General features: G+C 73.7%; 32 protein-coding genes. 14 read left to right on the top strand and 18 right to left on the bottom strand.

The features are described 5' to 3' along the window. Positions 1-349: 349 nt before the first annotated feature. The gene (locus ACFRAV_RS25235) at positions 350-1,357 is read right to left on the bottom strand and encodes a stage II sporulation protein M (RefSeq protein WP_382558534.1); all 1,008 of its coding nucleotides are present in this window, start codon (positions 1,355-1,357) and stop codon (positions 350-352) included. Positions 1,358-1,516: 159 nt separating this feature from the next. Here ACFRAV_RS25235 and ACFRAV_RS25230 point away from each other — a divergent pair, with 159 nt between their 5' ends. Beyond that, on the top strand, positions 1,517-2,656 hold the full coding sequence (locus ACFRAV_RS25230) for an RDD family protein (RefSeq protein WP_382558533.1): 1,140 nt from the start codon (positions 1,517-1,519) through the stop codon (positions 2,654-2,656). An 11-nt stretch (positions 2,657-2,667) separates the two neighbouring features. Here ACFRAV_RS25230 and ACFRAV_RS25225 read toward each other — a convergent pair whose 3' ends face one another. Both ACFRAV_RS25225 and ahcY read right to left on the bottom strand, forming a co-directional pair. Beyond that, on the bottom strand, positions 2,668-3,306 hold the full coding sequence (locus ACFRAV_RS25225) for a hypothetical protein (RefSeq protein ID WP_382558532.1): 639 nt from the start codon (positions 3,304-3,306) through the stop codon (positions 2,668-2,670). A gap of 93 nt (positions 3,307-3,399) precedes the next feature. Beyond that, a complete protein-coding gene (ahcY, locus tag ACFRAV_RS25220; protein ID WP_351113518.1) occupies positions 3,400-4,854 on the bottom strand; it encodes an adenosylhomocysteinase in 1,455 nt (484 codons plus the stop codon). Between the two features lie 302 nt (positions 4,855-5,156). On the opposite strand from ahcY, the gene lepB reads away from it, so the two are divergent. Continuing rightward, positions 5,157-5,822: a signal peptidase I gene (gene lepB / locus ACFRAV_RS25215; protein WP_382558531.1), complete on the top strand. Its 666-nt coding sequence runs from the start codon at positions 5,157-5,159 to the stop codon at positions 5,820-5,822. Between the two features lie 95 nt (positions 5,823-5,917). Here the strand turns inward: lepB and ACFRAV_RS25210 are convergent, their stop codons facing one another. The 7 genes from ACFRAV_RS25210 to ACFRAV_RS25180 form a co-directional block, all read right to left on the bottom strand. Further along, positions 5,918-6,889: a cation diffusion facilitator family transporter gene (locus ACFRAV_RS25210; RefSeq protein ID WP_382558530.1), complete on the bottom strand. Its 972-nt coding sequence runs from the start codon at positions 6,887-6,889 to the stop codon at positions 5,918-5,920. Positions 6,890-6,992: 103 nt separating this feature from the next. After that, positions 6,993-8,144, bottom strand: a complete 1,152-nt coding sequence (manA, locus tag ACFRAV_RS25205) for a mannose-6-phosphate isomerase, class I (protein WP_382558529.1) — start codon at positions 8,142-8,144, stop codon at positions 6,993-6,995. Positions 8,145-8,220: 76 nt separating this feature from the next. After that, entirely contained in the window at positions 8,221-9,369 is a 1,149-nt protein-coding gene (locus tag ACFRAV_RS25200; protein ID WP_382558528.1) for an SIS domain-containing protein, read from the bottom strand. A 77-nt stretch (positions 9,370-9,446) separates the two neighbouring features. Next, positions 9,447-9,617 (bottom strand): Trm112 family protein, encoded by a 171-nt coding sequence (locus ACFRAV_RS25195; RefSeq protein WP_351113513.1) that lies wholly within the window; start codon positions 9,615-9,617, stop codon positions 9,447-9,449. 318 nt (positions 9,618-9,935) lie between these two features. Next, the gene (locus ACFRAV_RS25190) at positions 9,936-11,303 is read right to left on the bottom strand and encodes a phosphomannomutase/phosphoglucomutase (RefSeq protein WP_382558527.1); all 1,368 of its coding nucleotides are present in this window, start codon (positions 11,301-11,303) and stop codon (positions 9,936-9,938) included. 146 nt (positions 11,304-11,449) lie between these two features. Continuing rightward, positions 11,450-13,066, bottom strand: a complete 1,617-nt coding sequence (locus ACFRAV_RS25185) for an L-lactate permease (RefSeq protein WP_382558526.1) — start codon at positions 13,064-13,066, stop codon at positions 11,450-11,452. Positions 13,067-13,264: 198 nt separating this feature from the next. Continuing rightward, the gene (locus tag ACFRAV_RS25180) at positions 13,265-13,648 is read right to left on the bottom strand and encodes a DUF3499 domain-containing protein (RefSeq protein ID WP_382558535.1); all 384 of its coding nucleotides are present in this window, start codon (positions 13,646-13,648) and stop codon (positions 13,265-13,267) included. Positions 13,649-13,808: 160 nt separating this feature from the next. On the opposite strand from ACFRAV_RS25180, the gene ACFRAV_RS25175 reads away from it, so the two are divergent. Then, on the top strand, positions 13,809-14,261 hold the full coding sequence (locus ACFRAV_RS25175) for a metallopeptidase family protein (protein ID WP_108951578.1): 453 nt from the start codon (positions 13,809-13,811) through the stop codon (positions 14,259-14,261). Positions 14,262-14,415: 154 nt separating this feature from the next. On the opposite strand, the gene ACFRAV_RS25170 is transcribed toward ACFRAV_RS25175, so the two are convergent. From ACFRAV_RS25170 to ACFRAV_RS25160, 3 genes are all read right to left on the bottom strand, one after another. After that, positions 14,416-15,993: a DUF5719 family protein gene (locus tag ACFRAV_RS25170; RefSeq protein ID WP_382558525.1), complete on the bottom strand. Its 1,578-nt coding sequence runs from the start codon at positions 15,991-15,993 to the stop codon at positions 14,416-14,418. Next, positions 15,990-19,745: a glycosyltransferase gene (locus ACFRAV_RS25165; RefSeq protein WP_382558524.1), complete on the bottom strand. Its 3,756-nt coding sequence runs from the start codon at positions 19,743-19,745 to the stop codon at positions 15,990-15,992. The genes ACFRAV_RS25170 and ACFRAV_RS25165 overlap by 4 nt, the downstream gene beginning before the upstream one ends. Positions 19,746-19,976: 231 nt before the next feature. Continuing rightward, a complete protein-coding gene (locus ACFRAV_RS25160) occupies positions 19,977-20,240 on the bottom strand; it encodes a WhiB family transcriptional regulator (protein WP_108951581.1) in 264 nt (87 codons plus the stop codon). Positions 20,241-20,960: 720 nt separating this feature from the next. Between ACFRAV_RS25160 and ACFRAV_RS25155 the strand changes: the two genes are divergently transcribed. The 4 genes from ACFRAV_RS25155 to ACFRAV_RS25140 all read left to right on the top strand — a co-directional run bounded on the left by ACFRAV_RS25155 (position 20,961) and on the right by ACFRAV_RS25140 (position 24,848). Next, complete coding sequence (locus ACFRAV_RS25155) at positions 20,961-21,470, top strand: cysteine dioxygenase (RefSeq protein ID WP_382558523.1); 510 nt, start codon at positions 20,961-20,963, stop codon at positions 21,468-21,470. Between the two features lie 63 nt (positions 21,471-21,533). Next, positions 21,534-22,496 (top strand): 2-phospho-L-lactate transferase, encoded by a 963-nt coding sequence (gene cofD, locus ACFRAV_RS25150; protein ID WP_382558522.1) that lies wholly within the window; start codon positions 21,534-21,536, stop codon positions 22,494-22,496. Then, positions 22,493-23,815 carry a coenzyme F420-0:L-glutamate ligase gene (locus ACFRAV_RS25145; RefSeq protein WP_382558521.1) on the top strand — a complete coding sequence of 441 codons (1,323 nt, stop codon included), beginning with the start codon at positions 22,493-22,495 and terminating at the stop codon, positions 23,813-23,815. Before cofD ends, ACFRAV_RS25145 begins: the two co-directional genes overlap by 4 nt. Before the next feature lie 49 nt (positions 23,816-23,864). Further along, positions 23,865-24,848, top strand: coding sequence for a DNA-3-methyladenine glycosylase family protein (locus ACFRAV_RS25140; RefSeq protein ID WP_382558520.1), 984 nt, complete (start codon positions 23,865-23,867; stop codon positions 24,846-24,848). A 366-nt stretch (positions 24,849-25,214) separates the two neighbouring features. Here the strand turns inward: ACFRAV_RS25140 and ACFRAV_RS25135 are convergent, their stop codons facing one another. Then, positions 25,215-26,300: a sugar phosphate nucleotidyltransferase gene (locus ACFRAV_RS25135; protein WP_382558519.1), complete on the bottom strand. Its 1,086-nt coding sequence runs from the start codon at positions 26,298-26,300 to the stop codon at positions 25,215-25,217. A 117-nt stretch (positions 26,301-26,417) separates the two neighbouring features. Next, the gene (locus ACFRAV_RS25130) at positions 26,418-27,812 is read right to left on the bottom strand and encodes a peptidoglycan recognition protein (RefSeq protein WP_382558518.1); all 1,395 of its coding nucleotides are present in this window, start codon (positions 27,810-27,812) and stop codon (positions 26,418-26,420) included. A gap of 139 nt (positions 27,813-27,951) precedes the next feature. On the opposite strand from ACFRAV_RS25130, the gene ACFRAV_RS25125 reads away from it, so the two are divergent. From ACFRAV_RS25125 to ACFRAV_RS25110, 4 genes are all read left to right on the top strand, one after another. Continuing rightward, the gene (locus tag ACFRAV_RS25125) at positions 27,952-28,707 is read left to right on the top strand and encodes a TIGR03089 family protein (protein WP_382558517.1); all 756 of its coding nucleotides are present in this window, start codon (positions 27,952-27,954) and stop codon (positions 28,705-28,707) included. A gap of 439 nt (positions 28,708-29,146) precedes the next feature. Further along, positions 29,147-30,286 (top strand): LCP family protein, encoded by a 1,140-nt coding sequence (locus ACFRAV_RS25120; protein ID WP_382558516.1) that lies wholly within the window; start codon positions 29,147-29,149, stop codon positions 30,284-30,286. Positions 30,287-30,556: 270 nt separating this feature from the next. Beyond that, positions 30,557-32,317: an LCP family protein gene (locus tag ACFRAV_RS25115; RefSeq protein ID WP_382558515.1), complete on the top strand. Its 1,761-nt coding sequence runs from the start codon at positions 30,557-30,559 to the stop codon at positions 32,315-32,317. A gap of 129 nt (positions 32,318-32,446) precedes the next feature. Then, positions 32,447-34,141 carry an LCP family protein gene (locus ACFRAV_RS25110; protein WP_382558514.1) on the top strand — a complete coding sequence of 565 codons (1,695 nt, stop codon included), beginning with the start codon at positions 32,447-32,449 and terminating at the stop codon, positions 34,139-34,141. An 82-nt stretch (positions 34,142-34,223) separates the two neighbouring features. Here ACFRAV_RS25110 and ACFRAV_RS25105 read toward each other — a convergent pair whose 3' ends face one another. Further along, complete coding sequence (locus tag ACFRAV_RS25105) at positions 34,224-35,258, bottom strand: glycosyltransferase family 2 protein (protein ID WP_382558513.1); 1,035 nt, start codon at positions 35,256-35,258, stop codon at positions 34,224-34,226. A gap of 906 nt (positions 35,259-36,164) precedes the next feature. Between ACFRAV_RS25105 and ACFRAV_RS25100 the strand changes: the two genes are divergently transcribed. Beyond that, the gene (locus tag ACFRAV_RS25100) at positions 36,165-37,526 is read left to right on the top strand and encodes an LCP family protein (RefSeq protein WP_382558512.1); all 1,362 of its coding nucleotides are present in this window, start codon (positions 36,165-36,167) and stop codon (positions 37,524-37,526) included. A gap of 123 nt (positions 37,527-37,649) precedes the next feature. Here the strand turns inward: ACFRAV_RS25100 and ACFRAV_RS25095 are convergent, their stop codons facing one another. Then, positions 37,650-38,201: an acyl-CoA thioesterase gene (locus tag ACFRAV_RS25095; RefSeq protein ID WP_382558511.1), complete on the bottom strand. Its 552-nt coding sequence runs from the start codon at positions 38,199-38,201 to the stop codon at positions 37,650-37,652. 132 nt (positions 38,202-38,333) lie between these two features. Here ACFRAV_RS25095 and ACFRAV_RS25090 point away from each other — a divergent pair, with 132 nt between their 5' ends. Then, positions 38,334-39,605, top strand: a complete 1,272-nt coding sequence (locus ACFRAV_RS25090) for an LCP family protein (RefSeq protein ID WP_382558510.1) — start codon at positions 38,334-38,336, stop codon at positions 39,603-39,605. Between the two features lie 85 nt (positions 39,606-39,690). Here the strand turns inward: ACFRAV_RS25090 and ACFRAV_RS25085 are convergent, their stop codons facing one another. Further along, positions 39,691-40,848, bottom strand: a complete 1,158-nt coding sequence (locus ACFRAV_RS25085) for an acyl-CoA dehydrogenase (protein WP_382558509.1) — start codon at positions 40,846-40,848, stop codon at positions 39,691-39,693. Between the two features lie 223 nt (positions 40,849-41,071). On the opposite strand from ACFRAV_RS25085, the gene ACFRAV_RS25080 reads away from it, so the two are divergent. Next, positions 41,072-42,415 (top strand): UDP-glucose/GDP-mannose dehydrogenase family protein, encoded by a 1,344-nt coding sequence (locus ACFRAV_RS25080; RefSeq protein WP_351113492.1) that lies wholly within the window; start codon positions 41,072-41,074, stop codon positions 42,413-42,415. The last annotated feature ends 32 nt before the right edge of the window (positions 42,416-42,447 follow it).

The raw sequence follows: 42,447 nt of genomic DNA, 5'->3' as shown, positions 1-42,447 counted from the left end.
TTTCCTCCGGGCGCTTCCTTCGTTTCCGACTCTATCAGACCGTTTCCGTTCCGATTTCCTCGGTGCTTTCCAGGTCCTTCGCCTTTCGGCGTTTTTCCCTTTCCGGCGGTTCCGACTTTATCAGATGTTTTCGGCCGGTCCTGCCGGCTTCGAATTTCCGATTTATCGGGGGATTGCCGCTCCGGTCCGATGAACGTCCGGGAAGCGACTCGGTAGATCCTACCGGCTGCCGGTGGGTGCTCCGCACCACTTCGGGCAACTGTTCAAATCTACCTCCCCCATCGTGCCGCGTCAACGGCACTTCCGGGGGCGAAGAGGAGAGTAGCAGCTTGTAGGCACCCGATGCACATCAGGCGACGACCGGCGCCTCGGCGCTCCGGCCGCTCTCCTCCACGTCGCCCGTCTCGCCCGCACGGACGGCGCGGCCGCCGAGTACCCAGACGTAGGTGAGGAACGCCAGCTCGACCACGACCCCGATGCCCACGCGCGCCCAGGTCGGGAGGCCCGACGGGGTCACGAAGCCCTCGATCGCGCCGGCCACGAAGAGCACCAGTGCCAGGCCGATCGCCATGGCCAGCGCCGCCCGCCCTTCCTCGGCGAGAGCCGTCCTGCGGGTCCGCGGTCCGGGATCGATGACCGTCCAGCCGAGCTTGAGACCGGTCCCCGCGGCGACGAAGACGGCGGTCAGCTCGATCAGGCCGTGCGGCAGGAGCAGGCCGATGAAGAGTTCGAGCCGCCCGGCGTCGGCCATCAGACCGACGCCGATGCCCAGGTTCAGCATGTTGAGGTAGAGGACGTACAGCACCGGCAGCCCGAGGAAGACGCCCGTGATCAGGCAGAGCGCCGCGGCCTGGGCGTTGTTGGTCCACACCTGGGCGGCGAACGAGGCGGCCGGGTGGCTCGAGTAGTAGTTCTCGTACTGACCGCCGGGACGGGTCATCTCGCGCAGGTCCTCGTCCGAGCCGAGGACCGCCTGCACCTCGGGATGGGTGGCGACCCACCAGGCGAGGAGGGCCCCGACCGCGATGGACAGGACGGCCGTCGGCACCCACCAGCGGCGTGACCGGTAGACGGCGGCCGGGAATCCCTGCCCGAGGAAACGGGCCACGTCCTTCCAGGACCCCTTGCGCGTACCGGTGACGCGGCTGCGGGCGCGGGCGACGAGCTGGCTCAGCCGGCCGGTGATCCGCGGGTCCGGGGCGCTGGAGCGGACGACGGACAGATGGGTCGCCGCACGCTGGTAGAGGGCGACGAGTTCGTCCACCTCCGTGCCGGTCAGGCGGCGCCGACGGTTCAGCAGCGCTTCCAGACGGTCCCACTCGGCACGATGGGTGGCGACGAAGACGTCCAGGTCCATGGGTGTCGGCTGCTCCTCAACCTGCGTCGACAGGGCGGTCCTGCGGCGGCGTGCTGCACAGCTTGGCAGACTGGCGGCCCGCACGTCAGTGCGGGAGGAATCCCGGCCCGGGCATGATCGCGGTGTCGGAAGTCGGGGCGGTCGGAAGGGGCGGGGCGGATGGATCAATTGGTGACCGGCGAGGCGGTGGCCCTTGAGGTCAGACCGGCGCGGCTCCCGAGCAGGGGGCTGGCGCTGTTGCTCGACCTGACGGTGGCGCTGCTCGCCTGGGTCCTCGTGATGGTGCTGCTCTTCGCCACGATGAACACGGTGGACGACGCGGCCGCCGCCGCGATCTCGCTCGGCACCTTCCTGCTGATCCCCGTCGGGGCGCCCATCGCGGTGGAGGCGCTCACCCGCGGTCGGTCGCTGGGCAAGCTGGCCCTGGGACTGCGGGTGGTACGGGACGACGGTGGGCCCATCGGTTTCCGTCACGCGCTGGTCCGGGGCCTGATCGGGATGTTCGAGCTCATTCTGACGTCGGGCGTGGTCGCCTGCATCGCCTCGCTGGCCTCCGCGCGGGGGCGGCGGCTCGGCGACGTGTTCGCCGGGACGCTGGTGGTGCGCGAGCGGGTGCCGGGCGGGCAGGTGAGGGGGACTCCTCCCCCGCCGCCGTGGCTGGTCGGCCGGTTCGCGCAGCTGGACCTGTCCGCCGTGCCGGACGACCTGTGGCTGGCGGTGCGGCAGTACCTGACGCGGATGTCCCAGCTGGATCCCGCGGTGGGCCACGAGGTGGCGCACCGGCTGGCCGCGGACGTGGCGACACGGACGGGGGCGCAGACGCAGGGGGTTCCGGCGCCGGAGTTCCTGGGGGCGGTGTTCTACGAGCGGCAGATGCGGGAGGTTGCCCGGGCGCAGTCCGCCGCGCAGGCGAGGGCGCGGGTGCAGGCGCCGGTCGGCGGGGCGTACCCGTCGTGGGGGCAGGCCCCGGGGTACGGTCCCGCTCCCTCGTACGGTCCCGCGCCGGCCGCGCAGCCGTGGCCCGCGGCGGCCCCTGTTCCGGGGTCCTGGCCGGCTCCGGCTCCCGGGTCCGTTCCGGTCCCGCCGACGGCGACGACGCCTGCGCACCCCCAGACGACGACGCCGACCCCGTCGCCGCCGGTTCACCCGGCCCACCCCGCCCCCGCCCCCGCTGCCGCTCCGGCAGCGACGCCGGCTCCCCCGGCTCCCCCCTCGGCGCCTCCGGCCCCCGTGGACCTGGCGAAGCCCGCCGCACCGGAGGAGGGCCGTGCCGGCGGAGGCTTCGCGCCGCCCGCCTGAGGCCTACGCGCCTACGCGGCGCCGTCGTCGGTGAAGTCGGTGAAGGCCGACGGCGGTGACCGCAGGTCGTCGAGCTCCACGCCGGGTGCGGACAGGACGACGTCCCCCGCGAGGTGCACGGTGTGCTGCTCGCCCGTGTCGAGGTCGGTGACCCGGTACTCGTCCACGACCAGCGGTCCGATGTCGGTGGTGTGCGTGTCCCGGCCGACGAGGGCCCAGGTCCGGTCGACCGTCAGCGGCGCGAGGACCGGGTCGGTGAACGCGACGAGACGGACCCTGACCGGCGCGGCGGACGGCTCCGGGCGCAGCAGGCGGGCGGTGGCGACCAGGAAGGCCGGGGAGTCGCCGGTGAGGGCGTGCGCCTGGACGTTGCCCTCCGTGGCGTGGGTTCCGGTCGGGTCGGTGCGCACCCAGGTGACGCCGTCCAGGGCGGCGCCGCGCACCTGCCAGCCGCCGGCGTGGAGCTCCACGCGCAGCGGGCGGCCGAGGGCGTCGAGGGTGACGTCGACCGATCCCCGATGGTCCCCCTCGGGGGTGAGCAGCTGGGAGACGTAACGCCAGCCGGAGGGGCCGGGGGCGCACTGGAAGTGCTCCTGGCCGCGCGGGGCGCCGTCGTACGGGTCGTGGAGCAGGTAGCGGCCGGTGGGCATCGGGTGTCCTGGGTCCTCGGGGTGCCGGACGGAGGCAGGCCCCCGCCGCGAGGGCGAGGGCCTGCCGGGAGGTTCCGTGCTGCGGACCGCCGCTCAGTAGCGGTAGTGGTCCGACTTGAACGGGCCGTCGACCTCGACGCCGATGTAGGCGGCCTGCTCGGGGCGGAGCTTGGTGAGCTTGACGCCGAGCGCGGCGAGGTGGAGGGCGGCGACCTTCTCGTCGAGGTGCTTGGGCAGCACGTAGACGCCGATCGGGTACGCGTCGGGCTTGGTGAAGAGCTCGATCTGGGCCAGGGTCTGGTCCGCGAACGAGTTGGACATGACGAACGACGGGTGGCCGGTCGCGTTGCCCAGGTTCAGCAGGCGGCCCTCGGACAGCACGATGATCTTCTTGCCGTCGGGGAAGGCCCAGGTGTGGACCTGCGGCTTGACCTCGTCCTTGACGATGCCGGGGATCTTGGCCAGGCCGGCCATGTCGATCTCGTTGTCGAAGTGGCCGATGTTGCCGACGATGGCCTGGTGCTTCATCTTGGCCATGTCGGCGGCCATGATGATGTCCTTGTTGCCAGTCGTGGTGATGAAGATGTCCGCCGTCTCGACGACCTCGTCGAGCGTGGTGACCTGGTAGCCGTCCATCGCCGCCTGCAGCGCGCAGATCGGGTCGATCTCGGTGACGATCACGCGGGCGCCCTGGCCGCGGAGCGATTCGGCACAGCCCTTGCCGACGTCGCCGTAGCCGCAGACCACGGCGGTCTTGCCGCCGATCAGGGTGTCGGTGGCGCGGTTGATGCCGTCGATCAGGGAGTGGCGGCAGCCGTACTTGTTGTCGAACTTCGACTTGGTCACCGCGTCGTTGACGTTGATCGCCGGGAAGAGCAGGACGCCGTCGCGCTGCATCTCGTAGAGGCGGTGCACGCCGGTGGTGGTCTCCTCGGTGACGCCGCGGATCTCCGACGCCAGGTGGGTCCACTTCTGGGAACCCTCGCCGATCGTGCGGTGCAGCAGGCGGAGGATCTCGAGGTGCTCCTCGGACTCGGCGGTCTCCAGGGCGGGGACCTCACCGGCCTTCTCGTACTCGACGCCCTTGTGGACCAGGAGGGTGGCGTCGCCGCCGTCGTCGAGGATCATGTTCGGACCGCCGGTGGGGCTGTCCGGCCAGGTCAGCGCCTGCTCGGTGCACCACCAGTACTCCTCCAGCGTCTCGCCCTTCCAGGCGAAGACGGGGACGCCCTGCGGGTCGTCCGGAGTGCCGTTCGGGCCGACGGCGATGGCGGCGGCCGCGTGGTCCTGGGTGGAGAAGATGTTGCAGGAGGCCCAGCGGACCTGCGCGCCGAGGGAGACCAGGGTCTCGATCAGGACGGCGGTCTGGACCGTCATGTGCAGGGAGCCGGTGACGCGGGCGCCGGCCAGCGGCTGCGCCGCGGCGTACTCCTCGCGGATCGCCATCAGGCCGGGCATCTCGTGCTCGGCGAGAGTGATCTCCTTGCGGCCGAACTCGGCCAGGGAGAGGTCGGCGACCTTGAAGTCCTGTCGGTTGTCGACAGTCATGAAGTGCTGCTCCTCGCGGATAGCGGGTGTGTGGGTAGAGGTCGGGTACGGCTGGTCTGCGCGACGGCGTCCGGGGCACCACGGTGCCCCGTCGGCACAGGAGTGCCCACGCGCGCGCAGCGCAGTCCGTCGGAGGCCCTCTCTCCCTCGGCCGGTCCGCCGCTCACCGCGTGGTACCGCCCGACCGCCATCAGCAGCGACGTCTGGCTCCGTCCCAAGCTACACCGGCAGCCCCGCCGTGCCCCAGTCCGGGACGGTCCGGCTAGCCTCGTCGGGCCCAAATGGGCCTGGGGAAGGGGCAGATGATGAACAGAGCGGCACGGCTGGTGACGGCGGGCGTGGTGACGAGCGTGGTGGGGATCGCGGTGGCGGGATTCTGCTTGCTGCGGGTGCTGACCGGCTACGCCACGGCGACCATTCCCTCGGCGAGCATGCGGCCGACGTTCGAGCCGGGAGACCGGATGTTCTACGAGCGGGTCGACGGGGCGGAGGCCGGCCTCCGCCGCGGCGACGTGGTGCTGTACCGCTTCCCGGAGCGGTACCAGGGCGCCCTGGTGGTGCAGCGTGTGGTGGCGACCGGCGGCGAGCGGGTCGCCGCACGGGGCGACGGGCGGGCCCAGGAGGTGACGGTCGACGGGCAGGCCCTGGACGAGCCGTACCTGGGATCGCACGAGGGCTTCGCGCCGTCCTACGAGGTGACGGTGCCGGAGGGGCGGCTGTTCCTGCTGGGCGACAACCGCGACAACTCCCGTGACTCGCGCTCCTTCCTCGACGACCGGGGCGGGACCGTCGCGGCGGACGCGGTGGTGGGGCGGGTGGTGCCGGCGTCGGCGCTGCGGTGGCTGCTGGTCGGCGCGGTCGCGGGCTTCGTGGTGCTGGTCGTGGGGGTGGTGCTGGGGATCGTGGGCGCGCTGGGACGGCGGCGGGAGGTGCCGGTGGAGGCGCCGCAGTGGGCCGCGTGGGGCTAGGGCCAGATCGGGGCTCTCCTCCGGGCGGAGGGCGGGAGACGGGCGAGGCCCGCCGCCGGGGGGTGCCGGCGCGGGCCTTCGCGGTGGAGTACGGGTCAGTGGGCGGGGTGGGCGCCGCCCGGGGTGGCCTCGGGGTCGGGGCCGGCGGCCGCCGCGGTCTCGCTGTAGATGTCCGGCTCCAGGTAGATGACGCGGGCGATGGGCACCGCGGCGCGGACGCGCTTCTCGGCGGCGTCGATCGCGCCGGCGATCTCCGCGGCGTTCGAGTCGGCCTTGACCGCGATCTTCGCGGCCACCAGCAGTTCCTCGGGGCCGAGGTGCAGAGTGCGCATGTGGATCAGGCGGGGCACGGTGTCCCCGTCGACCACGGCGGCCTCGATCTTCTTCACTTCCTCGACGCCCGCGGCCTCGCCGAGCAGCAGCGACTTGGTCTCCGCGGCCAGCACCAGGGCGATCACGATCAGCAGGACGCCGATGCACAGGGTGCCGATGCCGTCCCAGACGCCGTCGCCGGTGAGGATGGCGAGGCCGACGCCGCCGAGGGCGAGGACCAGACCGACCAGTGCGCCGAGGTCCTCCAGCAGGACGACGGGCAGCTCGGGCGCCTTGGCGCGGCGGACGAACTGTGTCCAGGAGAGACCGCCGCGGAGGCCGTTGGACTCCTTGATGGCGGTCCGGAAGGAGAAGCCCTCGGCGATGATCGCGAAGACCAGCACGCCGACCGGCCAGTACCAGTGCTCCAGCGAGTGCGGTTCCTTGATCTTCTCGTAGCCCTCGTACAGGGCGAACATGCCGCCGAGCGAGAACAGCACGATGGAGACCAGGAAGGCGTAGATGTACCGCTCGCGCCCGTAGCCGAAGGGGTGCTGCGGGGTGGCCTCGCGCTTGGCCTTCTTGCCGCCGACCAGCAGGAGGCCCTGGTTGCCGGAGTCGGCCAGCGAGTGGACGCTCTCGGCGAGCATCGACGACGAGCCGCTGAAGAGGAACGCCACGAACTTCGCTACCGCGATCGCGAGGTTCGCGGCCAGTGCCGCGACGATCGCCTTGGTTCCGCCTGACGCGCTCATGAGTTCGCGTGGTCCTTCCTGCTCAGCCGTCATGTCCGTTGACCGTCGGCATTGTTGCAGGCCGCCACCGAGAGGGCGTGGCGGCCGTGCTGTCGAGCGGTCCTCAGCAGGAGACGGTTGCCCGGAAAAGCGTCCCGCTCCCGGACACTTCGGTTCTTTCTCCGGCGGGGACGAACACCGAGGCGCCGGGCGCGAGCTTCACTTCGCCGACGCGGACGCCGCCCTCGGTGCACAGCAGCACCTGCGGCGCGGGCCGGGTCAGGTCGGCGGCGGCGGTTCCGTCGGTGAGACGGAGGCGGGAGAGGCGGAACTCGTCCACCGGGGTCTCGTACAGCTCCTCGCCGTCCGGCAGGGGGCGCGGGGTGAGCACCTCGGTCCCGCGGGACGCGAAGCGGACCACCTTCAGCAGTTCGGGGACGTCGACGTGCTTGGGGGTGAGGCCGCAGCGCAGCACGTTGTCCGAGGTGGACATCAGCTCGACGCCCAGGCCGCGCAGGTAGGCGTGCGGGACGCCGGCCGACAGGTAGAGGGCCTCGCCGGGCGCCAGGCGGACGTGGTGCAGCAGCATCGAGGCGAGGACCCCGGGGTCGCCGGGGAAGTGTCGCGCTATCCGGGCGTAGACCTCGTACCGTCCGCCGAGGCGCTCGCAGGCCGCCGCGGTGTCGGCGACGGTGCGGGCGGTCTCCTCGGGGTCGCCGGTGAGGACGTCGGTGAGGACCTGGCGCAGCGCGTCCGCCTCGGGGAGAGTGCGCAGCGCCTCGGTGTACGGGGCGAGGGCGGGCACCTGGAGGCCGTCGAGGAGGTCCGCGGTCCCGGCCGCCGGGCGGAAGCCGCACAGGCCCTCGAAGTCGGTGAGGGCGCAGATCAGCTCGGGCTTGTGGTTGGCGTCCTTGTAGTTGCGGTGCGGGGCGTCGACGGCGATGCCGCGGCGCTGCTCGGCCTCGTACCCCTCGCGGGCCTGGACGAGGTCGGGGTGGACCTGCAGCGAGAGAGGGCTGGCGGCGGCCAGCAGCTTGAGCAGGAACGGCAGCCGCGGGCCGAAGCGGGCCACGGTGCCGGCGCCGAGTTCGCGCTCGGGGTCGGCGGCGATCACGTCGGGCAGGCTGCCGCGCGGGGTCCGGGAGGGCGCGCCGGGGTGGGCCCCCATCCACATCTCGGCCTGCGGCTCACCGGTGGGCCGCTCGCCGATCAGCTCGGCGATGGCGGTGGTGGAGCCCCACGCGTAGGGGCGGATGGTGTTGGTGAGGAGGTCCATACCCTTCGTCTCCGGGTGTCTCGGCGTGTCCTCCGCGCCGGGGGTTCCGGGGCGGGTGCGGTGTGTCGGCTCCAGCTCAGACACCCGAGGCGAGCGCCAGGTAAACGGCGGCGAAATCGGTGATGGCGATCAGTTCCGCCAGGGTCTCGAGTTCCTCGCCGTTCTCCGGCTCGATCTCGCTGACCGGGGTGTCGTGGCTGATGGCCAGGTCCCGGGCGGCGGGGGCCGCGCTGAGGCCGCCGGTGGGGCGGTCCCGCAGGAGGACGACACGCGCGCGGAGGGCCGGCGGTTCCTCGACGCGGTCGCGGAAGAAGTCGTCGGGGTCGCCGGCGGCGGCGAGCGGGCCGGAGAGCAGGGCGCTGTGGGCGTCCAGCGCCTCGGGGAGCTCTGCGGCGACGGCGGGACGGCCGGCCAGTTCGGCGAGGGCCGCGGTGAAGCGGCGTCCGGCCGGTCCGGCGGAGTGGCCCTCGGTCCAGACGACCGGCAGGGACTCGGCGAGCTCGGCGGCGAGGGTCTTGGCCGGGTTGCCGTAGGCGGGGACGGCGGGCCCGCAGCGCTCGGCGACGGCGTCGAGGCGGTCGGCCACCTTCTCCAGGGTGGCGGGCGGCGCGTGCAGCACGCCGGTGCGGTCCAGGAGGGCGAGCAGCGGGGTGAGCAGCGCCCACAGGACGCCGGGGGCCGAGGCGGTGAGGGCGGGGTGGGTGTCGTCCTGCTCGCCCGGGACGCGCCGGGGCTCCGCCGCCATCGGCAGGAACAGGCCGCGTGAGACGCCGACGGAGTCCGCCAGCGGGCTGCGGCCGGGGGCCACGGCGACGACCGTGCAGCCGCGGCGGTAGGCCTGCTCGGCGAGGAGCGACAGGCCCGGTTCGGTGCCGTCGGGGCTGGCGATCAGGAGCATGTCGAGGTTGCCCGCCCAGCCGGGCAGTTCCCAGCGCAGGGCGCCCGCCGCCGGGGCGACGCCGGTGGGGGCCAGGCGGATCACGGGGCTGCCGGGGCCGGCCAGGGTGCCGAGGAGGTCGGCGGTGTGGACGGCGGCCGCGCCGGGTCCGGCGATCAGCACGGCGCGGGGGCGGCCGTCCGGTCGCAGCCCGGGGACGCCGGCCTCGTCCGTGTTGCGCAGGGCGACGCGGACGCGGGCGCCGGCCTCGGCCGCGCCGCGGAGCAGGGCACGCCGGTCCGCCGTGGACAGTCCCTCGGGGTCGTCGAGCAGCGATTCGTCGAACATGGCGGGAAGCCTCCGGCGGCGGGTCGTGTCGTCGGTTCGCCCGGGCGGGCGGCGGGCCTGGCCCGGGCGCGCCTCGCCTAGTCGGGGCGGCGGGCCTCGTCGACGAGCAGCACCGGGATGCCGTCGCGGACGGGGTAGGCGAGGGCGCAGTCGTCGGCGGTGCAGACGAGTTCCTCTTCGCGCTCCTGGAGGGGAGCGTGGCATGCCGGGCAGGCGAGGATCTCGAGGAGGCCGGGTTCGAGCGGCATGGGGTCCCTCCGGGGGGTGGGGCTGTAGGGCGACGTCAGCGTACCCGGTCGGGCGTGAGGGGCGGGGTCGCGGCGGGTGGACGGGGTGCGGCTCGTTCGCGGGCCGCTGCGCGGGGCCGTTCCCCCACCCCGCCCCTTCCTCCCCCAGCCTCCGGCCGGGGGGACCCCCAGAACCGGGGCTCCGCCCCGGGCCCGGCCACCCCGAAGTGGGTCGCGTTCTTCCGCACCGCCTGCGCCCGCCCGTGCCGCCCCTGGTGGCCCAGCCGCCCGCAGCGGAGCGGGCGGGCGCAGGAAGGACGGGCGGGCGCAGGTGCGGGGTCAGCCGCGGATGATGCCGAGGACCTCGTCGCGGACGCGGGCCACGGTCGGTTCGTCGCGGGCCTCGGCGTTGAGGCGCAGGAGCGGCTCCGTGTTGGAGGGGCGGACGTTGAACCACCAGTCGGCGGCGGTGACGGTCAGGCCGTCGAGCTCGTCGAGGGTGACGCCCTCGCGGCCCTGGTAGGTCTCCTTGAGCGCGGCGAGGCGGCCGGCCTGGTCGTCGACCGTGGAGTTGATCTCGCCGGAGGCCGCGTACCGGTCGTACTGGGCGACCAGCTCGGAGAGGGTGCCCTGCTGCCCGCCGAGGGCGGCGAGGACGTGCAGCGCGGCCAGCATGCCGGTGTCGGCGTTCCAGAAGTCGCGGAAGTAGTAGTGGGCGGAGTGCTCGCCGCCGAAGATCGCGCCGGACTTCGCCATCTCCGCCTTGATGAAGGAGTGGCCGACCCGGGTGCGCACCGGGGTGCCGCCGCACTCCTTGACGACCTCGGGGACGGACCAGGAGGTGATGAGGTTGTGGATGACCACGCCCTCGCCGCCGTGCTTGGCGAGCTCCCGGGAGGCGACCAGCGCCGTGATCGCGGACGGGGAGACCGGCTCGCCGCGCTCGTCGACCACGAAGCAGCGGTCGGCGTCGCCGTCGAAGGCGAGGCCGATGTCGGCGCCCTCCTCGCGGACCCGCTTCTGCAGGTCGACGATGTTGGCCGGGTCGAGCGGGTTGGCCTCGTGGTTGGGGAAGGTGCCGTCCAGCTCGAAGTACATGGGGACGACGTCGAGGGGCAGGCCGCCGAGCACGGTGGGGACGGTGTGGCCGCCCATGCCGTTGCCGGCGTCGACGACGACCTTCAGCGGGCGGATCGAGGTGAGGTCGACCAGGGACCGCAGGTAGGCGGCGTAGTCCTCCAGGGTCTCCCGCTGGGTGATGGAGCCCTGCTTCTCGGCGATCTCGGGGATGCCGCCGGTCTCGGCCCAGCCCTCGACCAGGGCGCGGATCTCGGCGAGACCGGTGTCCTGGCCGACCGGCGCGGCGCCGGCGCGGCACATCTTGATGCCGTTGTACTGCGCCGGGTTGTGCGAGGCGGTGAACATCGCGCCGGGCAGGTCGAGGGCGCCGGAGGCGTAGTACAGCTGGTCGGTGGAGCAGAGGCCGATCTCGACCACGTCCGCGCCCCGGGCCGCCGCGCCGCGCGCGAAGGCGCGGGAGAGACCGGGGGACGACGGGCGCATGTCGTGCCCGGTGACGATCGCCCTGGCGCCCACGACGTCGACGAAGGCGGCGCCGAAGAGCTCGGCCAGCGGCTCGTCCCACTGGTCCGGCACCACACCGCGCACGTCGTACGCCTTCACGAGCTGCGACAGATCTACGGCCACGGCCTGTCCTCCTGGAAGTCGGCTGATGACCACAAACTACCCTCCGCCCTTTTCGGCACACCGTGCGACCGGCCCGCCGTCCGGGCGACGGCGGGCCGGCGGGGAGCGCTTCGACCTGGGGCGGCCGGGCGGAACCGGAGGGTCCGTCAGGGCAGCATCCAGCCAAGGACGGCCGAGCTCTGTCCGAGAACGATCAGGCACATCACCAGCAGCAGGCCCAGGCTCCACGGCAGGACCTTTCGCAGCAGGTCGCCCTCCTTGCCCGCGAGACCGACGGCGGCGCAGGCGATGGTGAGGTTCTGCGGGGAGATCATCTTGCCGAGGACGCCGCCGGAGCTGTTGGCGGCGGCGAGCAGTTCGGGCGACAGGCCGGCCTGCTGCGCGGCGGTGACCTGAAGGGCGCCGAAGAGGGCGTTGGCCGAGGTGTCGGAACCGGAGACGGCGACGCCGAACCAGCCCAGGACCGGCGAGAGGAAGGCGAGTCCGGCGCCGGCCGCGGCGACGAAGTGGCCGATGGTGGCGGCCTGGCCGGACAGGTTCATCACGTAGGCGAGGGCCAGCACGCTGGTCACCGTGAGGATGGCGAAGCGGAGTTCGTGGACGGTTGCCGCCCACTCCTTGACGGCGTCGGCGGCCCGCACGCCGATCACGGCGGCGGTGACCAGGCCGGCGAGGAGGACGAGGGTGCCGCCGGTGGCCAGGACCGGCCAGCTGAACAGGTTGGCGCCGACCGGTTCGCCGGCCGGGTCGGCGACGTCCAGGAACGGCCAGTCGTAGACCTGGGTGGTCCGGGCCAGCAGTTCCTTGACGGGCGGGATCTGGGCGACCGAGAAGATCAGCACGATCAGGGCGTAGGGGGCGTAGGCGCGGACCACCTCGCCGCGCTCGTCCCGCACGTCCAGGTCCTCGCTGCGGGTGCCGGTGAGCACCTTCGCTCGGACCTCGGGCGCGGCCGCCCTCCGGGCGCGGGGCACCAGGAGCAGGGCGCCCGCGCCGGCCAGCGCGGCGGCGATGTCGGCCAGCTGCGCGGAGACGTAGTTGGAGGCGGCGAACTGGGCGACGGCGAAGGCGACTCCGCAGACCAGGGCGGGCAGCCAGGTCTCGCGCAGGCCGCGCCTGCCGTCGACCAGGCCGACCAGCACCAGCGGCACGACCAGGGCGAGCAGCGGCGTCTGGCGGCCCACCACGGAGGCCACCGTGTCCAGGTCGAGTCCGGTGACCTGGGCGAGGGTGACCACCGGGGTGCCCATGGCGCCGAAGGCCACCGGGGCGGTGTTGGCGACCAGGGCGACCACCGCGGCGCGGACCGGGTCGAAGCCGAGGGCGACCAGCATCACGGAGCAGATGGCGACCGGGGCGCCGAAGCCGGCCAGCGCCTCCAGCAGGGCGCCGAAGCAGAAGGCCACCACCAGGGCCTGGATGCGCGGGTCGTCGGAGAGCCGTCCGAAGGAGCGGCGCAGGATGTCGAAGTGCCGGGTCCGGACGGTCATCCGGTACACCCACAGGGCGTTGACGACGATCCACATGATGGGGAAGAGACCGAAGGCCGCGCCCTGGGCGGCGGCGGAGAGGGTCTGCCCGAGGGGCATGCCGTAGGCGAGCAGGGCCACCAGTGCCGCGCCCGCCAGACCGGTGAGGCCGGCCAGGTGGGCCTTCATCCTCACTCCGCCGAGCAGGACCAGCACGAGGACGAGCGGGAGGGCGGCCACCAGGGCCGACAGGCCCAGCGATCCGCCGACGGGTTCCAGTTCCTGGACGTACACAACGCCTCCCGGATTCCGTGATGCGGAAAGTGTTTTCTCACGGGTGGGGGAATGGTGGTGCGGGAGGTGCGGGGGCGTCAACGGGCGTGCGGAGAAGGACCGATGGAGGTTGCGCGCGCACAACCGTCACCCGTGGGAGCGCGGTTGTCCGGGGGTGCCGACGGGTTTCCGCGGCGGGTGTGTCAGTTGCCGGGCGCGTCAGTTGTCGGGCGAACGCAGCACGCGGAGGTGTCCGCGGCGGGGGCCCTCGAGGGGGTCGCCGGACCGGCCGGCGGAACCGCCGCCCTCCGCGGCGCGCTCCGGCGGACGGGCCGCCTCGCGCACGGCGTTGGCGAGGGCCTCGAGGTCGTCGCCACTGGGACGGGCGGGCGCCGAGCCGTCGAGGAGCCGGACGACCTCCCAGCCGCGCGGGGCGGTGAGGCGCTCGGAGTGCTCGGCGCACAGGTCGTAGCAGTGGGGCTCGGCGTAGGTGGCGAGCGGGCCGAGGACCGCGGTCGAGTCGGCGTAGACGTACGTCAGCGTCGCGACGGCGGGTCGGCCGCAGGCGGTGCGCGAACAGCGACGTACAGGGCTCACGACGATGGACGGTACCGCACTCTTGAGCGGGCCGCGACGACTCTCCCCTACGTCACCCGCCCGTGTCGCGGCGGCAGCCGCGGCGAACTCGCGGCAAAAAGGGATCAACCGGTACGCGTCGCGCGGGCGGGCGCGGGGCGGCGCGGACGATTACGCTGCACCGGTGATGGAGAACCCCGTACCGCCTCGTCCCACGGGTCCCGGGCCCCGCCGGCGGGACCGCCACGGCCGCGGCATGCGCGGCCCGATCGCGCCTCCGCAGGTGCCGCTCGCCGCGAGCCGTGCGGAGCTCTTCGCCGACCTGGTGCAGGACTCGGTGGAACGGCTGGAGCGGCGCTGGCCGCAGCTGGCCGAGGTCGACTTCCTGGTCCTCGAGGTGCCGCCCGCGCCGGGTTCCGACGACGCCTGGAACGACGAGGCGGTGCCGCTGGGCGGCACGGTCCCCGGCCGGGAGGGCCGCCCGGCGCGCGTCGTGGTCTACCGGCGGCCGGTGGAGATCCGCAGCAAGGGGCGGGAGGAGCGGGCCGCGCTGGTGCACGAGGTGGTGGTCGAGCAGGTCGCCGATCTGCTGGGCCTCACCCCGGAGGCGGTGGACCCCCGCTACGACGACGAGGACTGAGCCGGCGTCGTCCGGCGGGCGGAGGCCGTGACGACCGCGCCCCGGGTCCCCCTCTCGGGGAATCCGGGGCGCGTTCCGCGGCACCGTCACTTCCGCGGCGCCGTCACTTCCGCGGCGCCGTCACTTCCGCGGCGCCGTCACTTCCGCGGCGCCGTCAGTTCTGCAGCACCGTCAGGTCCTGCTCGGCCGTGGGGACGGCGACCCGGCCGCGGTCGTCGGGCAGGGTCTGCACGGTGAACGCGGCGATGCCGCCCAGGCTGCTCACCATCGTGCGTGACGCGTACACCGGCCCGCCCGACACCGGTTCGACCACCAGGGCGTAGGTGCCCTTGAGGCCGCTCGGCACGGGCAGCTCCACGTCGGTGGTCGTGCCCTTCTTCAGCTTGTAGGTCCGGGAGTCGCCGGTGCCGCCCTCGCTGCCCGCGGACGAGGTGACCTTCACCGTCGCGTCCTCGGTCGGCGCGACCAGGGAGAGCGTGGTGCCCTTGGCGGTGTTGCCGAGCGCGGTGGCGCGGGTGGCGACGGCCTCGGTGGCGGGGATGAACGCCGTCTCCTGCTTGCCGCCCTTGCCGCGTACCACCTGGAGCCCGGCCACCACGGGGACGTCGCGCCCGGTCGGGGTGAGCAGCAGCGAGCCGGCCTCGCCGCGGGTGACGTCCTTGAGGTCCGTGGAGGCGGTCATGCCCGCCTTGACGTGCAGGGACTCGTGGCCGGCCGGGGTGATGGCCCCGTTCGGCGAGGCGAGGCGGACGGTGAGGTCGGCGTCCGAGTCGCCGGGCGCGTAGGCGATCAGGCGGACCGAGGTGGCGTCCTTCGGGATGCCGGGCAGCACCAGCGAGCCCGCCGGTTCGGCGGCGGGGGCGATCCAGTCGCCGCCGTTGCCCGTGTCGAGGGCCTCCACCTGGGCGGCGACCCGTCCGCTGCGGACGCCGACGTGCGCGGTGACGTCGGGCAGCGGCTGGTCGGTCAGGGTGGAGAGCAGGACGCGCTCGCTGCCCAGCGGCGGCACGGTGATGCCGTCGGGGATGGAGGTCTCCAGCTGGCCCTCGGGACCGTAGAGCTCGATGTCGACGACGGCTGCCGAGTCGTCCGGGTTGGTCAGGTGGACGTAGTCGGTGCGGAACTCGGCGGTGCTGGCGCCCGGGAACCAGAAGTCGGTGTCCGGCACGGTGCAGGCGGCGCCGTGCAGGCCGCGGCCGGAGCCGACGGCGACCGTGGTGGTCTGCTGTACGGCCCAGCCGGGGGCGAAGCGGCCGTCGGCGGTGCCGAGCAGCGCGTCCTCCTCGCCGCCGGAGGCCTCCCGGGTGACCGGCTTGCCGGGCTCCTTGAGCTTCATCACCGGCTTGTCGGAGGCGGCGGCGTCCTTCGGCTTTCCGTCGTCCCCGGACTTCTCCGACTCCCCGGACCGGTCCGACTCCTCGGAGTTCCCGCCGTCCTCGCCGTCCTGCCCCTCGTCGCCGTCGTAGGCGCCGCCGGGCGGGGCGGCGGGCACCAGCTCCGCCTTGCCTCCGTCGGCGGCGCCCTCGGTGACGGGGCTGAAGGCCGTGTAGAGCGTCTCCGCGATGTCCGAGCGGCTGGGCGACGGGCAGAGCAGCTTGGTGCGCTCCACGGGCCGTTCGGCGGCCGCCCGGGCCACCTCGGCCGACGGCGCCTCGGGGGCGGTCAGCGCGGCGACGCCGGTGACGGCGGCCAGGGCGACCGTTCCGGCGATCAGGGACATGGTGCGGTTCACTGCTGGCTCCCGTCGGGACGCTCACTGCCGTAGTCGTGGCCGTAGGGGTCCTGGCCGTACCCGGCGCCGTACTCCTGGCCGTACTCCTGGCCGTAGGGGCCGCCGTACTCCTGGCCGTCCTGCCGGTGGCCCTGGGTGTCGGGGTCCGGCGCGTACGCCTCCCCGGCGACGAAGTCGCCGTAGGGGCCGCTGTACCCGCCTGCGTACTCGCCGCCGCCCGCGGGGGCCGCGGGGTCGCCGGCGGTGTGGCCGTACGGGTCGTAGGCGTCGGCGGGCCAGCCGCCGTTCCCGTGGCCGCCGCCGGGCTGCGCCGCGGCGGCGTAGGCCTCCTCGGCGGGCAGGTCGGGCCGGTCGTCGCCGGGACGGCCGTCGTCCGCACGGGCGCCGGCGGGGCCCGGGTACGGCTCGCCGGACTGCTGGTGCGGCACGGCGGCCCCCTGTGCGGGGGGCTCCTGTGCGGCGGGGTCCTGCGCGGCGGCCTCCGCCTCGGCCTGGGCGCGCAGCCTGCGGGCCCGGCGGCCGTCGCCCTCCAGGTCCTCCGCGGTGATCGCGGGGGCCTCGTCGGGCAGGTCGTCGTCGATGTCGCGGCGGCGGCCCGGGAGGGCGAGCACGATCAGCGTGAGGGCGAGCAGGCCCTGCGCGCCCAGCCACACGGTGTGCGTCAGCGCGTTCTCGTGGGTGACCTCCAGCGCGCCGCCGCCGGGCGGGAGCCGGAAGCCCTGGGCCCAGCCGTCGAGCTTCACCGGGGTGAGCCCGGCGCCGTCCACGGTGGCGGTCCAGCCGTCGTCGAAGGTGTCGGCCAGGCGCAGGACACGGCCCTCCGGACCGGCCGGGATCCGGCCGGCCACGTCCACCGGGCCCGCGGCGACCGGCTCGGCCTTGCCCGCGGGGGCGTCCTCGGAGGGCAGGACCACGGCGCGGGAGACCTCGCGGTCCAGGCGCCACAGGCCGCTGCCGTCCTGCTGGCTCAGCCGGCTCAGGCCGGGGGTGGCGTCCAGCACGCGGGTGATCTCGCGCGGGGCGCCCGGGCGGACCAGGACGTAGCGGATGGCGAAGTCGCCGAGCTCGTCGGTCTGGTCGGCGCCGGAACCGGCGACCAGGTGGGCGACCACCTTGTCGAGGACCGTGTTGTCGCCCATGGTGAGCGCCGCGTCGGCGTCGCCGAGGCGGGCGCCGGAGCCGCGGACCAGGGTGTAGCCGACGTGGGCCGGGGAGGTGCTGTCCAGGACCAGGGTGCGGGCCTGGTCGGCGTCGCCGCTCTCCTCGGCGACGAACGCGGGCACCTGCACCGGGTCGCGGCGCTCCAGCGGCCCCTCGGCGCCGGCGGCCATCCAGCCGAAGGCCGCGATCAGCGGGCCGACCGCGGCGGCGAGACCGATCAGCGCGGCGACCGGCTGACGCCAGCCGAAGCTCTGCTCGGCGACCCGCGAGCGCGCGCCGTCCGCGCCGATGGCGGCGGCGCACAGCAGGGCCAGGCCGTAGACCAGGGTGGCCGGGCCGGCCCAGGCGGAGCGGTTGGACAGGGCGGCGAAGAGCAGGGCGATCAGGGCGACGACCCAGGCGCCCGCGACCGGAGTGCGGCGCTCGTCGCGCAGCAGGGCGGCCAGCGCCGCCAGGACGATGCCGACCAGCAGCAGCCCGCCGACCGTGCCGGGCCCGCCGGGGCTGGCGCCGAGCAGGTCCAGCGGCGAGGCGGCGCCGACGCCGAAGTCCATGCCGGCCTCGGTGAAGAAGCCGGTGGGCAGCAGCGAGAGCGACCAGGGCGCGAGCACCAGCAGGGGTGTGCCCAGCTGGGCCAGCAGCCGCAGCGCGTAGGGCACCAGGTCCCGGCGGCGCAGCACGAGCACGATGACCCCGACGACCAGGGCGAGCGGCCACACGATGGGCGTGAACGCCGTGGTGAGGGTGAGCAGCAGGGTGTAGGCCCAGGTGGCGCGCCAGGTGCCGCGGGCGTCGCCGCGCGCGGTGAGCCCGCTCGCCGCGACCGCGGCGCGGGCCATCAGCGGCAGCACCATGGCCAGCACGGCCGTGCCGAGACGGCCGCCGGCCAGGGCGCCCGTCGCGGCGGGCAGGAACGCGTAGACCACGGAGGCCCAGGCGCGCAGCAGCCGGGAGGGGACCAGCGGGCGGGAGGCGAAATAGGCGCTCAGGCCGGCCAGCGGCACCGAGCAGACCAGCAGGAAGGTGACCGCGAGACCCGCGGAGCCGCCGAACAGCGTGCCGAGGGCGGCGATCACCGCGAGGTACGGGGGCGCGGCGCCGGTGCCGCCGGCGCCCACCGCGTGCCAGGCGGAGGTGTAGGCCGCCCACAGGTCGAAGGCGCTGTCGGGGGCGGGCAGCAGGGCGCCGCCGGCCAGCGCTCCGCCGGAGAACAGCGAGCGGCAGGCGACCAGCGAGACCAGCAGGAGCAGCGCGAAGAGGACCGGGGCGGGGTTGCGGGCGACCCGCTTGAGGCGGGCGTGCTGCTCGGGCGCGACGAACGCCTCGTCCGAGTCGCCGCCGCCGCCGTGCCGGCCCGCGCCGGTGGTGGCGTCCGGGTCGGAGCGGTCGGTCAGGCTGCCCGCGGCCTGTTCGAGGGTGGCCCTCAGAGTGGCGCCGCGGGGCGGGAAGAGCTCCTTCAGCTCGCTCCTGGGGACCTCGGGGCGGCCTCGGCGGCGGCGCCCGGCGAGGATCCGCTCGGGGCGCAGCAGGACGCCGAGCAGGCCGCGGATCTCGTCGACGGCCTGTCCGGGGAGCTTGCCGACGAGGTAGCCCAGGGTGCGCAGCACGGTGCCGACGACCAGGCGCAGGAGCACCCAGGGCAGCGCGGAGCCGGGGCTGTTGACCAGCAGGGTGTAGACGGCGCCGGCCTTGTCCACGCGGTGCGGGGAGGCGACGGTGCGTCCCACGCAGTCGACGTCGCGGCGCTCGCGGGAGGCGGCCTCGGCGTGCCGGACGACGGCCTCGGGGGCGACCAGGACGAGGTGGCCGCGGGACTGGGCGCGCCAGCACAGGTCGATGTCGTCGCGCATCAGCGGCAGCCTGCGGTCGAAGCCGCCGAGCTCCTCGTAGACGTCGCGGCGGATCAGCATGCCGGCGGTGGAGACGGCGAGGGCGGGCTTGACGAAGTCGTGCTGCCCCTGGTCCTGTTCGCGGCGGTCCAGGCCCGTCCAGCGGCGGCCGCTGTTGGCGATGGTGACGCCGGTCTCGAGGAGCTGGCGGCGGTCGTACCAGCCGCGCAGCTTGGGTCCGACGACGGCGACGGCGCGGCCGGCCTCGGCCTCGCGCTCGACGACGGACAGCATCTGGGCGAGGGCGTCCGGGGCGGGCGCGCAGTCGTCGTGGAGCAGCCAGAGCCAGTGCACCGGCTCGCCGTGCGGCAGGTCGGGGAGGTCGTAGGCGTCGTCCCGCCAGCTGCGGGTGGCCGGGTCCCAGCCGCTGGGCCTCTTGAGGTACGGCAGGTCCTCGGGGGTGAGGACGGGCGCCGTGCGGTGCGCCTCGTCGACGGCCTGGCCGAAGCCGGTGCGCCGGGCGAGGTGCAGGACGCGGTCGGGGCCGAGCGCCTCGGTGACCAGGCGCGCGGAGTCGTCGGCGCTGCCGGTGTCGGCGGCGAAGGCGTCCTGGACCGGACGCTCCTGGCCGAGCAGCCCCGCGAGCGCTTCGGGGAGCCAGCGGGCGCCGTCGTGTGCGACGAGCACCGCCGTGACCACATGGCGCGGGAACTCGGGAGTGGCGGCGTCCTGAGGGACTGCCGTTTGGCTGTGCACGGTCATCGAGGTACAGGCCCCGGTTCGATGGACTGCGGTGGACGCCCCCACCCCCGGCGCAGGCGGCAGCCCGGAGGCTGCGGCCTCGGCCGGTGACGGCGTGGCGTCTCGGACGGAGAGCCACACTAACGGCTGCACGACAAACGGCCCGCCGCCTGTGGAGAACCACGGGCGACGGGCCGTACGTTGTGGAACGAACTGTGCCGTCTGTCCGGTCGCCGGGAGGCGTCCGGACCGTCAGACGGCGGCCTTCTTGAGCCTGCGGCGCTCCCGCTCGGAGAGCCCTCCCCAGATCCCGAAGCGCTCGTCGTTGGCGAGCGCGTACTCCAGGCATTCGGAGCGCACCTCGCAGGCGAGACAGACCTTCTTGGCCTCCCGCGTGGAGCCGCCCTTCTCCGGGAAGAAGGACTCGGGGTCGGTCTGGGCGCACAGCGCGCGCTCCTGCCAGCCGAGCTCCTCGTTCGCGTCGTCGACCAGCAGTTGCTGCACCAGCTCGGTCATGCTGCGCCCCTCGTCTGTCTTTCCGCGTCCCCGTGATGTCCCCGTGTGATTCGGCCGTTACTGACTGTGGCCGAACGACACGAGTGAAATTACAAGTGTGCCGCTCCGGGCGAGTCAAGCCAGGATCTGCTATTGAGCCCCTTATTCACCCTGCGGAACCAAGGTCCCGTCGAAAGTGTTCAAATCATCCTGAACTTCCACGGGCTGACATTGGCTCAGCAGACGCCGCCCGGTGAGCTCGATCACAGGAGGATCAGGGCTCGCCAGGAGGCGATCGGCACCGACAGGTTTGACGCGACCGGTTGTGCGCCATGTGTCCCGGCCGCACGCGGCACAAACCTTCCTTCTCTCAAGACGACCCCAGAAGGTGAAGTTCGTCCCATTCGCGCGTGGCCAGGTTGACACCCGAGGTGTGAGCCGCTGTGCTGTGGGGCATGTTCGCGAACTCGGCATCCGCCCCGGCCCGTTCTCTCGGGTTCCTCGGTGCTGCTCTCGTTCGCCGCTGTTGTCGCCGCACCGGCTGTTGAGCCTCTGACGCTCCGGCCGTAGCCCGCCCGACGACCCCCGGGCCGGCCACGCGCACCCTTCCGGGACGCCTCGTCCCCACCGCCTTCCGCGGCCCGCACCCGGGCCCAGCCGTCACGGTCCGTGACCCGGACCCGGCACGGGCGGCGCCGCACACCCCCCACCGCCCTCCTCGCCCCAGGAAACAGCGCACCCATGAACAGCGACAGCGACCTGCAGATCGCCGGCGACATCCTCGAGGTCCTCCACCTGCTCCGGCCGCAGCCCGAACACCCCTCCACCGTGGCCGACTTCGTCGGGCTCTCCCGGACGGTCGCCGCGGACCGCGCCCGGTGGGAGCACCTGGTCCGGTACGACGCCACCACCCGCTGGTACCACCGCGTGCAGGCCGGGCCGGGGTACGAGGTGTGGCTGCTGTCCTGGCTGCCCGGCCAGGGCACCGGACTGCACGACCACGGCGCCTCCTCCGGCGTGCTCACCGTCCTGGACGGCGCCCTCACCGAGCACCGCGCCGCCGGCGGCCGCTCCGGTCCCGCGCGCCGCACGCTGGGGACGGGCGCCCAGCGGGTCTTCGCCCCGGGCTACGTGCACGAGATCGTCAACGACTCCCTGGAACCGGCGGTCAGCCTGCACGTCTACTTCCCGGGCCTGACCGAGATGCCCATGCACACGCCCGCGCGCCCCGGCGCCCGGGCGGCCGTCTGACGCGCCGCCGCACGCCCGTGGCCGCCTGCCGGTCACCGGGGCGCGCCTGCGAGACTGGGGCGCATGCGCATTGTGGTTCTGGCAGGCGGCATCGGCGGTGCCCGGTTCCTGCGTGGTCTGAAGGCGGCGGCGCCCGAGGCGGACGTCACCGTGATCGGCAACACCGGGGACGACATCCACCTCTTCGGGCTGAAGGTCTGCCCGGACCTCGACACGGTGATGTACACCCTGGGCGGCGGCATCAACGAGGAGCAGGGCTGGGGAAGGGCCGACGAGACCTTCCACGTCAAGGAGGAACTCAACGCCTACGGAGTGGGCCCCGACTGGTTCGGGCTCGGCGACCGTGACTTCGCCACCCACATCGTCCGCACCCAGATGCTGGAGGCCGGCTACCCGCTGAGCGCGGTCACCGAGGCGCTGTGCGACCGGTGGAAGCCGGGCGTGCGGCTGATCCCGATGTCCGACGACCGGGTGGAGACCCATGTCGCGGTGACCCTGGAGGACGGCGAGCGGCGCGCGGTGCACTTCCAGGAGTACTGGGTGCGGCTGCGGGCCTCGGTCCCGGCGGAGGCGATCGTGCCGGTCGGCGCCGAGCAGTCCAAGCCCGCGCCCGGTGTGCTGGAGGCGATCGCCGGGGCCGACGTGATCCTCTTCCCGCCGTCCAACCCGGTCGTCTCGGTCGGCACCATCCTCGCCGTGCCCGGCATCCGCGAGGCGATCGCCGAGGCCGGGGTGCCGGTGGTGGGCCTCTCCCCCATCGTCGGGGACGCCCCCGTGCGCGGGATGGCCGACAAGGTGCTGGCGGCGGTGGGCGTGGAGGCCACGGCCGCGGCGGTCGCCGAGCACTACGGCTCGGGGCTGCTGGACGGCTGGCTGGTCGACACGGTCGACGCCGGCACGGTGGAGCGGGTGGAGGCGGCGGGCATCCGCTGCCGGGCCGTGCCGCTGATGATGACGGACCTGGACGCCACCGCGGCGATGGCCCGCGAGGCGCTGGCCCTCGCCGAGGAGGTGCGGGAGGCGTGAGCGGCGAGCGGCGGGCCGAGCGGCCGGAGTTCAGGGTGTGGGCGGTCGAGGGGCTGCCCGAGGTCCGCGAGGGCGACGACCTCGCCAAGCTGATCGCCTCCGCGGAGCCGGACCTGGCGGACGGCGACGTGGTCCTGGTCACCTCCAAGGTCGTCTCCAAGGCGGAGGGCCGGATCATGGCGGCCGCCGACCGGGAGGCCGCGATCGACGCCGAGACGGTCCGGGTGGTCGCCCGGCGCGGCACGCTGCGGATCGTGGAGAACCGGCAGGGGCTGGTGATGGCCGCGGCCGGCGTGGACGCCTCCAACACCCCCGCGGGGACGGTCCTGCTGCTGCCCGAGGACCCCGACGCCTCGGCGCGCGCGATCCGGGAGGGCCTGCGGGCCGCGCTCGGCGTGGAGGTCGGCGTGGTCGTCACCGACACCTTCGGACGGCCGTGGCGCAACGGGCTCACCGACGTCGGCATCGGCGCGGCCGGGGTGCGGGTGCTGGACGACCTGCGGGGCGGGACCGACGCGTTCGGCAACCCGCTCTCCGCGACGGTGGTCGCCCTCGCGGACGAGCTCGCGGCCGCGGGCGACCTGGTCAAGGGCAAGGCCGCCGGGCGGCCGGTGGCCGTGGTGCGCGGGCTCCCCCACCTCGTCGGCGGCCAGGGCGACGCCGCGGGCGCGCGGGCGCTCGTGCGGTCGGCCCGGGACGACATGTTCCGGCTGGGCACCTCCGAGGCGGTACGGGAGGCCGTCGCGCAGCGGCGCACCGTGCGGGCGTTCACCGACGAGCCGGTCGACGCCGGAGCGGTGCGGCGGGCCGTGGCGGCGGCGGTGACCGCGCCCGCTCCGCATCACACGACGCCGTGGCGGTTCGTGCTGCTGGAGAGCGAGGAGTCGCGCGTCCGGCTGCTGGACGCGATGAAGGACGCCTGGATCGCCGACCTGCGCCGGGACGGCAAGAGCGAGGAGTCGATCGCGAAGCGGGTGCGACGCGGCGACGTGCTGCGCGACGCGCCGTACCTGGTGGTGCCCTGTCTGGTCATGGAGGGCTCGCACCACTACGGCGACGCCCGGCGCGACGGGGCGGAGCGGGAGATGTTCGTGGTCGCCATGGGCGCGGGCGTGCAGAACTTCCTGGTCGCGCTGGCCGGGGAGCGGCTGGGCTCGGCCTGGGTGTCGTCCACCATGTTCTGCCGGGACGTGGTGCGCGAGGTCCTGGACCTGCCCGAGGGCTGGGACCCGATGGGGGCGGTCGCGGTCGGGCATCCGGCCGGGGAGCCCCGCGCGCGGGCGGAGCGGGACGCGGAGACCTTCCTCACGGTGCGCTGACGCCGCCGGGAGCACGGGGCGGCTCCGGACGGCCCGTACCCTCGGGGGCATGGCAGGACGTTTCGCGCCGCGGGCGCCCCGGGGCGGCGGTGTCCCCCGGCAGGCCGAGGTGCCCGGAGCCGTCCGGGAAGTGGTCCCGGACGGACCGGTCGACCTCCCCCTGGTGCTCGGAGTGCTGCGGCGCGGGGCCGGCGACCCGTCGTTCCGGATCACCCCGGACGGCGCGGTGTGGCGGGCCACCCGCACGCCGCTGGGCCCCGGCTCGCTCCGGGTGACCGCACGGCCCTCGCTGGGCACGGTGCGCGGCGAGGCCTGGGGTCCGGGCGCGCCGTGGCTGCTGGAGCGGCTGCCGGAGCTGGTCGGCATGGAGGACGACCCCTCGGTGTTCGTGCCGCACCACCCGCTGCTGGCGCTGACCGCCCGCCGGGTGCCGGGCCTGCGGCTGACCCGGACCGGGCTGGTGCTGGAGTCGCTGATCCCCTCGGTGCTGGAGCAGAAGGTCACCGCCGACGAGGCCTACCGGGGGTGGCGCCGGCTGCTCCAGGCGTTCGGCGAGCCCGCGCCGGGCCCCGCCCCGGAGGGGATGCGCGTGATGCCGCACCCGCGGGCCTGGGCGCTGGTGCCGTCCTGGGAGTGGCACCGCGCGGGGGTCGACGACAAGCGGGCGGCGACGATCCTGCGGGCGGTGCGGGTCTTCGAGCGGATGGAGGAGGCGGCCGCCATGCCGCCCGCGGCGGCCCGGGCCCGGCTTGAGGTGCTGCCCGGCATCGGACCGTGGACCTCGGCCGAGGTGGTGCAGCGCTCGCACGGAGCGGCGGACGCGGTGACCACCGGCGACCTGCACCTGCCGGGCATCGTGGGTCACGCGCTGGCCGACGACCGGGACGCCGACGACGAGGCGATGCTGCGGCTGCTGGAGCCGTACGCGGCGGCCGGCCAGCGGCACCGGGCGGCCCGCCTGGTGCTGCTCAGCGGGCGGACGCCCGCGCGGCGGGCGCCGAAGATGCGACGGAGCGACATCAGCGTCTGGTGACCCCGGGGGCGTCACGTGACGCCCCTCGGCCCGCGCCCCCGCGCCCCCGCGGCGAACGGGGCGAGCATGCGGGGCCGTGGCGAACGGGACGGTCACGCGGGCCCGCACGGAGCGGGGCGCGCGAAAGGGCCCGCGCCGAAGAGGACAGTCACGTGGTCCCGCACACAGCGGCTCGGGCACGTAGGCTCGCGCGGGAAGGGCCGGGCGAGTGGGCCCGCGCCGAAGAGGACAGTCACGCAGGCCCGCACGCAGCGGGACCGGCACGTAGGCCCTCGCGGAGGAGAACCGGCAGGCGGGCCCCGGGCGGGGCGTGAGTCGGAGCGCCCCCGGAGAACGCGGCGGACCCCGGGGGCGTGGACGGGGCGGTCAGGCCACGTCGGAGGAGAACCGCACCGCGCCCGCGGGGATGCGCGCGTCGCACCAGATCCGCGCCCCGGCCCGCAGCTCGTTGTCCGGGCCGACGAACGCGCCGTCGCCGATCACCGCGCCGGTGAGGACCGTGCGCTCGCCGATGTGCGCGCCGGCGCCGACCAGGGAGTCGGTGATGACCGCGCCGGGGCTCACCACCGCGCCCGGCAGGATGGTCGAGCCGCTGATCCGCGCGCCGCCGGCGACCTGCGCGCCCTCGCCGACCACGGTGCCGCCGGTGAGCTTGGCGTCGGCGGCCACCACCGCCGACGGCAGCACCAGCCGGTCGCCGCAGCGGCCGGGCACGGCGGGCGAGGGGGCGCGGCCCAGGACCAGGTCGGCCGAGCCGCGGACGAAGGCCTCGGGGGTGCCGAGGTCCAGCCAGTAGGTGGAGTCGACCATGCCCTGCAGGTGGGCGCCCGCGGCGAGCAGGTCGGGGAAGGTCTCCCGCTCGACGGAGACCGGCCGCCCCGCCGGGATGGTGTCGATCACCGAGCGCCGGAAGACGTAGCAGCCGGCGTTGATCTGGTCGGTGACGATCTCCTCGGGCGTCTGCGGCTTCTCCAGGAACGCCGTCACCCGGCCCGTGGCGTCGGTCGGGACCAGCCCGTAGGCGCGCGGGTCGGCGACCTTGGTGAGGTGGAGGGAGACGTCCGCCCCGCCGGCGGCGTGGGTGCGGACCAGGGCGCGGATGTCGAGGCCGGTGAGGATGTCGCCGTTGAAGACGAGGACGGGCTCGTCGGGGCCCGATCTCAGCCGGGTCGCCGCGTTGCGGATGGCGCCGCCGGTGCCCAGCGGCTCCCGCTCGGTGACGTACTCGAGGTGCAGGCCCAGCGCGGAGCCGTCGCCGAAGTACGGCTCGAACACCTCGGCCAGGTAGGACGTGGCGAGCACCACGTGCTCCACGCCCGCCGCGGCGGCCCGGGCCAACTGGTGCGTGAGGAACGGAACCCCGGCCGCGCGGACCATGGGCTTCGGCGTGTTCACCGTCACCGGGCGCAGCCGGGTGCCCTTGCCGCCGACCAGGAGGATCGCTTCTGTCACCTGTCGTCTCTGCTTCCTGCCGGGACCGGCCGATCTTGATGTCGGCCGGCCAGTGTACGCAGACCGTTCGATGGCTGTGCGAGCGTCAGGAGCCGGCCGGCCCCCCACGCCCCGGCGTCAACGTCCCTGGTAACGGGCCGAGGTCGTCCGGGCCTTGCCGAGCTTGCTGTAGAGGCGGCCGCCCGGGCAGCTCGTGGCGAATCCGTCCCGGTGCCCGGAGATGGTGTTCAGTCGTACATTCTTGCCTTTTCGGTAGCGGTTGCCACCGCCCGACTTCAGATAGGTCTTGCCCTTCGGGTTCATGCCGTGCAGGCCGAGCTTCCACGCCGTCAGGCGGGCGATCCCGCGCACGGCCTTGGCGGAGGGCTTGGTGTACCCAAAGCTGCCGATCACGGCGATGCCCATGCTGTTGCTGTTGAAGCCCAGCGTGTGGGCGCCCATCACGGGGCGGGCGACGCCGCCCGCGCGGCCCTCGTAGATCTTGCCGCACTTGTCGACGAGGAAGTTGTAGCCGATGTCCCGCCAGCCCATGCTGCCCACGTGGTAGCGGTAGATACTGCGGATGACCGAGGGCGCCTGGGAGCAGGTGTACCCGTTGCCGGTCGCGGTGTGGTGCACGAAGGCCACCTTGACCTTGCTGGTGTACACGAACCCCCGCTCCCGCAGGCCCTCGTTCGCCTTCCAGCCCTTGCGGGTGACGATCGCGGGGCGCGGGCCGATGTACGGGGCGGCCAGCGGCTCGTCCACCACGTCCTCGGCGGCCGGGTCGGCCGGGGCGGGCGCCTCCGGCGTGGCGTCCGGGTCGGGGGTCACCGCGCGCAGGGCGGCGGCCTGCCGTTCGGTCGCCGCCCGGCTCAGCGCGGGCAGCACCTCCGGTCCGGCGCCGGACCGGGCCGGGGCGCCCGCGCGGCCGGCCGGGGCCCCGGCGGCGGAACCGTCGCCCGGGTCGACGAGTTCGGCGCGCAGGCCCGACGGGAGCACGGGGACCGCGCCGTCCTCGACGTGCGCGTCCGCCTCCGGTCTGGCCCGCACCTCCACGCCGTCGGAGGCGCCGACCCAGAGCGGGGCGGTGCCGCCCCGGGCCGCCTTCTCGGCCGTGCCGGGGTCGGCGCCGTGCTCGGAGGTGTGGGTCTCCAGGTCCTTCCAGTCGCTCCACCCGCCGGTCGCGGCCGCGTGGGTGCGGACCTGGACCCGGCCGTGGAACTCGGCGTCCGGGTCGTCCCAGACCACGCCGAGGAGGGAGAACGGCCGCACGTGCTGCCGGACGAGGCCCCGCTCGGCCAGGCCGGGGGCGGCGGTGGCGGCCCGGCGGCCGGCGAGGGGTGCGAGGGGCAGCGACTGGGTGGAGCCGGCGTCCCGCGCCTCCGCCGCGACGGCGCGGAGGGCGGGTCCCTGCGCCATGGCGGGGGCCGCCGCCACCACGGCGAGCGGGACGACCAGCGTGGTCGCGCAGGTGATGCCCAGTGAGGAGGTGAGGGAGGGGGCGAATGTGGAAGAGAGGAGTCCGCGCATACCCCAAATCCTGGACATAATCGGACATTCTTGTCCATCGTTCCCCTGACGGCCTGTCGGGCGTCGTTCCGCCGAACCGGTTGCGCCGACCCGTCTCCGGCGCCCCGGCGGCCTCCCCGCGGCGCGTAGGCTGGGGCCCGTGAACGCCACCGACCGCACCCCCGCCGACCTGCTGCGTTCCGCGCTCGCCGCGGACGCCGCGCGCCCCCTGGTGACCTTCTACGACGACGCCACCGGTGAGCGCGTCGAACTCTCCGTCGCCACCTTCGCCAATTGGGTGGCCAAGACGGCGAACTACCTCCAGGACGAGCTGTCCACCGAGCCGGGCGACCGGGTGGCGCTGCTGCTGCCCGGGCACTGGCAGACGGCCGTCTGGCTGATGGCCTGTCACTCCGTCGGCGTGGTCGCGGCTCCGGGCGGCGACCCGGGCGCGGCGGACCTGGTCGTCTCCGGGCCGGACACGCTGGAGGCCGCGCGGGCCTGCTCCGGCGAGCGGATCGCGCTCGCGCTGCGGCCGCTCGGCGGGCGCTTTCCCCAGCCCCCGGCGGGCTTCCGCGACTACGCGCTCGAAGTGCCGGGGATGGGCGACCGGTTCGCGCCGTACGCGCCCGTCGACCCCGACGAGCCCGCGCTGGTCGTCGCCGGCCGGGAGTTCAGCGGGGCCGAGGTGGTGGAGCGGGCACGGGCCGAGGCTCCCGGCCTCGGCCTGACCGGACCCGTCTCACGGATCCTCAGCGCCCTGCCGTACGACACCTGGGCGGGCGTCGCGGCGGGTCTGTACGCGCCGCTGGCGATCGGCGGCTCGGTGGTCCTGTGCCGCAACCTCGACCAGCTCTCCGACGAGGCCCTGGCCAACCGGGTGGACTCCGAGCGGGTCACGGCGACGGCACGCTGAGCCGCACGCCCTGCGCGGGCCGGGGCGGCCCCGGGCAGGGCGGCGCGCCGAACCCGGACACGGGGCGTCCCCGCGGGCCCGGTCGGCGGGGCGTCGCCGCGGGCCCACGCGGCAGGCGGCGTACCCAGTCCCGGGCGCGAGGCGTCCGCACGGGCCGAGACGGCACGGCATTGCCTCGGGCCGAGGCAGCGGAGCGTCGGCATGGGCCGAGGCGGCGGGGCATTGCCTCGGGCCCTCGCGGCAGGCGGCGTACCCGCCTCCGGGCGCGGGGCGCCCGCACGGGCCGAGACGGCGGGGCGTCGCCGCGCGCCCTCGCGGCAGGCGGCGGGTCCCGCGGAACGGGCCGCTCAGGTGCCCCGTGAGGGCGAAGTTGTCGCCCACCCGGCCGCACCGGCGGGAGAGCGCGGCGCCGGGCGGGCATGGCACCGGGGTGCCACCCGTGTCGTCGCCCACCCCGCCCCGCCGTCGCCGGCTCCGGATCGCCGTCGTCACCCTCGGCACGCTCACGGCCGTGCTGCTGATCGCCGCGCTGCTGGCCGGCTGGGCCGCCTACAGCCGGCTCAGCGAGAACGTCACCTCCGACGAGACGACCGCCGCCGAGCTCGCCCGGCACGCCGCGGAGCGGCCGAGGCGGCTGGCCCCGGACGCCCGCAACGTGCTGCTGATCGGCTCGGACACCCGCTCCGGCAAGGGCAACGCCCGCTACGGCCCGAACCTCGGCGGCGAGCGCTCCGACACCACGATCCTGCTGCACCTGGCCGGCGACCGGCACAGCGCCGTCGCCGTCTCCCTGCCGCGCGACCTGATGGTGCGCGTCCCCGCCTGCCGCGACCGCGACGGCCGCGGCACCACGGCCGCCCGCCTCGCCCAGTTCAACAGCGCCTACTCCACCGGCGGCCCCGCCTGCACCATCCGGACCGTGGAGAGGACGACCGGGGTGCGCGTCGACCACCACATGGTGGTCGACTTCCACGGCTTCAAGGAGATGGTGGACGCCGTCGACGGCGTCGACATGTGCCTGGCCGAGCCGGTGCGGGACAGGGCGGCGAAACTGGACCTCCCGGCCGGACGGGTCACCCTGGACGGCGAGCAGGCCCTCGGCTGGGTCCGCGCCCGCAAGTCCCTCGGCGACGGCAGCGACACCGCGCGGATGGAGCGGCAGCAGCGCTTCCTGGGCGCCCTGGTGCAGAAGGTCCGCAGCGACCACGTCCTCTACAACCCGCTGCGGCTCTACCCGGTGCTCCACGCGGCCACCTCCTCGCTGACCACCGACCCGGGCCTGGCGGGCCTGCGGGACCTGTACGGCTTCGTGCGCGAGCTGCGCGGCATCCCCTCCGAGCGGATCCGGTTCACCACCGTGCCGCGCGAGGCCTACCCGGCCGACCCCAACCGCGACCGGCTCCTCCAGCCGGCCGCCGACCGTCTCTTCCGGCTGCTGCGCCACGACCGCCCCGTGCCCGTCACGGCGCCGGCCGTCACCGGCCGCACGGGCGCCGACGACGCGCCCGGCGCCCCCGCGGCGCCCGCCCCCTCGCCCTCCTTCAGCGGCAGCACCGCCGCGGAGGACCCCTGCGGGTGAACGTCGGCCGCACGGGAACCGAAACTTCTCCTCATGCCCGGTCGAGCACAGGTAAAACCATGGCCAAGGCGTAGCACAGAGGTAACAGAATGGGGCAGATTGCCCGGTTGTAGGGAAGTGGAATGTGTCACCGTCGTCGCTGGTCGCCGGTGCGGGCGGATAGTGTGAGCGATCCGGTGCCCCGGCCAGGGTCCGTCCTGCGGTCGGCACCATGACGAGACCCCGCGCCTGGGGGAAGGCGCCGTGGCCCCGACGGAGGACTCAGCAACCGTGGACGCGCATGGCCGTGGGCGGGCGGACAACATCGATCCCGCCGACCAGTGGGTGCTCAACCCGCAGACCGGCGAGTACGAACTGCGACTGAGCAGTCCCGTTCCGCAGTCGTCGCCCCCGCCGGTACCGGGTCCGCGCCGCCCGGCTCCCCGTGAGGGAGGCGTGCCGCGCGACCGCACCTCCCACGAGGCCGGCTACAGCAGTGAGGCCCCCGCGCGCCCGCGTCCCGGACGCGAGGTCCCGCCGCCGCGCAGGCGCCGCGGTGAGCCCGAGGAGCCGGAGACCGGCCGCCGCCGTGGCCGCCCGAAGAAGAAGAGCAAGGCCAAGAAGATCCTCGCCTGGACCGGCGGTTCGCTGGCCTTCGTGATCCTCGCGACCTCGGGCTACGGCTACTGGTACATCAAGGACCTCGAGGACAACATCCAGAAGACCAACTGCGGCGACGCCTGCTCCGACGGGTTCGCCAAGGACGAGGCCTTCAACCTCCTGATCATCGGCACCGACAAGCGCACCGGCAGCGGCAACAAGGGCTACGGCGACAAGAACAGCGTCGGCCACGCCGACACCACGCTGCTGCTGCACGTGGCCGAGGACCGCAGCAACGCCACGGTGCTGAGCATCCCGCGCGACCTGGTCATCGACATCCCGGACTGCGAGACCGTCGCCCAGGACGGCTCCAGCAAGATCGTGCCGGGCACGCCGAACACCCGCTTCAACGAGAGTCTCGGGCAGGGCGGCCGCAACGCGGGCTGCACCGCCAAGACCATCAAGGAAGTCACGGGCATCAAGGTCGACCACTTCATGGTCGCCGACTTCAACGCCGTGAAGACGCTGACCGCCGCCATCGACGGCGTCGAGGTGTGCGTCGAGAAGGCGGTCGACGACCCCAAGTCGCACCTGAAGCTGCCGGCCGGCAAGTCGACCATCGAGGGCGAGCAGGCCCTCGCCTTCCTGCGCACCCGCTACAGCTTCGGCAACTCCGGCGACCTGGACCGGATCAAGGCCCAGCAGGCCTTCCTCGCCTCGATGATGCGCAAGATGTCCTCCGGCGACACCCTCAAGAGCCCGACCAAGCTGAACAACCTGGCGCAGGCCGCGACCAAGGCCCTCGAGGTGGACGAGGCGATCGGCTCCGTCTCGGTGCTCAAGGACATCGCGCTGGAGATCAAGCAGGTCAACCCGAAGAACATGTCCTTCGTGACGGTTCCGGTCATCGACAACCCGGCCGAGCCGACCCCGGTCACCGTGGTGCCCAACCCGGCCAAGGCCCCGCAGGTCTTCGACCTGATCCGCGAGGACGTCTCCTTCACCGAGGTGAAGAAGCAGAAGCAGAAGCAGAAGGACGCCGACGCCGCCCGCCTCAAGGGTTCCAAGGCCGACCCCTCCGACGTGCGGGTGCAGGTCTTCAACGGCGGCGCCAAGTCCGGTGCCGCCTCGGCGACCCTGACCTGGCTGCAGAACGACGAGGGCGTCCTCAAGTCGGACAACGGCGGCAACGCCGACGCCACGCAGAAGAAGACGACGCTCGAGTACGCCCCGGACCAGGCCGACCAGGCCCGGGCACTGGCCGCGATGATGGGGCTCCCGGGCTCGGCGCTCAAGGAGGGGGAGAGCGCCACCAACTCCCAGGGCCTGCCGACCATGACATTGGTCCTGGGCGAGGACTTCAAGGAGGCGGGCGTGCCGCTGACCGCGCCGGAGAAGGCGCCGGACGACATCGACAAGTCCACGGCCGACAAGGTTCAGTGCGCCAAGTAACGCGCATCACACGCCAGTTGGCGAAACGCACAGCACAGAGCACGCAACGAAAAGACCGCCTCGCGCATCTCACAGGTGAGACGCGCGGGGCGGTCCCGTAGGCGGGCGAGGACAGGGGGAGGGGCACGAATGGCACAGACGCGTGTGCGCGGTGAGGGCCGGCGCCGCCGCTCTGCGGGGGACGCGGCCGACCTGGGGTGGGACGACGGCCTGTACGGGGCCGACGGCGCCGAGGACGGACCGCTCGGCGAGGACGGGGACCGCTCCGACACGTCCCCCCGGGACGGCGGCCGGCACGGGGGCGGCCGTGGCCGCGGCAGCCGCAGACGCGGCAGCGGCGGGCGAAGACGCCGCGTCCTGCGCTGGACGGGCCTGACGCTCGCCTTCCTGCTGGTCGGCACGGGAGTGGCGGGGTACCTGTACTACCAGCACCTCAACGACAACATCCGGACGGACGCCCGCGCCGGCGGCACGTCCCACGCCAAGAAGACGAAGCCGAACGCCGCCGGCCAGACTCCGCTGAACATCCTGATCATGGGGTCCGACGACCGCAACGATCCGCGGAACCTCAAGCTGGGCGGCAGCAAGGAGAACGTCGGGCAGAAGCCCCGGGCCGACGTGCAGATGCTCCTCCACATATCGGCGGACCGTAAGAGCGCCTCGATGGTGAGCATCCCGCGCGACACCATGGTCAAGATCCCCAAGTGCACGGACTCCGACGGCACGCCCTATCCGGAGACCTACGGAATGATCAACTCCACGTTGCAGCGCGGCGGCCCCGGCTGCACGCTGTCGACCTGGGAGAACCTCACCGGGGTCTACATCGACCACTGGATCGTCATCGACTTCATCGGCGTGGTGGACATGACGAACGCCATCGGCGGCGTCCCTGTCTGCGTCGAGGACAACGTCTGGGACCGGTCGACGGCGATGCAGCGAGGTGGTTCCGGGCTGAAGCTCAAGGCCGGGACCCGTCCCATCAAGGGTGAGCAGGCGTTGCAGTGGCTGCGGACCCGGCATGCCTGGGGCAGCGACCCGATGCGCGCCAAGGCCCAGCAGATGTACATGAACTCGATGATGCGCGAGCTCCAGAGCAAGAGCGTCTTCACCGACACCGGCGAGCTGACGGACCTGGCGGAGGCCGCCACCAAGGCGCTGAAGGTCTCCGAGGAGATCGGCACCGTGGCCAAGCTCGCGGATCTGGCCATGGAGTTGAAGGACGTCCCGGTCAACCGGATCACGACGACCACCATGCCCAACGTCCCGTACCCCCAGGACATCAACCGTCTGATCCCGAAGCCGGGCGACGCCGACAAGCTGTGGGCGATGCTCCAGGACGACGTGCCCTTCGACAGCAACGGCAAGAAGAAGGGCGCGGACACCGGTCCCAAGGACGAGGCTGCCCCCGACGGGGAGATCGCCGTCCAGGTCCGCAACGGCACGGCCGACGACACGCTCGGCGCCGTGCCGGGCCGCGCCCTGGCGATCAAGGACGCACTGGTGGGCGAGGGCTTCGAGCTCGCCGAGGTGGACAAGGCCGCGGCGGATCCCGCCAAGCGGACCGTGGTGCAGTACCCGAGCGCCGACCTGAAGGGCGACGCCCTGCGGGTCGCCGAGTCGCTGGGCATCCCCGCCGCCTCGGTGAAGAAGTCCTCCGAGGTGAACGGCGTGACGCTGACGGTGGGCGGCGACTGGCGTGAGGGCGCCACCTATCCGAAGGACAACGTGCTGGAGGAGGGCAAGCTCCCCGAGAGCGCGGGCGCGCAGAACGGCGCCGACAAGAAACAGTGCATGAAGGTCGCCGAGAAGATCTACACCTGGTAGACGCCTGGTCTCGCGGCGCTCCTACGGCGAAGGGCCCCGGTCGATCCGACCGGGGCCCTTCGTATGCCGTGACAGCGGCGCGTCAGTCGGCGGCCGGGGTGAGCACGGCCGGCCGGCGGGAGGCGATGACCTTGCGGGCCAGCGACTTCGGGCTGGTCAGGAAGCCCCAGCCCCAGGACATGTGCATGGTGGCCAGGGCGACGGGGATCTGCAGCCGCGCCTTGAGCGGGAGGCCCTTGCCGGCCGGGACGGACCCGGCGACGATCGCGGCCAGGTAGCCGCCGGGTATCACCAGCGCCCACGGGGTGAGCGCGACGCCCGCGACCAGGCCCGCGGCGATGGCGCACACGGCGGTCGGCGGGGCGAGGTAGCGCAGGTTGATGGAGCCCTGGTGGTAGCGGGCCACCACGTGCCGCCAGCGGCCGTAGTCCTTGTACTGCTTGGCGAGCGCCTTGACGCTGGGACGCGGCCGGTAGGAGACGCGCAGCTCGGGCGAGAACCAGATCAGACCGCCCGCCTCACGGATCCGGAAGTTGAGCTCCCAGTCCTGGGCGCGGATGAACTCCACGTTGTAGCCGCCCTGCTGCTCCAGCGCCTCGCGGCGGAAGACGCCCAGGTAGACCGTCTCGGCCGGGGCGGCGTCGCCACCGGTGTGGAAGGCGGCGTTGCCGACGCCGATCTTCGAGGTCATGGCGGCGGCGACCGCGTGCTCCCAGTCGTTCTCGCCCTCGGCGTGCATGATGCCGCCGACGTTCTGCGCGCCGGTCTCCTCCAGGAGGCGGACGGCGGTGGCGATGTAGTTCGGGGAGAGCATCCCGTGGCCGTCGACGCGGACCACTACGGGGTGGCGGGAGGCCTTGATCGCCGCGTTCAGGGCGGCGGGGGTGCGGCCGGTCGGGTTGGGGACCGTGTGCACCCGCGGGTCCTCGCGGACGAGTTCGGCGGCGATCTCGTCCGTGCGGTCCGTGGAGGGGCCGAGGGCGATCACGACCTCCATCTCGCCCGCGTACTCCTGGGCGAGGATCGCACGGACTGCCTCGCGAAGGTGCCGCTCCTCGTTGAGGACCGGCATGATCACGGACACGGCGGGAAGCTGCGCGGCGGAATTGGCGTTCATCAGGCCTCACGTTACCGCGATCGGGGGACACGGGCGCGCGCCGTCCTGCCGGGGGACCGGGCTGCAGATCGTATCGGCCTACCGTGCTCACGGAACGGATGCATATGGCCCGTTTACGGAGCCCCCGGCCCTCCCCAGGCCCTCGTGGAGGTGTACCGCCCCATGCCCGCCACACCGCCTCGACCTCCCGAACGACCGGACCCTCGGCGTCGTCGCCCGCAGCCCGGTCCGGTGCCGGGTTCCTCGCCCGCGCCGCGGGTCCCGCGCGGCGTGCGCACCGCCTCGCAGGAGTACGACTCCCCTGTCGCCTCCCCTCCCACATCCCGGGCCGGGGCGCCGCGGTCCGGGGCGCCCGCGTCCGGTTCCGTCCCCCGAGGCGGCTCCTCGCGGACGGCCCGGCGGGGGTCCGCGCAGCCCCGTCCCTCCCGGGCGGCCGACGGCTCGCCGGGACGGGACCGCACGCTCCGCGCGGGCGGCGGGTCCGCCGGGCGGAGCGGGGACGGGCGGGTCCGGGACCGGCGGTTCGTGGGAGACCGGGCGGAGGGCGGTCGGGAGGGTGGTCGAGCGGAGGGTGGTCGGTCCGCAGGCGGCGGTCGGGCGTTGGACGGTCGCTCCGGCGGCACTCGGTCGGCGGGGCGTTCGGAGAGGAGCTCGGTGGGGCGTTCCGAGAGGACCTCGGCAGGGCGTGTGCCACGGGGGCCGCGGCGGGACGGCGGGGCGGGCGGAGGCGTCGCCGGGCGCGGTTCCCGGACCGGTTCCGGCCCCGGCTCGGGCCGGGGCTCCGGGCGCGGCTCCGGGTGGGGATCGGGCGGCGGTGGCGTGCCGCCGCGGAAGACGGGCGGGCCCGGTCGCGGCCGGGGCGGACCACGGCGGCCCGCGGGTCGCCGGCGCGGATGGGGCGGTCGCATGGTGACCGCGCTCTCGGTGACCGTCCTCGCCCTGGCCGGCGTGGGGCACTCGGTCCTCTCCGGCATCGACGACGGCATCGCGCGGATCGACCCGTTCCGCGACATGAAGAACCGCCCGCACGACGGGAACGGCACCAACGTCCTGGTGGTCGGCACGGACGGGCGGGACAAGATCTCCGCGCAGACGCGGCGCCGGTACCGCCTCGGGGGCGAGCCGTGCCACTGCACGGACACCGTGATGATCGTCCACATCTCCGAGGACCGTGACCGGGCCAGCGTGGTGAGCCTGCCGCGCGACTCGTTCGCGGTGGCGCCCGCGTACACCGACCCGGCCACCGGCCGGGAGCGCCCTGCGCACCCGGTGCGGCTGAACGCCGCCTACGCGGAGGGCGGCCCGCAGCTGACGGTGCGGACGGTGGAGCAGATGACGGCCGTGAAGATCGACCACTACGTGGAGGTCGACTTCACCAGCTTCATCCGCACCGTCGACGTGCTGGGCGGGGTGCGGATCTGCACCGTCGACCCGCTGAAGGACTCGCACACCGGACTGGACCTGGCGCCCGGACAGCACCGGCTGGACGGCGGGCGGGCCCTGCAGTACGTCCGTTCCCGCCACGTGGACGCGGCGTCCGACTTCGGGCGGATGCACCGGCAGCAGCGGTTCCTGGCGGCGCTGATCGAGCAGGCCACCTCCTCCGGGGTGCTGCTCAACCCGGTCAAGCTGCGCGACGTCGCGGGCACGGTCCTGAGGTCCGTGCGGGCGGACCGCGGTTTCGGGGCCGGCGAGATGATCGACCTGGGGCGGGCGATGCGGCACTTCTCGCCGTCCTCGTCGGAGTTCACGACGGTGCCGATCGCGGACCGGAAGTACCGGGCGCGGGGCGTCGTCGGCGAGACGCTCAAGTGGGACGACGGGAAGGCGCGGCGGATCTTCACGGCGCTCCGCGCGGACCGGCCGCTGGCGCCGCACGTCGCGAAGCGGCCCAAGGCGGTGCGGGTGCCGGTGGCGCCGGAGCAGATCCGGGTCCAGGTGGAGAACGGGACCATGACGCCGGGGCTCGGCAGGCGGGTGGACGCGGGGCTGGCGGCGACGGGGTTCGCGACGACGCGGGCGCCGGTGAACGCGGCGGACCGGACACTGCGGCGGACGGTGGTGCTGCACGACCCCCGCTGGGACCGGTCCGCGCGGTCCCTCGCGGCGGCGCTCCCCGGCAGCAAGCTGCGGGCCCGGCCGGGGCTGGGGCCGACGCTGCGGGTCCTCACGGGGGCGGACTTCCGCGAGGTGCGGCGGGTGCGGGCGGAGGACCCCTACCGGGGCGAGGACGGCGTCGTCACGGGCGACCAGGTCGTCTGCGAGTAACCCTCCCGCGGCGGCCGAGTCACCCTCCGCCGGGCGGCGGGGAGCCGAGCCACCCTCCGCCGGGCGGCCCGGCCGCCCGCGCCGCGAGGGGGCAGGAGGGCCGGCCTCCCGTGGGTGGGGAGGTCAGTCGGGGAGACCGGCAGCGGTGCGTTCCTTGCGGAGTTCGAGGATGGCCCGCCGCCGCGCGAGCCGGTGGCTGCGCCGGATCTGCGCCTCCTGGCACCGCCGCCGGTCCCGCTCCGTCTCGGGAATCACCGGCGGCACCGGCCGCGGCTTCCCGCCCTCGTCGACCGCCGCGAACACCAGGTACGCGGACCCCACGTGGCTCAGCGGCACGGACTCGTTCCACCGCTCGGTGAGCACCTTCACCCCGATCTCCATCGAGGTGCGCCCCGTCCAGTTCACCTGCGCGCGCACGTGGACCACGTCCCCGACCCGGACCGGCTGCAGGAACGCCATCTCGTCCATGGACGCGGTGACGGCGGGCCCCTCGGAGTGCCGCCCGGCGACCGCCCCCGCGGCGTCGTCCACCAACTTCATGATCACACCGCCGTGCACGGTACCCAGGAGGTTGGTGTCGTGGTGGGTCATGATGTGGCTGAGGGTGAGGCGGGAAGCGGACACGGGCTTGCCCGCGGCTATGCCGGAATCGGAGGTCAGGGCCTGTTCTGTCATGCCCTCCACCTTATGCCGGATCAATCCCCCCGCCCGATTTGCCCGGGTTCATGTGTCGGGTTCGCAACAGCCGGGCCCCGGGTTTTCCACAGGCCTTCTGGGGGCCCCGTCCGAGCGTGCACACTGTCGCTCATGAATGAGTGGCCTCAGGGATGGTCGGAGAACAACCGCGGCGACCGCTACGGCGGCGGCACCGCGGGCGAGCCCGAGCCCGCCCGCGTCATGCGCCAGGTCCGCCGTGAGCCGTCCGGCCCCTACCCCGGCCAGGCTCCGCAGTACGGCGGCGGCGTGCCGCGGCAGCCCGCCTCGCCCCCGTACGACCCCGCGTACGACAGCGACTACAACACCGGCCAGGTCTACGGCGGCCAGGGCGGTGGCGGTAACGGCTACGACGACGGCGGGTACACCGGCGGCTACCGGCAGACCCCGGACTGGGGCCGCAGGGTCAAGCGCACGCTGACCACCGTCGTGGTCGCGCTGCTCGTGATCTCGGTCGGCACCTACTTCTGGGCCGACTCCAAGCTCCGCGAGGAGGTCGACCTCTCCAAGGTCATCAACCGGCCCGAGGCGGGCGACGGCACCAACTACCTCATCGTCGGCTCCGACAGCCGCGACGGGATGTCCGACGAGGACAAGCAGCGCCTGCACACCGGCTCCGCCGAGGGCAAGCGCACGGACTCGATGATGATCCTGCACACCGGCAGCAACGGCCCGACGCTGATATCCCTGCCCCGCGACTCCGACGTGGAGCTCCCCAGCTTCAAGGGCTCCGAGTCCGGCAAGGAGTACCCCGGCACGGGCAAGCGCATCAAGCTGAACGCCACGTACTCCATGGACGGCCCCGAGCTGTTGGTGCGCACGGTCGAGTACAACACCGGGCTGCACATCGACCACTACGTGGAGATCGGCTTCGCCGGCTTCGCCAACATCGTGGACGCGGTCGGCGGCGTGGAGATGGACATCCCCAAGGCGTTCAAGGACAAGAACTCCGGTGCCGACTTCGCGGCCGGCAAGCAGACCCTGAACGGCGAGGAGGCGCTGGCCTTCGTCCGCACCCGCTACGCCTTCGCGGGCAGCGACCTGGACCGGACGAAGAACCAGCAGAAGTTCCTCTCCGCGCTCGCCAACCAGGCGGCCACCCCGGGCACGGTCCTCAACCCGTTCCGCCTCTACCCGACGCTGAGCGCGGGCCTGGACACCCTGATCGTCAGCGAGGACACCGGCCTGTTCGACCTGGCCTCGATGTTCTGGGCGATGAAGGGCGTCACCGGCGGCGAGGGCACGTCGATGAACATGCCGATATCCGGCTCCAGCGGCGGCAACCTGGTCTGGGACAAGGCCAAGGTGAAGAAGCTGGTCGAGCAGCTGAAGAACGACGAGCGGGTCACGGTCAAGGGGAACTGACCACCACGCCGAGGTCACCCCCTCGGAACGCCGAAGGGCGCCCCGGCCGTGCGGCCGGGGCGCCCTTCGCATGCCGTGCCGGGACCTACGGCAGGTTGCGCGCCATGACGATGCGCTGGACCTGGTTGGTGCCCTCGTAGATCTGCGTGATCTTGGCGTCGCGCATCATGCGCTCGACCGGGTAGTCACGGGTGTAGCCGTAGCCGCCCAGCAGCTGCACGGCGTCCGTGGTGACCTCCATGGCGACGTCGGAGGCGAAGCACTTCGCCGCGGCGCCCTGGAAGGTGAGGTCGGCGTCACCGCGCTCGGACTTCGCGGCGGCCGCGTAGGTCAGCTGGCGGGCGGCCTCGATCTTCATGGCCATGTCCGCGAGCATGAACTGCACACCCTGGAAGTCGCCGATCGGCTTGCCGAACTGCTTGCGCTCCTGGACGTAGCCCTTGGCGTAGTCCAGCGCGCCCTGGGCGATGCCGAGGGCCTGGGCGGCGATGGTGATGCGGGTGTGGTCCAGCGTCTTCATCGCGGTGGCGAAGCCGGTGCCCTCCTCACCGATCATGCGGTCGGCGGGGATGCGGACGTTGTCGAAGTAGACCTCGCGGGTCGGGGAGCCCTTGATGCCGAGCTTCTTCTCCGGGGCGCCGAAGGAGACGCCCGCGTCGGACTTCTCCACGACGAAGGCGGAGATGCCCTTGGAGCGCTTGGTGGGGTCGGTGACCGCCATCACCGTGTAGAACTCGGACTCGCCGGCGTTGGTGATCCACCGCTTGACGCCGTTGAGCACCCAGAAGTCGCCGTCGCGCACCGCGCGGGTCTTCATGCCCGCCGCGTCCGAACCGGCGTCCGGCTCGGAGAGGCAGTAGGAGAAGCCGCCCTGGCCCTTGGCGAGCGGGGTCATGTACTTCTTCTTCAGCTCCTCGGAGCCGGAGAGGATCACCGGCAGCGAGCCCAGCTTGTTCACCGCGGGGATCAGCGAGGACGAGGCGCACACGCGCGCCACCTCCTCGATCACGATCACCGTGGCGAGGGCGTCGGCGCCCGCGCCGCCGTACTCCTCCGGGACGTGCACGGCGTGCAGGTCGTTGGCGACCAGGGCGTCCTGCGCCTCCTGGGGGAAGCGGGCCTCCTCGTCCACCGCCGCGGCGTACGGGGCGATCTTCGCCTCGGCGAGGGCACGCACCGACTCACGGAGCATGTCGTGCTCCTCGGACGGGCGGTACAGGTCGAAGTCAGCCGATCCGGCCAAGGTCTCTCACGCTCCAAGAGAACAAAGAAGAGGGGACATTCAGTTAACTACCGTTTAGTAGCCAAATCCTAGGCCGTCTCCCGCGCCGCGGCACCGTGAGGTTGACGACAGAGGTGACGCGTTCCAGGGTCTTCCCCTGCGGGAGCTCGCGCACCCCCGGTTATGCTCGGTCGGCGCGCAGCAGGCACGCGGACCCGCACGGACGTCACCACCAGGAGCATCCATGGCCCTCAAGATCACCGTGATCGGCACCGGCTATCTCGGCGCCACCCACGCCGCGGCCATGGCCGAGCTCGGCTTCGAGGTCCTCGGCCTGGACGTCGTCCCGGAGAAGATCGAGATGCTGCAGCGGGGCGAGGTCCCGATGTACGAGCCCGGTCTCGAGGACCTGCTGCGCAAGCACGTCGCCGGGATCGAGGGCTCCTCCGGCCGGCTGCGCTTCACCATGGACTTCGCGGAGGCCGGCGCCTTCGGCGACGTGCACTTCGTGTGCGTGAACACTCCGCAGCGGCACGGCGAGTACGCCGCCGACATGAGCTACGTGAACTCCGCGATCGCCTCGCTGGCCCCTCACCTGACCGGGCCCGCGCTGGTCGTCGGCAAGTCCACGGTGCCGGTGGGCACGGCGGACCGTCTCGCCGCCTACCTGGCCGAGCACGCGCCGGGCGGCGCGGACGTGGAGCTGGCCTGGAACCCGGAGTTCCTGCGCGAGGGCTTCGCGGTCGACGACACCCTGCACCCGGACCGGATCGTGGTCGGCGTGCGCGGCGGGCAGGCCGAGAAGCTGCTCCGCGAGGTGTACGCCACGCCGCTGTCCGAGGGCACGCCGTTCGTGGTGACGGACTTCCCCACCGCCGAACTGGTGAAGACCTCGGCGAACTCCTTCCTGGCCACCAAGATCTCGTTCATCAACGCGATGGCCGAGGTGTGCGAGGCGGCGGGCGGCGACGTCGCCAAGCTGGCCGAGGCGATCGGGTACGACGACCGGATCGGCAAGAAGTTCCTGCGGGCCGGCATCGGTTTCGGCGGCGGCTGCCTGCCCAAGGACATCCGCGCGTTCATGGCGCGGGCCGGCGAGCTGGGCGCGGACCAGGCGCTGACCTTCCTGCGGGAGATCGACTCCATCAACATGCGCCAGCGCGGCCGGATGGTGGAGCTGGCCCGGGAGGCGCTGGGCGGCGGGCCGTTCCTCGGCAAGCGGGTCGCGGTGCTCGGCGCCACGTTCAAGCCGGACTCGGACGACGTCCGCGACTCCCCCGCGCTGAACGTCGCGGGGCAGATCCACCTGCAGGGCGGCCAGGTCACCGTGTACGACCCCAAGGGCATGGCGAACGCGCGGCGGGTCTTCCCGACGCTGGGCTACGCGGAGACGGCCGAGGACGCCGTGCGCGGGGCGGAGATAGTGCTCCACCTGACCGAGTGGCGCGAGTTCCGCGAGCTGGACCCCGAGAAGCTGGGCGCGGTCGCGGCCCGGCGGGTGCTGCTGGACGGCCGCAACGCGCTCGACCCGGAGCCGTGGCGCGCCGCGGGGTGGACCTACCGTGGCATGGGCCGCCCCGCCGCCTGACCCCCGGCTCGTACCACAGGTGAGCCCCGGAT

It is taken from the genome of Streptomyces sp. NPDC056600 (assembly GCF_042792855.1).
Lineage (GTDB): Bacteria > Actinomycetota > Actinomycetes > Streptomycetales > Streptomycetaceae > Streptomyces.
This window is presented reverse-complemented; position numbering and strand designations above follow the sequence as displayed.

What these genes read in the sequence shown, in the direction of transcription:
- ACFRAV_RS25235 (WP_382558534.1), bottom strand. Translation starts at nt 1,357, where the DNA reads ATGGACCTGGACGTCTTCGTCGCCACCCATCGTGCCGAGTGGGACCGT.
- ACFRAV_RS25230 (WP_382558533.1), top strand. Translation starts at nt 1,517, where the DNA reads ATGGATCAATTGGTGACCGGCGAGGCGGTGGCCCTTGAGGTCAGACCG.
- ACFRAV_RS25225 (WP_382558532.1), bottom strand. Translation starts at nt 3,306, where the DNA reads ATGCCCACCGGCCGCTACCTGCTCCACGACCCGTACGACGGCGCCCCG.
- ahcY (WP_351113518.1), bottom strand. Translation starts at nt 4,854, where the DNA reads ATGACTGTCGACAACCGACAGGACTTCAAGGTCGCCGACCTCTCCCTG.
- lepB (WP_382558531.1), top strand. Translation starts at nt 5,157, where the DNA reads ATGATGAACAGAGCGGCACGGCTGGTGACGGCGGGCGTGGTGACGAGC.
- ACFRAV_RS25210 (WP_382558530.1), bottom strand. Translation starts at nt 6,889, where the DNA reads ATGAGCGCGTCAGGCGGAACCAAGGCGATCGTCGCGGCACTGGCCGCG.
- manA (WP_382558529.1), bottom strand. Translation starts at nt 8,144, where the DNA reads ATGGACCTCCTCACCAACACCATCCGCCCCTACGCGTGGGGCTCCACC.
- ACFRAV_RS25200 (WP_382558528.1), bottom strand. Translation starts at nt 9,369, where the DNA reads ATGTTCGACGAATCGCTGCTCGACGACCCCGAGGGACTGTCCACGGCG.
- ACFRAV_RS25195 (WP_351113513.1), bottom strand. Translation starts at nt 9,617, where the DNA reads ATGCCGCTCGAACCCGGCCTCCTCGAGATCCTCGCCTGCCCGGCATGC.
- ACFRAV_RS25175 (WP_108951578.1), top strand. Translation starts at nt 13,809, where the DNA reads ATGGAGAACCCCGTACCGCCTCGTCCCACGGGTCCCGGGCCCCGCCGG.
- ACFRAV_RS25165 (WP_382558524.1), bottom strand. Translation starts at nt 19,745, where the DNA reads ATGACCGTGCACAGCCAAACGGCAGTCCCTCAGGACGCCGCCACTCCC.
- ACFRAV_RS25160 (WP_108951581.1), bottom strand. Translation starts at nt 20,240, where the DNA reads ATGACCGAGCTGGTGCAGCAACTGCTGGTCGACGACGCGAACGAGGAG.
- ACFRAV_RS25155 (WP_382558523.1), top strand. Translation starts at nt 20,961, where the DNA reads ATGAACAGCGACAGCGACCTGCAGATCGCCGGCGACATCCTCGAGGTC.
- cofD (WP_382558522.1), top strand. Translation starts at nt 21,534, where the DNA reads ATGCGCATTGTGGTTCTGGCAGGCGGCATCGGCGGTGCCCGGTTCCTG.
- ACFRAV_RS25140 (WP_382558520.1), top strand. Translation starts at nt 23,865, where the DNA reads ATGGCAGGACGTTTCGCGCCGCGGGCGCCCCGGGGCGGCGGTGTCCCC.
- ACFRAV_RS25130 (WP_382558518.1), bottom strand. Translation starts at nt 27,812, where the DNA reads ATGCGCGGACTCCTCTCTTCCACATTCGCCCCCTCCCTCACCTCCTCA.
- ACFRAV_RS25110 (WP_382558514.1), top strand. Translation starts at nt 32,447, where the DNA reads ATGGCACAGACGCGTGTGCGCGGTGAGGGCCGGCGCCGCCGCTCTGCG.
- ACFRAV_RS25105 (WP_382558513.1), bottom strand. Translation starts at nt 35,258, where the DNA reads ATGAACGCCAATTCCGCCGCGCAGCTTCCCGCCGTGTCCGTGATCATG.
- ACFRAV_RS25100 (WP_382558512.1), top strand. Translation starts at nt 36,165, where the DNA reads ATGGTGACCGCGCTCTCGGTGACCGTCCTCGCCCTGGCCGGCGTGGGG.
- ACFRAV_RS25095 (WP_382558511.1), bottom strand. Translation starts at nt 38,201, where the DNA reads ATGACAGAACAGGCCCTGACCTCCGATTCCGGCATAGCCGCGGGCAAG.
- ACFRAV_RS25090 (WP_382558510.1), top strand. Translation starts at nt 38,334, where the DNA reads ATGAATGAGTGGCCTCAGGGATGGTCGGAGAACAACCGCGGCGACCGC.
- ACFRAV_RS25080 (WP_351113492.1), top strand. Translation starts at nt 41,072, where the DNA reads ATGGCCCTCAAGATCACCGTGATCGGCACCGGCTATCTCGGCGCCACC.